A 55959-nucleotide genomic window follows, 5' to 3' on the forward strand; every position below is an offset into this window, starting at 1 on the left:
CTCCCTGGCTGCGAAGCTGCAAAAGTGATCTTTGGATGCTACCAACCGACTGTTTGGATATGTTGCCATATTCAAGCGTCAATTCTTCTGCGCGCTCGCCGCAATGCACTAACATGGCTTGCAGGTCGTCCAAATCGAGCATCAACAGGCCGTCTTTGTCGGCGACGTGAAATGCAATAGTCAAAACGCCTTCCTGGACTTCGTTAAGGTCCATGAGGCGCGCCAGAAGTAGGGGGCCCATTTCAGAAACAGTTGTACGAATAGGGTGCCCCTGTTCGCCGAAAAGATCCCAGAATTGCGTAGGATTATCTTTGTAGGCCCAGTCGGTTTGTCCAATCTCGGCTGCGCGACCTGCGAAGATTTCATGCGTTTTCGTTTGTGGCGAGCCTGCCATTGCGAGGCCGGAAAGATCTCCTTTTACGTCGGCCACAAAGCTAGGCACGCCGGCTGCGGAGAATCCTTCCACCAAACCTTGCAAGGTGACGGTCTTTCCAGTGCCTGTGGCCCCGGCTATCAAACCGTGACGGTTGGCTCTTTTCAAGTTCAAAGCCTCGGGACCGTTTGCACTTTTACCGATGAAGATGCTGTCCATAAATACCTACCCATCACCTTGAATTAGGGTGACAGGACAACTACGGACGGATTGGAACGTCAAGTAAATCCTGCAATGGACCGAAATTGCGCGACCAAAAGATGTCATCCGCTTTTCGTCGATGACACAGAATCATTCGTCGCAAATATAATCAAGCAACATATCGTGCATCGGATTTGCGCACTAACGGTGGTTCATGGTCTCTAACTCGTCACAACGCACTCGATTCGGTTACAAGCTGGGCGGTAGAATTGCGGCATCAGTATGCCTGCTTTCTCTTGTGTCCGCCTGTGTTGCGCCAGACGCTCCCATTTTACCTGCACCTAAACCCCCGACGCAGGTATCGCGCCCGTCAACCGCACCGACGCCTGCCCCCGGGCCGCGACCTGCCATGCCTGAGGTTGCACGGCCCTCTGTAGGACGTCCACCTGATGGTCTAGAAAATCTGCTCCACGAACAATGGCGCCTATTTCCTGGTAAAACCGGCGTTGCAGTAATGCGCATCGATGGCGGTGACTGGGTTATAGGTCGAAGGTTGGATGAATTGTTTCCGCAACAAAGCGTATCGAAGGCATGGGTCGCAATGACTGTCTTGGATCAGGTCGATCAAGGTAAGCTGAAGCTTGACCAGAAAGTGCGCATTACCATCGATGACTTAGCGGTTTTTCACCAACCAATCCGTGAGCGGGTGATTGCCAACGGACAGATTGAGGAATCGGTATTGAGCCTGCTTGAGCAGGCGATCACCGCGAGCGACAACACAGCCAATGATTCCTTGCTGCGAACGGCAGGCGGACCTCAAGCAGTGCGGGCTTTTATCGCAAAAAAAAGGTTGGGCGCCATCCGTTTCGGTCCCGGTGAAAGAGCATTGCAGAGTGGCATTGCCGGTCTGGAATGGAAGCAAGAATACGCTATAGGGCGGCGCTTTTATGTTGCGCGGGACGCAATTCCTCTTCCTGCCCGAAAGGCTGCGCTCGACCGCTATTTGGCAGATCCCGTCGACGGTGCATCACCCGAAGCAATTGTCAGGGCTCTGGCAAAACTAGCAAAGGGGGAACTTCTGTCTGCAGCTTCCACCCGCTTACTGCTCGACATCATGTCGCGGACAAGTAGTGGTCCAAACCGGTTAAAGGCGGGTGTGCCTGCCGGTTGGCGGTTTCTGCATAAAACGGGCACTGGTCAGATACTTTCACCTGTTTCGACCGGCTATAATGATATTGGTATAATGACAGCGCCCGATGGCACACGTTATGCTGTGGTTGTCATGATGGGCAGTACCACGTCCTCTATTCCAGAGCGCATGGCGTTCATGCAATTTGTTTCTCGATCCGTAGCGACATACCACCAGCGGTAGTTATCGTGATTTAAGCCCTAGTATGCGATTGGTACGCTCATGATTCCGAGGTTGTATTGGTAGCCTAACCAGGGTGCTGCGTGTCGGTCATGTCGTCTTCGTTGTCGAGTTTCTCTGCGGCACCGTCGAGAGTGCGGGCGTCGTCCGCAGATACGCCGCCAACTTCTGTGACATTAGGTTCGGCGTCACATCCACCTGCTAAGTACAGAAACAAGAATAGGGTCGAGGTTCGCTTTTGCATTTCGAAACTCTATCGGCATTTCCCCAAAACAAAAGGCCGCCCTGAGATCAGGACGGCCTTTTTTAGATCAGCTTACGCTGAAAGTGCGATATTACTTCGCAGCTTCCTTAGCAGCGTCTGCAGCTTCACCAGCCTTAGCAGCGGCTTCACCAGCCTTGTCTGCAGCTTCGCCAGCAGCGTCAGCCATTTCACCAGCCTTGTCGGCGGTTTCAGCGGTTGCAGCAGCAGCGTCGGTTGCAGCAGCGTCAGCGCCTTCTACAGCAGCGTCAGCGGTTTCGGTGGTTGCTTCTGCAGTTGCGTCAGCAGCTTCGGTGGTTGCTTCTTCAGCGCCCGAGCATGCAGCCAGGCCGAGCGAAGCGGCGAGAACGAGAGATACAGCAATTTTCTTCATTTGGGAAAACCCCCTAGCAAAACTTATTGAAAACCTGACAGGCACAATGCACGAATGCAAATATGACTGCGGTTTGCTCCTCTAGCCGCTTCAATTTTTCATGGCAATCGGGTTTTTGCGACTTGTGCGGCGAGCACGGTTATATTTGGGGTAAACTCTACCTTTAAGGTAGAAAACATGGCGAATTTGAGCCAATTGACAGCATATAAAGATTTCTTTATATGACCCTCTTGTGATCGATTTACTCAACATAATGCGTGCTCTTGCGGACCCAACGCGACTGCGAATCGTGTTTTTGATACTTCGTCTGGAGCTTTCGGTCGGAGAACTGGTACAGATTCTGGGTCAAAGTCAGCCCCGTGTATCCCGCCATATCCGTATTTTGGACGAAGCGGGAATATTGGAGCGCCGAAAAGAGGGCAGTTGGGTGTTCATGCGGCCTGGCAATGTTTTATCCGACGGAAGGCTTTCTCCGTTATTCGCTGACGTTGATATCACTCAGGCAAAGTCCTTTCAGCGGGATTTGCTGAAACTTGAAGAAGTGAGGGCCGCGCGCACGGCAATGGCTGCTGCTTATTTTTCGGCACATGCCGAAGAATGGGATTCTCTTCGTTCGTTACATGTTGCGGAATCGCAAGTTGAAGATGCCATTCAAGGAATACTTTCGACTGCGCCAATCGGTCGAGTCCTCGATGTAGGCACCGGTACAGGTCGCATGATGGAACTGTTCGCCAGCGATGCCAAATCTTTTGTAGCGCTAGACAACAGCACCGAGATGTTAAGAATTGCTCGTGCAAAATTAGGCAATCTGGATAGCGGCGTCGCAGCAAATGTTGATTTCATGCTCGGCGACTTCAATGCATTGCCGTTCAACGATTCGACGTTTGATACCATCATTTTTCATCAGGTCTTGCATTATGCCCAGCACCCTGAAGGCGTAATAGCTGAAGCATGCCGGGTCCTTGCGCCCAAAGGTCGACTTATCATCGTCGACTTTGCTGCTCACGATCGGGAAGAACTGCGCACTGTTCATGCGCATGCGCGGCTGGGATTCGCGGATGATTTGATCGTTAAGGCTTTCCAGGCGAGCAATGTGCATCTAGCGCACCAACTCGCTTTGGATGGTGGTGCACTCGCAGTTAAAGTCTGGATGGGCCAAAAGCAGGCGCAAGCAGAAACCACACAGAATAGCAAATTAAGGATAGTTGCATGATTTTCCCCCTTGCGCAGATGCAGGAAGCCAGCCGTGCGCTTGCGGAACCTTTATTTGCGGGTCTGCCCGGTGATTGCGAGATCAGTTTCGAATTTTTTCCGCCGAAAACGGAAAAAATGGAGGAGCAACTTTGGGATTCGGTAATCACTTTGGCTCCTCTTGCGCCGCGTTTTGTTTCGGTCACATACGGCGCTGGCGGTTCGACACGGGAACGCACCCATAGCACTGTTGCGCGTATTGCCCGCGAAACAAGCATTCCCGCCGCTGCACATTTGACGTGTGTGGAGGCAACCAAAGACGAAATCGCTGAAGTGGCGCACGCATATTGGGAAGCCGGAGTGCGTCATATTGTAGCATTGCGTGGCGATTCTCCGACGGCGGACGGCAAATTCACGCCGCATCCGGATGGCTATGCCAGTGCTGCGGAGCTTGTCGAAGGGCTTCAAAAAATCCATCCCTTCGAAATCTCGGTAAGTGCTTATCCCGAAACCCATCCAGAAGCCGCTTCGGCCGCGACCGACATTGACTTTTTGAAGCGTAAACTGGATGCGGGTGCCAGCCGCGCTATCACCCAGTTCTTCTTCGAGCCGGAAACATTTTTTCGCTTTCGCGACGCCGTTGCGGCTGCGGGTATCAATGCCGAAATCGTGCCCGGAATTATGCCCGTATCCAATTTTGCTGCGATAACGCGGATGTCCAATATGACGGGTACTGCAATTCCCGCTTGGATGGCGCATCTGTTTGAGGGGCTCGATGATCATCCGCCCGCCCGCCAGTTGGTCGCAGCGACGGTCGCCGCAGAAATGTGCCGCCGTCTATATGCAGGCGGAGTTCGTGATTTCCATTTTTACACACTCAATCGTGCAGAACTATCTTACGCGATCTGTCACCTGCTGGGAAAACGGCCGGTGTCTTCAGCGCAGGAGAAAGCAGCATGAGTGCGCGCGAAGCATTCCGTCAACGGGCGGAAAAACAGATACTTGTTTTTGACGGCGGTTATGGAACCGCCATTCAGGGATACAGACTGAGCGAAGCGGACTACCGTGGGGATCTGGAACTGACGCAGGATCAGAAGGGCAATAACGATCTTCTGTCTATAACTCGCCCCGATATCGTCCGGGCGATCCATAGCGCCTATCTGGACGCTGGTGCCGACATGATCGAAACCAACACATTCAGTGCGACGCAAATCAGCATGGCCGATTATGGTTGCGAACATCTGGTCCGGGAACTCAACTTCGAATCGGCAAAGCTGGCCCGGGCCTGCTGTGATGAGTTTGAAGCGCGCGATGGCAAACGGCGTTTCGTTGCGGGGTCGATAGGACCAACGAACAAGACATTGTCCCTTTCACCCGATGTCAATGACCCGGGATTTCGGGAGATTGATTTCGACTATTTAAAGGCGGTTTATCGTGAACAGTGCGACGCTTTGATCGAAGGCTGTGTAGATTTCCTGCTGATCGAGACAATTTTCGACACGCTGAATGCAAAATGTGCGGCAATGGCGGCGCAGGAAGCTGCCGATGCGTCGGGCCGGGATGTTCCCCTGATGATTTCGATGACAATCACCGACATGGCTGGCCGGAATCTGTCGGGCCATACCGTGGAAGCATTCTGGGCTGCCATCCGGCACGTCAAGCCACTGACAATCGGATTGAACTGCTCGTTCGGCGCCGATCTTTTACGTCCCCATCTGGCAGCTTTGGCGAAGCAGGCCGATGCGTTGATCATGGCCTATCCTAATGCCGGATTGCCAAACGAGCTTGGCCAGTATGACGAACTGCCTGCCCAGACAGCCACCCTTATTGAAGCGTGGCTCGACGACGGTCTGGTCAATGTTGTTGGCGGCTGCTGCGGTACAACGCCTGCGCATATTGCAGCTATTGCCAAAGCGGTCGAAGATCGCGCTCCAAGGCAGATACCACAGTCGCCGGTTTTAACCCGCTTGGCCGGCCTCGAACCATTCACCATGGCCGCCTGAACAAGAAAAGAGAACATGACCCCGTCTTCATCTAGGTTCGTCAATATCGGCGAACGCACCAACGTCACTGGCAGCGCCAAGTTCAAGAAACTGATCCTCGCTGGCGATTATGAGGCCGCCGTAGAGGTGGCGCGCGACCAGGTCGAAAATGGCGCGCAGATTATCGACATCAACATGGATGAAGGTCTTCTCGACGCGCATGAAGCGATGACGACTTTTATCAAGCGGATCGCGGCCGAACCCGATATTGCGCGCGTGCCGCTAATGATCGACAGTTCGAAATGGAGCGTGATTGAAGCAGGCCTGAAATGCGTGTCCGGCAAGCCCATCGTCAATTCGATCTCGATGAAAGAAGGCGAGGAGCAGTTTCTGCAGCATGCGCGCTTATGCATGGCCTATGGCGCTGCGGTTGTCGTTATGGCCTTTGATGAAAAAGGGCAGGCAGATACCAAAGAGCGCAAGGTTGAAATCTGCAAACGCGCCTATGACCTTCTGGTCGGCATCAACTTCCCGCCGGAAGACATTATTTTTGACCCCAATATCTTCGCAGTCGCGACCGGTATAGAAGAGCATAACAACTACGGAGTCGATTTTATCGAAGCCGTCAGAGAGCTCCGCGTCTTGTGTCCCCATGCCCATTATTCCGGGGGTCTTTCCAACCTATCCTTTTCCTTCCGTGGCAATGAACCGGTCCGCCGGGCGATGCATTCGATCTTCCTGTACCACGCCATTCCGGCTGGCCTCGACATGGCGATCGTGAATGCCGGCCAGCTTGATATTTATGACGATATTGACCCCGAACTGCGTGTTGCATGCGAGGATGTCATACTGAACCGCGATCCCGACGCGACGGAAAGGCTGATCGCTCTGGCTGAAAAATACCGGGGCACCGATGTCGCGCAGGAAAAGGCGGAGGCCGAATGGCGTGGCTGGCCGGTGACGAAGCGGCTTGAGCATGCCCTGGTCAAAGGGATTGATGCCCATATTGTCGATGATACCGAAGAAGCACGCCTTGCGATCAAGCAAGCCGGCGGACGCCCTATCGAGGTCATTGAAGGTCCGCTGATGGATGGCATGAACGTGGTCGGCGATCTGTTCGGTTCCGGCAAGATGTTCCTGCCGCAGGTCGTGAAATCTGCGCGGGTCATGAAAAAGGCCGTGGCCCATCTTTTCCCCTTTATCGAAGCGGAGAAGGACGAGAATTCCAAGGGCAAGGGCAAGATCATCATGGCGACCGTAAAGGGGGACGTCCATGATATCGGCAAGAATATCGTCGGCGTCGTCTTGCAGTGCAACGGCTTCGAAATTGTCGACCTGGGCGTCATGGTGCCCTGGTCCGAAATCCTGAAAGCCGCGGTGGAAAATGACGCCGACATGATCGGCCTTTCCGGCCTGATCACGCCGTCGCTGGACGAGATGGTAACCGTTGCCGAGGAAATGCAGAAAGCCGGCATGACGATGCCGCTGATGATCGGCGGAGCGACGACATCCAAGACGCACACCGCGCTGCGGATTGAGCCGGTCTATGAAGGGCCGGTGATCCACGTGCTCGATGCCTCCCGCGCGGTGGGCGTTGCGGGAACCCTGGTCAGCGATACCATGGCGGAAAAGTTCGTCGCGGAGACGCGGGCGGAATATGCCCATATCCGCGACGCGCGTGCGGGCAAGACCGCCAAGCCCCTGGCCACACTGGACGAAGCACGCGCCAATGGGTTCGAAATTGACGAAAGCCTGAAGCCCGCCCCGCCGCAACAGCCCGGCGTCCATGTCTTTGATGACTGGGATCTGGCCGATCTGCGCGACTATATCGACTGGACCCCCTTTTTCCGGGCGTGGGAATTGCACGGCACCTATCCGTCCATTTTGACCGACGAGGTGGTCGGCGAAAGCGCCACCAACCTGTTCAAGGATGCGCAAGCCATGCTGGATCGCATCATCAATGAAAAATGGTTGCGGGCCAAAGGTGTCGCCGGGCTTTGGCCCTGCTGGCGCGATGGCGACGATGTCGTTGTCTATTGCGAAAACACCGAAGAGCATGTCCGCCTGCCGTTCCTGCGGCAGCAAATTGCCAAGCGGGAGGGCAAGGCCAATATGTGTCTTGCCGACTTCATCAGCCCGGATGGCGACTGGATCGGCGGTTTCGCGGTTACCACAGGCCATGGCATCGGCACCAAGCTTGCGGAATTCAAGGCGCATATCGACGATTATTCCGACATCATGCTGAAGGCGCTGGCCGACCGTTTGGCAGAGGCATTTGCCGAGCGGATGCACCAGCATGTCCGCAAAATATTGTGGGGCTATGCGCCGGACGAGCAATTGACCAACGAGGCGCTGATCCGGGAGGAATATCGCGGCATCCGACCGGCGCCAGGTTATCCGGCCTGTCCCGATCATAGCCTGAAGCCCATATTGTTCAACCTGCTCGATGCAACCCACAAGACGGGCATCACGCTGACCGAAAGCTTTGCGATGTTACCGACAGCAGCCGTCAGCGGTTTCTATTTTGGCCATCCGCAGGCCGAATATTTCGGCGTTGCCCGCATCGGCGAAGATCAGGTGACCGAATATGCCACGCGCCGCGGTGTGGATCTGGAAACGGCGACACGCTGGTTGCGGCCTAACCTCAACAACTAAAGGCGGCGCTGTCCCTCTGGGGGACGGCGCCCGCTCGCCTTGGTTAATCGTCTGGTTCCGGGATGCGCTCTCGGATATGACAGAGGGGCTATGCAAAAAACCCAGCTCCTGCTCATCAGCCTGCTTTGCGCGGTGCCCGTTATGGCACAGCCTTCGGCGCCATTCCAGAATGCGGCCACCGGCCGTTCCTATCCGACTTTGCAAAAGGCGGTCGACTCGATCGGGGATGATGAGGGCACGATCATCGTGGCGCCGGGTACATACCGGCAATGCGCGGTGCAGACAGAAGGAGTCGTCGCATTCCGTGCGGCAATTCCGGGGCAAGTGGTATTCGATGGCGTTACCTGCGAAAGCAAAGCTGCCCTTGTGCTGCGCGGACAGGGCGCATCCGTCGACGGCATCATTTTCCAGAATATGCGAGTTCCCGATGCGAATGGGGCCGGTATCCGTCTCGAAAAAGGGGACCTGACGGTCACCCGCGCCATCTTCCGCAACAGCGAGCAGGGCATATTGACCGCTGAGGACCGTTCGGCCTCCATACGCATTGACCAGTCGACTTTTTCGGGACTGGGGCGTTGCGACCGGGGGCTGAGCTGCGCGCACAGCATCTACATTGGCGGCTATGGTTCGCTGACAGTGACCAGCAGCCGTTTTGAACGGGGCAATGGCGGGCATTATGTCAAAAGCCGCGCCGCGCGGGTGACGATTTCCGACAATGCCTTTGACGATACGCGCGGCAAAGAAACCAATTACATGATCGATCTGCCAAACGGGGCGACCGGCAGCATTGTCCGCAATATTTTCGTGCAAGGGGCCAGCAAGGAAAATTACAGCGCCTTCATCACCGTCGCACCCGAAGGGCGGCAGCAAACAAGCGCTGGCCTTGCTATCAACGCCAATGAAGCGAGCATTGCCCCCGGCGTCGACCGGCAAACAATCTTTCTCGCCGACTGGTCAGGCGACCGCATCGCTCTGGGCGGGAACCGGCTGGGACGCGGTCTGAAACCGTTCGAGCGCCGCTAAGGATACAAAAGATACGCAAACGGGTTGCAAAACTGTATCCTTTGTTGCTTTAAATTAACGGGCAATCGGACTGGTTCGTAAAGATAATCAACAGTTCAAAGAGCCGCGTCCTGCCCATCGGCGGACGCAGTCTTGCTGCGAAATCTTATCCTACATTGCAAGCCGGGCCATGCGCGTTGCGTATATGCACCGGGCCGTTTTCTTACCGGCCCTGTGCGCGCCACCTTCGGACCACGCGTTCCAGTATCTCGCTTTCGCCACCTGTTTCCTGCCACAACTGGCTGAACAGCGGGTCTTCCGATGCCGGGCGCTTTTCTTCCTCAAGATTGTCGAGGGCAACGCGGATCGGAATGCTGACACCTTCGCCGCAGATGATGCATTCGCGGTTGCGCAGCGCGGGGATGGAATCGAGGAATCCGCGCGCACCTTCGGGCATTGCGGCGCGGACGAACGCCTGGTCGCGGTCGTTGTTGAGGCGCATCGATATGATCGTGCCGCACTGCGACAGCACACCTTCGGCCAAGTCGGACGGACGTTGCGTAATCAGGCCAAGCGATACGCCATATTTACGGCCTTCCTTGGCGATACGTTCCAGAATCGAGCGCACCGCGCTGGCTTTGGATACGCGGTCGGAGGGAATGTAACGGTGGGCTTCTTCGCAGACGAGCAGGATCGGACGCTGCGGTTCGTTGCGTGACCAGATGGCATAGTCAAATACTAGGCGCGACAGAACGGCGACCACGGTGGAGGTAATGTCCGACGGAACGCCCGACACGTCGATGATGGAAATCGGTTTACCGCCCGATGGCAGACGGAAAATCTTTCCGACAAAATCGGCCATGGTGTCGCCGACCAGCATGCCGGAGAACATGAAGTTATAGCGCGGATCGGCTTTCAGTTCCTCGATCTTGCCCTTCAGGCGCATGAACGGGGCGCTGTTTGTCGCCTTGTCCAGCTTGCCCATTTCGGTCTGGATGATGTTGGTAAGATCCGACAGCAGATAAGGGATCGGGGCATCGACGGTCAGCTTGCCAATGCTTTCGGCAATCCGGTTTTTGGCGCGCGCCTGCAACAGGCAGCGGGCCAGAATGTCGCTGTCGATCTGCCGGTCGTCGCCGGAGGATGTTACGAAAACCTCGCAATGTTCGGCAAAGTTCATCATCCAATAGGGCATGGCCAGATTGTTGACGTCGAACAGCGCACCATTGCCCTTGAACGCGGCGGAATATTCGCCGTGCGGGTCGATCATGACGATATGGCCTTCGGGCGCGATATCGCAGATCTTGTGCAGGATCAGGGCTGCGCTGGTCGACTTACCGGTACCGGTCGACCCCAGAAGCGCGAAATGCTTGCCGAGCATCGCATCGACATAGAGCGCACCGCGGATGTCCTTGGTCGGGAAAACAGTGCCGATTTCGACATGCGCACGGGCATCGGCGGCATAAACCTGCTTCATGTCGGAACTGGAGACGGCATATACCTCGCTGCCCGGAACGGGATAGCGGGTCACACCACGGCGGAAATTATAGATTTTCCCGGTCAGTTTTTCTTCATCGCCCTCGCCCAGAAAGTCCACAGCGGCCATGATGACGCCCTGTTCGCGTTCATGCAGTTTCTGGGTGCGGATGCTGGCCAATAGCCAGGTGCTGCCGACGCGGATCTTGATCTGGCTGCCCACCTGTCCCGCCATAGCAATGCTGGGATCGCTATGCGTCATCAATTCGCTCAGGACGCCGGAATCCAGCGTTACCTGCGAACTGGAGCCTGCAATTTCCATAACAAAGCCGATATGGTGCAGCACCGGACCGCTGGTCGGGACGTGCGTAGCGGCCTCGCGCGCGGCGGGCGCCATTGCGACAGGACCCGCCTGCGTCGTCGACATGCCGCCGTTATCCAGGGGTTGCGCCGAAGAAAACTGGTGATTTCCGCTTATATCCATGGTCGAGATGCCCTTTATGATCGGGCCGACCATAGGGTCAGAAAGTAAAGATATATTTACTATCCGGCTCCGCTTCTGTCGCGGATTCCGGCGAAAGGCAGCGCATCAGAAGCGCTGGAAGATATATCCTGCAAACCAGCCCAGCAGCAGCGATACCAGTACCGCCATGGTCCCGTAAAACAGCGAATAGTCCTGTGCCAGAATGCTCACAAGCTGTTCAAAGCCGGTTTTACGTACCCGCACCTCGACTTTGTCATCGGCGACGATAACGCGCCCGTTCCGGATCAGCAGTGTTTCGGCGACATAGGTGCCGACAGGAACGCTGGACGGAATTTCGAGGCGGGCGCGGTAGAGCACCTGATCGGTGATCTCGACCGAGCCGGCTTCCTGCCGGAACAGGCCATTGCGCTGTTTCAGATCGACAAGGCCATTGCTGAAACGGCGTTGCTCTTTTGCATCCACCTCGCCGCTGGGCGAAAGTTGCAGTTTATCGAGACCGAGTTCGTAGATTGCAGCCGTTTTGCTATCGACAATGTCGCGCAGCGGGCGGGATGAGGCGATGGCATAATAGACCGGAACCGACCGGAAATCGCTGCTGTCCGCATTGATCCAGATGCCGGCGATTTTCTGCTTTTCGCGCAAGGTGATCGGCCGGGCGGGTCCACGCAACACGACCGCGACATCAATCTGGCCTTCGGGGGCGACGCCGCGCGGGTAGATGATCGCACCGAACAACAGCAATTCGGCGCCGGTAAAGCCGGACTGGATGTTGATCTGCCGCTGCGACACATCGGGAACCAATTTGGGCACCGCCTGCGCCGACAGCGACACGGGCAGGAACATCAACGCCAGTGCGACCAGCCATTTCATAGCGCTTGCACCGTATAAATCTCATCCGGACGCCAGCCGAGGCCCAGCGCCATACGCAGCGCCACAAGCAGCACGATCGTTGCCAGAAACAGCCGCAGATAATCGGGCCGCATCCTTTGCGCCAGACGCGCGCCGATCTGCGCGCCTGTGACGCTTCCGATCAGCAGAAAGACGGCCAGAACAATATCCACCGCCTTGGTGGTCAGGCTGTGCATCATCGTTGATGCCATGGTGACGAACAATATCTGGAACAGCGATGTGCCGACCACCACCTGTGCACCCATGCCCAGCAGATAGAGCATCGCCGGTACCATGATGAATCCGCCGCCCACGCCGAGCAGCATCGTCATGATGCCGGTCACGAAACCCAGAATCAGCGGGGCGAGAGGCGAGATATACAGACCCGAACGGTAAAAGCGCCAGCGCATCGGCAGGCTGGCGACCAGCGGATGGTGGCGGCGTTTGGCCGCAGGGCGGGGCTTGCCGGAACGCACCGCCAATACACTGCCCAGACTTTCTTTTGCCATCAGGCCGCCGATGCTGCCGAGCATGACGACATACAGGATATTGATGACAGTATCGATCTGTCCCACGGCCTCCAGAACTTCGAAAATTGCCGCCCCTGCGGCTGTTCCGAACATGCCGCCGACCACCAGCACCGCGCCCATCTGGAAATCGACACCACCGCGTTTCATATGTGCAAAGACGCCCGAAACACTTGCTCCGGTGACCTGGGTGGATGCGGATGCCGCCGCGACCGTGGGTGGGATGCCGTAGAAAATCAGCAAGGGCGTGGTCAAAAACCCGCCGCCAACGCCGAACATTCCCGACAGCATGCCGACCCCACCACCCAGCAGGATGATGACAAGGGCATTGACGGACAAATTGGCGATGGGAAGATAGATATCCATTTGCGATTGGGGGACCCTAACCCGTTTTGGACCGGGGATAAAGTCCGCGGGTCAGAAACTGGTGGACAATGTCATGGCGGGTCCGCTTGCCGGTGCCGCTTCGCCTGCAACGCGGATGCGCCAATCGGCGCTGAGGCGCAGACGGGCTTTGGCAACGGCGATGTCGGTGCGCACCGCCGGGCCGATATCGATCCGGAATGTCCCGCTCTGGCCGCCACCCCAAAGTCCCGCGCCCGCCCGTACCGTTCCGCCTGCGACCCCGGTAATTTTGCGGTCTGCCAGCATCGACATATCGAAAAAGGGTCCGGCCGATGGGCCCGAGACGAACCCTGCTTGCGCATAGCCATCCAGCCGGAATGCGCGCGGCAAGGCCAGCGTGGTGCCCCCTGCCACATAAGCGGCGTTGGCATCGGGACGTTCAGGCCGGAACCGGCGCTCGACGGATAGGGACAAGGGCAGGCGGGGCAGGGGGTGCCATCGGACCCCTGCGGCAAATTCACGGTCCGATGTGTCCCCATGTGCGATCGCCCCGCGTGCCAGAAGGGCAAGGCGGGGCCGCTCCTGCCCACGCCGCGGGGGAAGGATATCCCAGGTGACAATAAATCCGCTCTGGCTACCCCCATATTGCCCGCCGGGCGCGGTCAGACCCGAGGCGGAAGATTTGCGGACGAAGTTATAGCCATAAAAATGGACGGGGCTGCGATGCGATGGGATGGCATGCGGGGAGGGCGCACCGGCGACGAAACTTTCCGGCGGTACTTGCAGCGGGGCGGGTGATTGGGGGAGCGTCCTTGTCTCCGACGGGGGCGTCATGCCTGTTTCCATCGGCCAGTGCGGCGAGATGTTCGTGGCGGCCAAGTGCTGCTTTCTCGATGGTGCATCCAGCCTCGCCCGGATTTTGGATATATGCACCGTTTCAACATGGGGAGGCGGCGCGGGCAGGGGCGGAGTAGTGACGGTTTTTGCCGCGACATGATCCTGCGCCTCCGAAATGGGGACGGTCATCATGATCCTTCCTGCGCACCACAACCCGGCCAGAACGGCCAGAAACTCGAACTGCCGGCCGCGCATATCAGGAACGCGGATGCCGGGGGACAGGAACGACCAGATGCTCGGTCTTGTCCCAGAAGAGCGGCGCGCCCAGACAATGGCGCAGATAGCCAAACCCGGCTTTGCGGGCCGACAGGATGGCGATCATATTGCCCACCAGACTTCGCGGGACCGAAAGCGCGGCCTCGCCAAGACCATAGACCGACGCCACAAAGGCGGCCCGGACAGCCAGCCGCCAGAATAGGAACAGCGAATTCAGGATCAGCAGCGATGACAGCGAAGCCGGGATCGGTGCCGGCTCGTATAAATGCCCCTTGCCAAGCAGGGTGAAGAAACCCGTTACCGCCATTGCGAGATAAGCCGACAGCATGACGACGGCGGCGAAGATCGAGCGCCGGTCGTGCAGCAGCATCCATTTCTGGGCCAGCCCGCCCTGCCAGCCAAGCCGGTCCCATCCGGCAAAGGCGATGCCGGTAAGCCAGCGCGTTTTCTGCCGCACCGATGTCGACAAGGTCGCCGGAAAGCAGGAACGTGTCCCGATCAACTGTCCGTCGGGTCCGCGTTCACGGGCCATGACCGTCCGTCCGCCCAAACGGCCGATTGTCATCCCCAGTTCGTAATCTTCGGTCAGGCTGCTTGGATCAAAAGGCAGGCCATGGGCCCGTTGCGCGATGCGTTCCAGCATGCGCCGGTCAATCGCACAGCCAACGCCTGCAAGGGGGAGATGCGCGCCAAGGGCCTGCCGCACGATCAGCGTCTTGCCATGGGATTCGGCAAATTCGTCACAATAATGGCCGCTGACCCAGCGTGATCCCGGCGCCCGTACCGGGATGACGGGCAATTGCACGGCCGCATAGTGCGGGATCAGGCGATGGAACAGGTCGAGTTCGCCCGAGTGCACCGCGTCTTCTGCGTCGTGCAGGATAATGGCCCTTGTCGTGAATCCGTCGACCCTTTCATCGGCCAGCAGCGCGTCCCACAGATGGTTCAGGCAGTCGGCCTTGGTTGTCGGCCCTTCATGCGGCAGCATCACGGTTCGGATCTGATGCGCCATGTGCGCAACCTCCCCTATTCGCGCGGCGGAATCGCAGTCGTTGGGATAATAGCCCACATAAATGCGAAAGCGGCGGGGACTGTCTGCCCAGGCGGACAGGCAATGCCGCAACATGGCGCCGATCACAGCCTGTTCGGCCCATGCCGGAATGAACACGGCTAGCAGCGACCCGTCGTCATCCTCCGGTACCGCGCCGGCGTTTTTTGTGTCCGATCCCTTGATCCATGACCAGCACCGGTGCGCAAACCACAGCAGGTCGATACACAGGTCATCAAGCGCGCCCACCAGAAACCAGAAGGCGCTGAACAGCAGCAGTTCATGCTGCGCAACCTGCAACCCGTCGAGAAGCGGCGTCACAACCCCTCGCCCCTTTCCTTGGACCCGGCTTGTGGGGTGGCGCCATGCGCCTGTTGCAGGTCAAGCCATGTGCCCGCCACCATAACGCCCAGAATAGGTATGCTCCAGAAAGACAGCAGCGCCTGATAAGCTGCCGGAACGACGTCCGGAATCCACAGGGTCGCAATATGGGTTGCGACGGCGACGATCTGGAATCCGGTTGCCCAGATCGGCCAGTAACGGCTGCTGTTGCAGGCCAGAAGGACCAGTGCAAACAGGCAGGCCGTATCGGCCGCAAATACGGCATAGGATGTACCTGCCCAGTCCGGCTTCACCAGGGTTCCCAACGCCGTCAACAGCGTTGCGCCCGCAAATATCAGGGCACCTGCGCGACCGGTCCGACCGCCAAAGCGCACGGCATAGGCAAGACACAGACAGAGGCCGCCCAGAAATGTTGCCTGCACAATGTCCATGTTCCGTGAAAGCCGGATGCGGGCGTTCAGGCCTGGCTGCCCACCACATGCAATCCGGCGGGCGATGTCAGCGGACCTGATCCCACGCAGCCGAAATTGGTTTCTTTCAGATTGCTTCGGCTTTGCGCGATGGCAATTTCGCGATGGGCGGAGACAAAACCGTTTCGTGCATCGACCATTTTCACAAGACCAGCCGTAATCTTCTCGATCGCCGCCTGCGTCTCTGCCGGTGCAGCGTCCGACGACCGGCAGGTATTGATCACCGAACAGGTCAGCGCGGCCAGATCGGCAAGGGCGGTATCGATCGCGCCATGGGCGGACCGGATATCGGCGGCCAGTTGTTGTGCAGACCGGACGTCATACTTCACCATGAACATTCTCCCATCTCATGCTCGCCATCGCAGCAATTGTCGGGACGCCCTATCGGAACAGGCGGAGTGTTCCGGTCAGTATGATCACCACCATGGCAATCAGCAGGGAGCTGAAAAATGCGATGTTAAGCGTTTGGACCAATATTTCCCTTTTCGGCAGATGATGCCGTTTCCCCCCGACAGGCGGAACGGTCATCCGTCGCATCGCAACGGCCAACATCCCCTTCCAGCCCCCGGGCGGCCGGTTGTGAATATGGGATTCACCTGCCGCAGCAATAACGCCTGGTTCGTATACGAGCGGCTCGGATAGCTTTTCCTGTTCCATCGCCATGAAAATGCGGACCGCATCTTTCCGGCTTTGCGCATTCAGCTTGCGCCGCGCCGAATCCAGCCGCTGGTCGACGGTGAAATGGGATATGTCCAGTTTTCGGGCAATTTCCTTGGACGTCAGATGTTGCCCCACAAGGCGGAGACATTGTTTCTGTCCTTCCGTCAAATCGCCGGGGGAAGGGGGCGTCACCTTGCGGGACCTATCGTATAAAAATGGATATGTTTCATTCGGTTAGCTGTCGGAACAAGTTTAAACATAGCTAAACTATGTAAAAGCGGGAAAGCAAGGAAATTGCGTGATGCGGGCTGATCGCCTTGCCAAGCAAGAGCGGGGATTGCATAGACTTATAGGGTGACACAGCCAGATCAACGAAGCAGCGGACGCTCCGCTTTACGCGAATTTCTCGCCAGCGAAGCCGCCGGCGGCATTTTACTGATGGCGGCCGCGGCGCTGGCGATGATTGTTGCCAACACCGCTTTCGCGGCGGATTATTTCCATCTCATCCATGCTGTGGTCGGTCCAGAGCTGACACCCAAATTGGGTCCGATGACAGTCCATCTGTGGATCAACGACGGGTTGATGGCAATTTTCTTCCTGCTGGTCGGTTTGGAAATCAAACGCGAATTTGTCGACGGGCACCTGGCGACATGGGCAGACCGCCGTTTGCCCGTCATCTCCGCAGCCGCCGGAATGATCGTTCCTGCCGCAATCTATCTCGGCTTTGCCGGAAGCGATCCGCAACTTGTGCGCGGCTGGGCAATACCGGCGGCAACCGATATCGCCTTTGCCATTGGCGTGCTCGCCCTTCTGGGCAGCAGAGCACCTGCATCGCTGAAACTGTTTTTGACGACGGTGGCAATTGTCGACGATATGGGTGCCGTGGCAATCATCGCGCTGTTCTACACAGCCGAGCTGAACCTGACGGCGCTTCTGGCCGCACTGGTTCTGTGGTTGGTGATGCTGGCGCTGAACCGGTTCAGGGTGAACGCGCTGTGGCCCTATCTGATCCTGGCGTCCTTTTTATGGTATGCGACCCTGTTGTCCGGTGTGCATGCCACGATTGCGGGCGTACTTGCCGCCTTTGCCATCCCTTTCCGGCGCACGCTTGCGGCCCCTGATGCCGAAGATTCCGCGTTGCACCGCCTGGAACATGCATTGGCAAAGCCGGTCGCCTTTGCAATTGTGCCGATATTCGGTTTCGCCAATGCGGGCGTTTCACTCGTTGATGTGACATTTGCCTCGCTTCTGGCACCTTTGCCTCTGGGCATTGCCCTTGGTCTGTTTCTCGGCAAGCAACTGGGCATATTTGGCAGTGTCTGGCTGACGGTAAAGCTGGGGCTCGCCATTCGTCCCAAGGACGCAAACTGGACGCAAGTCTATGGCGTCGCCTTGCTATGCGGCATTGGTTTTACCATGAGCCTGTTTATCGGCGGTCTTGCCTTCACAGATCCCGCGCAGGGCGATGCCGTCAAAATAGGCGTGTTGATGGGATCGCTTTTGTCGGCCGTCTGTGGCTATGCCCTCTTACGCTTTGCTTCCCCCAGTTCCAGAAAATCCGGAGAATCCGAATGAAATATCGCCATCTGTTGTTGCCGCTCATGCTTGTCATTCCGGCATGTGCGCAAAACGGCGCTCAACCTCAGTCGGCACCGGTGGCAACCAGTACAGCCATAGGCGAGATTGCGGATTCCTATATCAAACTGACATTGGAAGCCGGTACGCATGAGGCGGAATATGTCGACGCCTATTATGGCCCGGGCACCCTGCAGGATGCGGCAAAGGCGAATCCGAGGAGCCTGGATGCCTTGCTGGCCGATGCGCGCGCTTTGGTTGCGAAAATCGACCAGACATTGCCGTCAATCGGGAAGGATGCGGACCGGCGCCGGGCCGTGGCGCTGCGCGGAATGCTGGTCGCTGCGGAGACCCGCCTCCAAATGCTGCAGGGCAAGAAATTCCGCTTCAATGATGAGGCCAAAGGACAATTTGCCACCATTCCCGATCTGAAGCCCCTGACGCATTATGACGCGCTTTTGGCTGATCTCGAAAAGCTGATCCCGGGGGAAGGAACGCTGGCGGCACGTGTCGATGCGTTTAACGACCGTTACATCATTCCAAAGGATAAGCTTCAGCCGGTATTTGACGCCGCGATTGCCGAATGCAAGCGCCGGACCGAGCAACATATCACACTGCCCAAAGGCGAGACGTTCACCATGGAATTTGTAACCGGCAAAACATGGTCCGGTTACAATTATTACAAGGGCAATTACAAAAGCCTGATCCAGATCAATACCGATCTGCCCATCCGCATCAGCCGCGCCGTCGACCTTGGCTGCCATGAAGGATATCCCGGCCATCATGTGCTCAACTTGCTGGTCGAAGAACGGCTGGCACGGGGTAAAGGCTGGCGCGAATATGAAGTAAATCCCCTCTACAGCCCGACCAGCGTTCTGTCGGAAGGCAGTGCCAATTATGGCATCGACCTCGCTTTTCCGGGGCCGGAGCGGTTGGCGTTCGAACGCGATGTCCTTTATCCGCTTGCCGGGCTCGATCCCAGAACGGCCGAAGCCTTTTGGAAGATGCAGCAAATGACCGAGGCATTGTCCGGGGCGCGGCTGACGATCGCCAAAATGTATCTGGATGGGGAAATTAATCGCACCCAGGCCCTGGGCCTTACCCAGAAATATCTGCTTCTCTCACCGGCCCGGGCTGAACAATCGGTGGGCTTCACCGACCATTATCGCAGCTATGTTATCAACTATGGCTGGGGCAAAGACCTTGTCCGCAACTATATCGAACGGGGAAATCCGGATACTGCAACACGCTGGCGCCGGATGGAAAAAATCCTGAGCGAACCGACCCAACCGGCAGACTTGTTGCCCTAGGCGAGATGGAGACGGAACCAGTCGGTGAGCTCTTCTTCGGATAATTCGCTGGCGGCGAGGGCAATTACTGTCTGGGTTGCAAGAGCGGCATCGAACACAAGCTTGTGGCCATTAAGCGCGAGAAACAAGCGTGCCAAAACCCAAGCAGTTCGTTTGTTTCCATCTGCGAAAGGATGATTTCGTGCGATACCATAAGCGTAGGCCGATGCCAGCGCAGCAGGCTCTTCAACGCCATAAGCCCATTGGTTGCGTGGTCTGGAAAGCGCTGAGTCCAGTAGGTTCGAATCCCGAATTCCGCTGATCCCGCCATGTTCGGCTATTTGCCGGTCATGAATGGCAAGCGCGTCCCGCGCGTCGAGCCATTGCGGCTCTATCCTCAGGCCAATGGACATGTCTGCCTATTGAGCCAATATCCGCAATATATCGCGGTCTTCACGCATAATTGTTTCGGCCAAAGCCATTTTCGCTTCGAAGCTAGGATCGCTGGGTGTGAGATGGAAACCATTGGCGGTTTCGGTCAAATAAAGATCATCACCAAGCGACACGCGAAGCTTTGCCAATATCTCCTTGGGCAGAATCATGCCTGCGCTGTTGCCCACTTTGATAATCTTCATCGGTTTGTTCATACGCAAGTTATAACATAAAAAGGCTAAATCTGCAACCCGGCTTCCTCAACCGTCACGCTCTGTGAAATCAGGTTGGCGGTTCCGAAGATGGTCATGAAGCTGATATCAGTGGCATCACGTCCGACCGCGATGCGGACGAGATGCTCTTCCGGCGCCAGCCGCGTGGGGTCGATCAGATGCCAGCGCCCCGCCAGATAGACTTCGACGACGGCATGAAAATCGGGCGGGTCGATGCCAAGACCATAACAGGATACCATGCGTGCCGGCACATCTGCGGCCCGGGCAAAAGCGATGAGCAGATGGGCAAAATCGCGGCAGACACCGCGATGCGAAATGAAGGTGTCGGTTGCAGTCGATCCGGTACCTGAAAAGCCCGGGGCATATTGGATATTATTGTAAATCCAGTCCGCCATTTGCAGGATGCGGTCGCCCTTGCTTTTTCCATCAAAGCGCGTGGTAACGAAATTTTCGTGGCGGTCCGACGGACAATAGCGGCTGGGCATGAGATATTGGATATAGGCCGGTGGCAGTTCGGCGTGGGGGACCGTGTCCAGCCCGGCAATTACCGTCGGGGCGCGGTCGATGGCCACGGTTGCGGTGTAGACAATGTCGATCCGCCCTTCTGCGTGCAGCCATGTCCTGCGGCCCAGACCGTCCATGCCCTCAATGGTTGTCAGCGGCGAACAGTCCCCTTTGACTTTCAGCAGGTCGGTTAGCAGGCGCTGGTCCGTCATCGGTATGGATTCAACCGCAAGCAGAACGTCGGCGGCCTGGGGCAGATGATAGTTGAGGGTGGCGGTGATCGCGACAGTGGTCATGCGCCGCCCTTGGGTCATTTAAGACCGGCGCGCAAGGGGAGTCGTGCGCCGGAAAATCAGGGAATCTCGAAGCGTACGCGATTGCGGTAAAAGGATGCGAGCGGTTTGCCTTCGCGATCCAGCGCCGGCACAAATTGAGCCCGGCGCATGACCGATTTGCAGACGGCGTTATCAAATTCCTTTGGCCGGGTCGTGGACTGGATATGACAGGCAGTTGCTTTGCCGTCTGCGCCCACGCTTAACCGGAATTCGATGATCGCAGGCTGCCCCGCCGAAAGCATGTTCAAAGGATAATCTGCGGCAACCACCCACTGACCGGGATTATTGGCGGGACGTACCGACCGGGTCAGAGTCCGGTGCCGTTCCACATCAATTCCCCATACCGTCATCAGATTGTCGATACAGGTATCAAGCGCCTTCAGCGGTCCGTTCATTGACCCTGTTTCAAGGATAACCTCGTTGCGCAGTGGCCTTCCGATCTTCATGAAACGGACAGCCTTTTTCCTTTCGGCGCTGATGGGTTCCACCGTGCGTGGTTCATCCGGCTTTGCACTGTTCAGCCTTTGCCGTTCGGCGGGCGTGGGTGGCCCAATCCGTTCGCCGCTCGAAAAGACAATTGCGGTCCGTTCACCCAGATTGCCTTTCAGGAAGGAAAATTTCTGCTCTTCCTCGGCAGGGCCGAATTGGACGGAGGCCTCACCCTTGTCCAGCGACACCCGCACCGGTTTTCCGGCGAGCGTCAGGCGAAAGGATTCTTCCGGACCGTAGCGGTCGAAAAAGGCATAGACGAGTTCGTCGTCCGCCCCGAATTGCCGTGCAAGGCGGCAACGGTCGTCGGCATAGTCGACATGCCATGCGGACGTCGGTTTCAGACTGATGGGGCCCTTGGGTGCGTCGGCGACGGCGGAGGTTGCATAGGCCAGAAGCACAAACGCGGTAGAGATCTTGTGAAGCATGGGGCGAAGCTATCGAACCCATGGCTGTGGCGCAATAAAAAGGGGCGGCCATTTCGGACCGCCCCCTTCGGTTCATCGCAATTCGTAATTTGTCAGAGTTTGCTGACCAGCTCCGGCACCGCGGTATAAAGGTCAGCCACGAGACCGATGTCGGCGACCTGGAAGATGGGGGCATCTTCGTCCTTGTTGATCGCAACGATCACCTTGGAATCCTTCATGCCTGCCAGATGCTGGATCGCGCCGGAGATGCCGACCGCGATATAGACTTCCGGGGCGACGATCTTGCCGGTCTGGCCTACCTGATAATCGTTGGGAACATAGCCTGCATCGACCGCAGCGCGGCTGGCGCCGACGCCTGCGCCCAGCTTGTCAGCCAGTGGCAGGATGACTTCGTTGAACGTCGCCGAATCCTTGAGCGCGCGGCCACCCGACACGATGATCTTCGCCGATGTCAGTTCAGGACGCTCCTGCTTGGCGATTTCGGCCGAGACGAAGCTCGAGATACCGGCATCGCCGCTGCCCGATACCGCTTCGATTGCTGCCGAACCACCAGTGGCGTCGGCCTTGGCAAAGGCGGTGCCGCGAACGGTGATGACCTTCTTGGCATCCGATGACTGCACGGTGGCAATCGCGTTGCCGGCATAGATAGGACGCGTGAAGGTATCGGCGCTTTCGACCGAAAGGATGTCGCTGATCTGCATCACGTCGAGCAGGGCAGCAACGCGCGGGGCGATGTTCTTGCCGTTCGATGTGGCAGGAAAGACGAAAGCGTCATGATGATCGGCCAGGCTTGCAATCAGCGGCGCGACATTTTCGGCAAGCTGGTGGGCATAGGCCGCATCATCGGCGACATGGACCTTGGTCACACCGGCGATCTTCGCAGCTTCTTGCGCCACGGCAGCGCAACCCGAACCTGCGACCAGCGCATGGACTTCGCCCAGTTTGCCCGCAGCCGTTACCGCAGCCAGCGTTGCGTCCTTCACCGACGCATTGTCATGCTCTACAAAAACGAGGACGCTCATGCTGCTACTCCTATTTCCTTCAGTTTCGCGACCAGCGCGTCCACATCCGCAACCTTGATACCGGCGCTACGCACGGGCGGTTCGGTGACTTTCAGGGTCTTCAGGCGCGGGGCAATGTCGACGCCATAATCGCCCGGCGTCTTTTGTGCGAGCGGCTTGGACTTCGCCTTCATGATGTTCGGCAACGACGCATAACGCGGTTCGTTGAGGCGCAGGTCGGTGGTGACGATGGCCGGGGTCTTCAGGCTGACAGTCTCCAGTCCGCCGTCGACTTCGCGGGTCACGTGAACGGTATCACCGCTGACTTCGACCTTGCTGGCAAAGGTGCCCTGCGGACGTCCGGTCAGCGCCGCCAGCATCTGGCCGGTCTGGTTGCTGTCGTCGTCAATCGCCTGCTTGCCCAGAATGACAAGGCCGGGCTGTTCTTCGTCCATGATCTTGGCGAGGATTTTGGCAACGCCCAGTGGCTCGACATCTTCGGCGACGACCAGGATCGCGCGGTCTGCACCCATGGCGAGCGCGGTACGCAGGGTTTCCTGCGCCTTGTCGGGGCCTACGGAAACGGCAACGACCTCGGTCGCGACGCCCTTTTCGCGAAGCCGAAGAGCTTCTTCGACGGCGATTTCGTCAAACGGGTTCATGCTCATTTTCACGTTCGCCAAGTCGACGCCGCTACCATCCGGCTTTACCCGCGGTTTCACATTATAATCGATGACCCGCTTAACGGGGACGATGATTTTCATAGCTCATCCTTCCTTACCGACTCACATGACGAGTGAATGCCCGCCAAACCGTTGCGCCTATGCTTGACGTTTACGTGAACGTCAAGTGGCCTCTTTTCTTTCTCTTCTTATGCGCAAGGGCGGCGATCAGGCCGCCTTGCGCACCTCTGCCACGATCTTTTCAGCCGCATCGCCCAGATCATTGGCCGAAACGATGGGCAGACCGCTGTTGGCGAGAATATCCTTGCCCTGCTGCACATTGGTGCCTTCGAGACGGACGACCAGCGGAACGGAGAGGTTCACTTCCTTCGCCGCGGCGACAATACCGTCGGCAATGATGTCGCATTTCATGATGCCGCCGAAGATATTGACGAGGATACCCTTCACGGCCGGGTCTTTCAGAATGATCTTGAAAGCAGCCGTCACCTTCTCCTTGGAGGCGCCGCCACCGACGTCGAGGAAGTTGGCGGGGAATTCGCCGTTCAGCTTGATGATGTCCATCGTCGCCATGGCAAGACCGGCGCCGTTGACCATGCAGCCGATATTGCCGTCGAGTTTGATATAGGCGAGATCATATTCCGACGCTTCGACCTCGGCGGGGTCTTCTTCGGTCAGGTCGCGCAATTCGGCGAGATCCTTGTGGCGGAACATGGCGTTGCCGTCGAAACCGACCTTGGCGTCCAGAACCAGCAGTTCATCGCCATTGGCGCCCGCACATACAGCCAGCGGATTGATCTCGATCTGCTCGGCATCGGTACCCAGGAACGCCGCATAGAGACCGGCAAGAACCGTCTGCGCCTGCTTCGCCAGATCGCCGGTCAGCCCAAGGGCCTTGGCGACGCTGCGGCCATGATGCGGCATCAGGCCGGAGGCGGGGTCGATGGTGATGGTGTGGATTTTTTCGGGAGTGTCATGCGCGACATCTTCGATGTTCATGCCGCCTTCGGTCGATGCGACCACGGCGATCCGGCTGGTGGCACGGTCGACGAGCAACGCCAGATAGAATTCCTGCTTAATGTCTGCGCCGTCGGTGATGTACAGACGGTTGACCTGCTTGCCCGCTTCGCCGGTCTGCACGGTCACCAGCGTATTGCCGAGCATATCCTTTGCATGGGCTTCGACCTCGTCCAGGTTGAATGCCAGACGAACACCACCCTTGGCATCCGGACCCAGTTCCTTGAACTTCCCCTTGCCGCGTCCGCCCGCGTGAATCTGCGATTTGACAACATAAAGGGGGCCTGGAAGCTGCTTGGCGGCGGTGACGGCTTCTTCGACCGACATGGCGGCAATGCCTTTGGGCACCGCTACACCGAATTTCGCCAACAATTCCTTGGCCTGATATTCATGGATATTCATGGGAAAATGCGTCCTTCCAGGTGGCAGAGTCGCAGGCTCTAAAGCACAGACAAGCAGGGAATGGAAGGGTTTGGCGCACAAGTTTTTCTAATGGTGCATGCCATTGATTATAAAGCGGGCAACGGGATGGATGCCCCGTTTTTTACCGGCACCTGTTCATTGTAACAGTCCAAGGCCTGCCAGTTCGGACCGGAGCGTGGCGGCGTCGGTGAAATGATGCGCGGCAAAGCCGTTGGCGCGGGCGCTGACGACATTGGCATGATTGTCATCAATGAAGATTGCTTCACCCGGCTTCAGACCGAAGCGTTGAAGTGCCAGAGCATATATGGCCGGATCGGGCTTTGCCAGTTTCTCGACGCCTGAAACGACGATATCGCCAAACAGGTCGAATATCGGCTGCGTGGGCCGGAACATGTCCCAGAATTCGGCACCGAAATTGGTAATGGCATATAGCGGCACATCTTGCGCGGCCAGGTCCCGCACGATGTCCAGCGATCCGGGTACCGGCCCCGGAATTGTTTCGTTGAACCGCGTGCGGTAGGCCTCGATCAGCGGGCCATAGTGCGGATATTGTGCCGTCAGCTCGGCCGTCATGTCTGCCAACGGACGGCCGGCATCATGCTGGAAATGCCATTCGGGCGTCACGACATGAGCCAGAAACCAGTCGAGTTCCTCCGAATCGCTGATGAGTTTGGCAAACAAATGCCGCAGGTCCCATTCGAACAAGACCCTGCCGACATCGAACACGACTGTCGAAATCCCTGCCATCTTCGCCATTTCCCCCGGTTTCGGACACAAAAAAGCCGCCCACGAATCGGATTCGGAGCGGCGTTTTGCTGGAACCTTCTGCCTGCGCGGTGCAGGCAGGACCAATTCAGCCCTGACGCGCCTTGAAACGACGGTTGGTCTTGTTGATCACATAGACGCGGCCACGACGGCGAATCACGCGGTTATCGCGGTGGCGGCCCTTGAGTGACTTCAAAGAATTGACGATCTTCATCGGAATTAACCCGTTTTTCTGTGCATAAAGCTTTAAATGAAGGCGCGCTCCTATGGGCGACACCGGCCAAAGTCAAGCATCATTGGCCGATTTTTGCGGATTCATTGCCCATACATCGCTTGCCTTCAAGGATGTGCGGCGTAAGGAGTGCATTATGATCACAGGAAATCGCCTTTTGCCGCTGCTGTCGCTGGCCCTGCTTTCTGCCTGCGTTGTACCCACCGGCCCCGTCGAGGTCACCCGGTTCAACCGCGCAGCCGAAGGGGTCGTTTACGGCACGGGATCGGTATCGGTCGTGCTGGCGGGAGAAACCGACGCCGGCCAGAGTCTGGCGGCCTCACCCTATCTGGCGGCGGTCGCACGGGAATTGCAGCGTGTCGGCTATTCCGAGAAAAATGCCGATCCCGATATTGTTGCCGAAGTCCGTTACGGGGTTGCCACACTCGAACGTGAACGCCGCTCGCCCGTTTCTGTAGGCGTGGGTGGTTCGACCGGCAGCTTCGGTTCGGGATTGGGTGTCGGCGTCGGCATCAACCTTGGTGGCGGATCATCGGCGCAGGTGGAAACGACCCTTTCTGTCCGGCTGCTGCGCCGCAGTGACAAGCTCGTCATCTGGGAAGGCAAGGCAAGCCAGACGGCAAAGGCCGGCTCGCCCGCAGCCCAGCCGGGCATCGCCGCCGCAAAATTGGCTGAAGCGATGTTTAAGGGCTTCCCCGGTGTCTCTGGTGAGACTATCCGCGTTCCATAATCAAGGAACATCTATGCCCATTACCGACATCAATGCTGCCTTCGACAGCGGCAATATCATTGTACATTCCATTCAGGGAAACTCCGCCCATCTTTCGATCCGCAAGGACCGGGAATCGGAATTTGCCCAATGGTTCCATTTCCGCGTCGCCTGCACGGCCGGGGAAGAACTGACCTTGCGTATCACTGGTCTGGAAGGCAGCGCCTATCCCGGCGGCTGGCCCGACTATCGCGCCTGCGTTTCCGAAGACCGGGACTATTGGGGCCGCGCAGAGAGCAGCTACGACAAGGGTGAAGATGGCGGCACGCTGACCATCCGCTATACACCGGCAAGCGCCCTTGTCTGGTTCGCCTATTTCGCACCCTACAGCATGGAACGGCACCATGATCTGGTATCGGAAACGGCAGGATGCGAGGGTGTCACCTATCGCTGCCTTGGCCATAGTCTGGAAGGACAGCCCATTGACTGCCTCGAAATGGGCTCGGGCGATATCCAGGTCTGGCTTTATGCGCGCCAGCATCCGGGCGAAAGCCAGGCCGAATGGTGGATGGAAGGCGCACTCGACATGCTGACGGATCTGAGCAATCCGCATGCGCGGGTTCTGCTTGATAAATGCCGCCTGCATATCGTTCCAAACGCGAATCCGGATGGCAGTTGCCGCGGCCATTTACGCACCAACTATGCCGGTGTGAACCTGAACCGCGAATGGGCGATGCCCAGCCTGGAAAAAAGCCCGGAGGTTCTCGGCATCCGGAATGCCATGGATGAAAGCGGCGTGCACTGGGCCATGGATATCCATGGTGACGAGGCGATCCCGGCAGCGTTCATGGCCGGTTTTGAAGGTATTCCGTCCTGGACCGACGATCAGGGCAACCGGTATCAGGCCTTTATCCAGCGCCTTGCCGAGCGGACGCCGGACTTCCAGACCAAATTGGGATATGCGATTGCGGCACCGGGCAAGGCCAATCTGACCATGTCCACCAATCAACTCGCCGAACGTTTCGGAAAGAGCCATGGCTGCGTTTCGATGACCCTGGAAATGCCCTATAAGGATACCGTCCACGGCAATGACCCGGAACAGGGCTGGTCGCCCGAACGGTGCAAATTGCTGGCGCGGGAATGTCTGGCAACTCTGGCTGAAATGGTGTGACCAATGGCAATGCGGATCATCGAAGACGATTTGACCGGTTCTGAAATTCGCAGTCTCCTCGAAACCCATTTTGCCGGCATGCTGGCCAATTCGCCGGAAGGTAGCTGTCATTTTCTGGATTTCGACGGGCTCAATGCACCCGACGTTACCTTTTGGTCGATTTGGGACGACAAGGCCTTGATGGGCTGTGGCGCCTTGAAGGAATTGTCGCCCGACCATGGCGAAATCAAATCAATGCGCACCCATGCCGATCATTTGCGAAAGGGTGCGGGTGCCGCGATGCTGACGCATATCATTTCGGAAGCACGGGCGCGCGGATATCAGCGCCTGAGTCTGGAGACCGGTTCCGCCGAAGCCTTTGTACCTGCACTTGCGATGTACCAGGCGCATGGCTTCGACTTTTGCCCGCCATTTGCCGACTATGTCGAAGATCCGTTCAGCAGGTTCATGACCTTATCGCTTTGACGGCTGCGATTGTGCCTTGCATCCCGCGACGCTAGAGGCAGAACCGAATCACGACCTAAGGATTATATATGCCCAAACTCATCCTCATCCGTCATGGCCAATCGCAATGGAATCTGGAAAATCGCTTCACCGGTTGGTGGGATGTTGACGTAACGGAAAAAGGTGCGGCAGAAGCCTGGGCCGCCGGCGAGTTGATGAAGGAAAAGGGCATTGCCCCCGACGTGGCGTTCACCAGCGTGCAGACGCGCGCGATAAAGACACTCAACCTCGCTTTGGAAGCCATGGGTCGGCTCTGGGTTCCGGTGACGAAGAACTGGCAATTGAACGAACGGCATTATGGCGGCCTCACCGGCCTCGACAAGGCCGAGACCGCGGCCAAGCATGGCGAGGACCAGGTGCATATCTGGCGCCGCAGCTTTGACATCCCGCCACCCCCGCTGGAGGCTGGCTCGGCCTATGACCTGTCGGGCGACCCGCGCTATGCAGGCATCGCTATTCCCAATACCGAAAGTCTGAAAGACACGATCGCCCGCGTTCTGCCCTATTGGGAAAGTGCCATTGTCCCGGAATTGAAGGCCGACAAGACGGTTCTGATTTCCGCGCACGGCAACAGCTTGCGGGCCTTGGTAAAGCATCTGTCGGGCATTTCGGATGCGGACATCACCGGACTTGAGATACCGACAGGGCAGCCGATCGTGTATGAACTTGACGCAGGATTGCAAGGCGAACGCTATTATTTGTCCGACCGCTAATCGGTACGTCCGCCCTCTTTGGCCTGCTTGGCCGCATACATGGAACGGTCGGCGCGCAATAGCAGATCCGATGGTTTGACGCCCGGTTCGATGACGGCATGGCCGGCGGAAATGCTGGGCGTCAGAAAAATGTCGCCATGCGCGATCCTGAGCTTTCCAACCATTGCCACCACCCGATCAGCTTTCCGGGCGAGCTCGCTTTCCTGAATATTGTCGAGCAATATCGCAAATTCGTCACCGCCAATCCGGGCGACCAGATCGGAACGGCGGACGGCCCCCAATAATGCCTTGGCAATGCTGGTCAGCAATATGTCGCCCGCAACATGGCCGTGCCGATCATTGACCGATTTGAGATTGTCGACATCCATGAACAGCAGGCCGTAATGGCCGCCATAACGATGGGCGCGCCAGCACCACCGGTCCAGTTCTTCCATGAAATGGCGCCGGTTGAAGAGCGGCGTCAGGGTATCGCAGACAACCAGACGTTCCAGTTCGGCAACCCGCGCTTTCAAGACAGCATTTTCGCGCGCAAGATCGGCTGCGGTCGCTGAATCGCCTGTCGCCGTCAAATTGCGGGCATTTTTGTCCAATTGAGCAGTCCCCGATATTTGCACGACCCGGGGTATCTTTTCTTATTTTCCCCCTCAACCAGATTTTCCCCAAAAAAGCAAGAGTTTACATCCTCTGGGGGTGTCGGTCTGCTGTGGAATGCGCTGTCCATTCACAATTGCGGTTGCCGTGCTCCCACGCTAAGGGCGGATGCTTCTTATGGTCGGGGGAACGACAGGTGAGTGAAGCGCAACCTCTAGTCGGAATAATCATGGGCAGCCGCTCGGACTGGGAAACGATGCGTGAAGCATCGGCGACGCTGGCGGCATTGCATGTGCCGCATGAATGCAAAGTGGTGTCGGCGCACCGGACCCCTGACCGTCTTTACGACTATGCAAAAGGTGCGGCGGGGCGCGGCCTCAAATGCATTATTGCAGGGGCAGGGGGTGCCGCACATTTGCCCGGCATGGCCGCATCGATGACCCGCCTTCCCGTCCTTGGCGTGCCCGTCCAGTCAAAGGCCCTCGACGGCATGGACAGCCTGTTGTCCATCGTCCAGATGCCCGCCGGGATACCGGTCGGCACGCTGGCCATTGGTAAGGCCGGGGCGACAAATGCGGCACTACTGGCGGCAGCAATGCTGGCGAATGAAGATGGCGAACTGGCAGAGCGGCTGGACGCGTGGCGTGCGGCGCAGACAGCATCGGTGGCCGAGACTCCCGAATGACGGCACTTCCCCCCGGTTCGACAATCGGCATTTTGGGTGGCGGACAGCTGGGCCGTATGCTGGCGATGGCCGCGGCGCAGCTTGGCTATCGCTGCCACATCTATGCACCGCCCGGCGACAATGTGGCGTTCGAGGTTGCAGCCGGCAGTACGGTTGCGGAATATGACGACCTGGCCGCGCTCAAATCCTTTGCCGAAAAATGCGATGTGGTCACATTCGAATTTGAAAATGTACCGGTCGAACCGCTCCGATCGATTGCCCATGCCGTTCCGATCCATCCGCCGATCCAGGCGCTGGAAGTGGCGCAGGACCGGGTCGAGGAAAAGGAATATGTCCGCAAACTCGGCGGTGAAACCGCTGCTTTTGCAGTCGCACGATCCGAGATTGAGGTGGACGATGCCGTCGCTGCTGTCGGAACGCCCGCCATATTGAAGACCATCCGGATGGGCTATGATGGCAAGGGCCAGGTTCGCGTTTCGGCGCAAAGCGATCTCGCCAGTGCCTGGCGGCGGGCGGGTGGCCAGCCGTTAATTGCCGAAGCCATGGTACAGTTCGATGCCGAATTTTCCGTGATATTGGTGCGCAGTGCAGATGGCGAAATCCGCTATTGGGATTCGCCCCGCAATGCGCACGAAAACGGCATATTGGCGACCTCTACCCTGCCGGCAGGTCCCCTCATCGAAAGCCAGCAGGCGGCGGCACGACAAATGGCCGCGGCGGTAGCCGATGCACTGGAATATGTAGGGGTATTTACAGCGGAATTTTTCGCCAGCGGCGAAGGTCCGCTGTTCAACGAAATCGCCCCCCGCGTCCACAATAGCGGCCATTGGACCATCGAAGGTGCCGAGACCAGCCAGTTCGAAAACCATATCCGTGCCATTTGCGGATTGCCCCTGGGCAGCACGGCCACCGTTGCCGAACGGGTGGAAATGCAGAACCTGATCGGCAAGGACGGTGAACGCTGGCTGCAGCTTTTGGGCGACCCTGCGGCCAACCTGCATCTCTACGGCAAGGCCGAGGCACGTGACGGACGCAAAATTGGTCACGTCACCCGCTTGTATAGATAATCAAATGTCGGCAAAGCGGGGGATATGAATCACCCCGAAATCATCCTTGTCCTCGCCCGCGCCGCCAATGGAGTCATCGGGAGCGATGGCGGGATGCCCTGGCATATCCCGGCCGACCTTCGCCGCTTCAAACAGATCACCAAAGGCCGCCCGATGATCATGGGCCGCAAGACCTTTGACAGTCTGCCCGGTTTGCTGGAGGGCCGCCGCCATATCGTGCTCACCCGCGACACATCATGGGAAGAAGAAGGTGCAGAGCCGGTCTATTCGGTCGAAGAGGCGCTGAAGCGTGCCAATGGCCCTCATGTCTGCGTCATCGGCGGAGCCGAGATATATGGTCTGTTCCTGCCGCTGGCCGACAAGATCGAACTGACCGAAATCGCGATCACGCCCGAAGGCGACACGATGATGCCCGCGTTCGATGCAAAGGACTGGCAAGAAATCGCCCGCGACAGCCATCCCGCAGAGGGCAAGGTCCCTGCGTATGATTTTGTTACGCTGGTGCGGCGCGTCTGACTTTTTCGGGGGAGGGGAAAGAGAAATGCGTAAACGGGTCTGGATTTCGCTGGCACTGGTCGGCGCGGCCGCGATTGGCTTTTTCGGGGTCGCACCCGGTTATGTCGAAGGCGCGATGAACCGGATTGACGGCAAGCCGCTGATCAAGGTGAGCGACGAGGCAAAGGCGCTGCACAAGACGCTGACGATTGTCGACTTGCACAGCGACACGTTGATGTGGAACCGCGACCTCAATGACCGTGCATCGCGGGGGCATATGGACCTGCCCCGCCTGCAGGACGGCAATGTCGCGCTGCAGCTATTCTCGTCCGTCAGCAAGACGCCCAAGAACCAGAATTATGACGGCAATGGCGCCGACAGCGACAATATCACCTTGCTGACCATTGCGCAGTTGCAGCCGATGAAGACGTGGAGCTCGCTTGTCGAACGCTCGCTATACCATGCGCATAAGCGCGATGTGGCGGCTGCCGGTTCGAATGGCGCGATAAAGGCGGTCAATACATCGGCACAGCTGGATGGCTTGCTGGCGGCGCGTGCCAAAGATTCCAAGCCCGTGGGCGCAATGCTGACAATTGAAGGCCTGCAAAATCTGGAGGGGAAGGCATCCAATCTCGACCGCCTGTACGCCGCCGGTTTTCGCATGGCGGGGCTGACGCATTTTTTCGACAATGAACTGGCAGGGTCGATGCACGGCCTGAAAAAGGGCGGACTGACACCTTTTGGCCGCGATATTGTGCGGCGGATGGAGGCAAAGGGCATGATCGTCGACATCGCGCATCTGAGCCACAGCGGCGTCGCCGAAGTGCTGGCGATGGCCAAGCGCCCTGTGGTGTCGAGCCATGGCGGCGTGCAGGCGACGTGCAAGGTCAACCGCAATCTGACCGACGACGAAATTCGGGGCGTTGCCAAAACCGGCGGCGTCATTGGTGTCGGTTATTGGGATGCCGCCATTTGCGACACATCCCCCCGCGCAGCCGCCAAGGCGATGAAGCATGTGCGCGATCTGGTCGGCATCGACCATGTCGCCCTGGGGTCGGACTATGACGGGGCCACCACGGTGCGTTTCGACACATCCCAATTGGCACAGGTCACACAGGCCCTGCTGGACGAAGGCTTTACGCCTGCCGAAATTCGCGCCGTCATGGGCGAAAATGCACTGCGCGTGATCCGGGCCGGACTGAAACCATTGGCCGGGGTGCCTGCCACATCATGACCATCAGGCGCCTGTCTGCAAAGGATGTGATACCCGATGCCCTGCGCGGTGCCGTTGCGGCGCTGGGTAATTTTGACGGCTTCCATCTTGGCCATCAGGCGGTGGCAGGCGAGGCAATTGCACAGGCCAAAGCAGCCGGAAAGCCTGCCATTATCGCAACGTTTGACCCGCATCCCGTCCGGTTTTTTGCGCCCGATGCGCCCTGGTTCCGTCTGACGACGCTCGACCAGCGGCAGCATCTATTTGCGGAAGCCGGTGCGGACGCCATGCTGGTCTTCGATTTCGATGCCGCCCTTGCGGCAACCACTGCAGAGGATTTCATTGTCGAACTGCTGGTAAAGCGGCTGGGCCTGTCGGGCGTGGTGACGGGCGAGGATTTCACCTTTGGCAAGGGCCGTGGCGGGAATATCGCCATATTGCGCGAACTGGGCGCGCGCCATGGCTTGCACGCGACGGCGATGGGTCCGGTGATGGACGACGAAGGCGTCATATCCTCCAGCCGGGTTCGCGACGCCTTGCGGGCAGGGGACTGCGCGACCGCGACCCGTCTGCTGACCCGTCCCTTTGCCGTCGAAGGTGTGGTGCAGCATGGCGACAAAAATGGCCGCCTGCTCGGCTTTCCGACCGCGAATATCGACATGGCGCATTATCTGCGCCCGCGTTACGGCATCTATGCGGTCAAGGGCCGCCTGCCCGATGGCCGTGTGGTTGACGGTGCGGCAAATCTCGGCATCCGCCCCAGTTTCGATCCGCCCAAGGAATTGCTGGAACCACATTTCTTCGATTTTGCCGAAGACCTGTACGGCCAAAAGATCGAGATCGAATTTCACGCCTACATCCGGCCCGAAGCAAAGTTCGACAGCATGGACGCTCTGATGGCGCAGATGGCAAAGGATTGTGACGAGGCGCGGAAGGTTTTGGCGGCCAGATGACCTTGTCCCGCACCCAGAAACGCCTGCTGGCTGTTATCGCCCTCATCCTTATTGTCCTGTCCTTGCTGAATGCCAGCTGGCTGGCACCTGCGCCTGTCGGAAAGCCCAAGTTGATCGCCCATCGCGGCGTCTATCATCTTTATGACAAACGCGCCGCCTTTGGCCGCGACACCTGTACCGCCCGCTTCATCAACCCGCCCGACCATGAGGTGTTTGAAAACACTGTGCCATCGATCCAGATGGCGGCCGGGTTGGGCGGCGATCTGGTCGAGGTTGACGTTGCCCCGACCAAAGACGGCAAAATGGTGCTGTTCCATGACTGGACGGTCGATTGCCGCACCAATGGCAAGGGCGAGACGCGTGACCTGACCCTTGCCGAGCTAAAGGCGCTCGACATCGGCTATGGTTATACGGCCGATGGCGGTAAGACCTTCCCCTTGCGCGGCAAAGGCATAGGGCAAATCCCGACGGTTGAAGAAGCGCTGGCCGCCCTGCCGTCGCGCCCCATGCTGTTCAATTTCAAATCCAAGGATGCCGGCGAAGCCGATCAGCTTTTCGCCATTTTGAAAGCGTCGGGCCGGGATTATGAAAAGCTGGGCGATGCCTTTTATGGTGCAAGCGGCCCGGTCACGCGCATCCGGCAACTGGCACCGAAAAACTGGGCGTTCGACCTGAAGGGCGAAGCGCAAAAATGCACGAAGGATTATGTCGCCTATGGCTGGACGGGCATCATTCCGGAAAGCTGCCACAATGGCGTGATCGTCATTCCGATCAATTACCAGTGGATCATGTGGGGCTGGCCCAACCGCCTGATCGCCCGCATGGAGTCGGTGGGGGCAAAGGTCATTGTGACGGGCCCCTATGAAAGCGGGAAGTCCAACGAAGGCCTGACCGATGTGCACCAGCTCGGCAAGATCGCCGGAACCTTCAACGGCTATATCTGGATAGAGGATATCTGGGGCATCGGCCCTGCGTTGAAGAAGTGAAAACGGACCCCGAAACAAGTTGAGGGTGACGAAAGGCAATTTGTTGCGCTAAGGGCGCTTTCGACATGACAGAAGCTACAGACTATCGCGATACCGTCTTCCTGCCGAAGACCGATTTCCCCATGAAGGCTGGCCTTCCGCAGAAGGAACCGGTGATCCTTGCGCGCTGGCAGGAAAAGCGCCTTTATGAAGAGCTGCGCAACCGCCGTCGCGGCCGCGAAAAGTTCATCCTGCATGACGGCCCGCCTTATGCAAATGGCGACATGCATATCGGCCATGCGCTGAACCATATCCTGAAAGATACGGTCGTCCGGACGCAGACTCTGCTCGGCAAGGATGCGCCCTATGTTCCCGGTTGGGATTGCCACGGTCTGCCCATCGAATGGAAGGTCGAGGAACAATATCGCAAGAAAAAGCTGAACAAGGATGATGTCGATCCGGTCGAATTCCGCGCCGAATGCCGTGCCTATGCGCAGCATTGGGTCGATACCCAGCGCGAGCAGCTGAAGCGGCTGGGCATCAACGGTGACTGGGACAATCCCTATCTGACCATGGATTTCCAGGCCGAGGCGACCATCGTTTCGGAGCTGTTGAAGTTCGCCGAAAGCGGCCAGCTTTATCGCGGCGCGAAACCCGTCATGTGGTCGCCCGTTGAAAAGACCGCCTTGGCCGAGGCCGAGGTGGAATATGAAGATATCACCTCGACCCAGATCGATGTGGCGTTCGAGATTGTCGAAAGCCCGATCCCCGAACTGGTCGGCGCGCATGCGGTGATCTGGACGACGACGCCCTGGACGATTCCGGTTAATCAGGCGATCGCATATGGGCCTGATATCGACTATTTTGCTGTGCGTGGTCATCCTTCGGGCAAAATCATTTTGATTGCCCAAGCTGGGGATTTACCTGACCAAGTTTTCACCCGGATGATTGGCAACAACCTTTCAACTGGCATGAGTATCATCTGGGCTGGAAAAGGCTCAGATTTGGCCGGAACCATAGTCCGTCACCCGATGCACCATCTCGGCGGTTTCTTTGCCAAGCCCCGCCCCATGCTGCCCGGCGATTTTGTTACCACGGACAGCGGTACCGGTTTGGTCCATATGTCGCCCGACCATGGCGAGGACGATTTCGACCTGTGCAAGGCGCATGGTATCGATCCGGTCTTCGCGGTCGAGGGCGACGGCAAATATCGCGCCGACTGGCTCTGGCTGGGCGGTGAGGGCAGCGTCATCAATCCCAAATTCAATGCGCCTGACGGACCCATCTGCTCGGCGCTGCGTGAAGCGGGCGGGCTGCTTGCGGCGTCTGCCGATTACCAGCACAGCTACCCGCATAGCTGGCGGTCCAAGGCCAAGGTCATCTACCGCTGCACGCCGCAATGGTTCGTGCCGATGGACAAGGCCATGCCGGATGGAACCTTGCGCGAAAAGGCAATGACCGCGATTTCGCAAACACGCTGGGTGCCGGAAAAGGGACAGAACCGCATCACCGCGATGGTCGAAGGCCGTCCCGACTGGGTGCTGAGCCGCCAGCGTGCGTGGGGCGTGCCGATCACTTTGTTTGTCGACCGGAAGACGGGGCAATATCTCAACGACCCCGCCGTCAATGCGCGGATTGTCGCCGGTGTGCGGGAATCGGGCGTGGATGCGTGGAGCGAGGATCGCGCGCAGGAATATCTGGGCAGCGATTATGCTGTCGCCGATTATGAACGCGTGACCGACATTCTCGACGTCTGGTTCGATTCGGGCTGCACCCATGTGTTCACGCTGGAAAGCGGGCGGTGGCCGGATCTGCAATGGCCTGCCGACCTTTATCTGGAGGGAAGCGACCAGCATCGTGGCTGGTTCCAGTCTTCGCTGCTGCAAAGCTGCGGCACGCGCGGGCGCGCGCCGTATAATGCCGTGCTCACCCATGGCTTTACGATGGACCAAAAGGGCATGAAAATGTCCAAGTCGCTCGGCAACACCATCAATCCGCTCGACCTGATGCGCGATAGCGGCGCCGATATCCTGCGGCTATGGGCGCTGACCGTGGATTTCACCGAGGACCACCGGATCGGCAAGGAAATCTTGCAGGGCGTGTCGGACCAGTATCGCAAGTTGCGCAACACCTTCCGCTATCTGCTCGGCGCGCTGGACGGGTATTCGGATGCCGAAAAGGTCGCCGTTGCCGATATGCCGGAACTGGAGCGTTATATGCTCCACCTGCTGGCCGAAATGGATGCGAAGCTTAGGCAAGCGGTCAATGACTTCGACTTTAACAGCTATGTGCGCCTGCTGACCGATTTCGCCAATGAAGACCTGTCGGCCTTCTTCTTCGATATCCGCAAGGACTGCCTTTATTGCGATGCGCCGACCGATCCCAAGCGCATGGCCTATCGCACGGTGCTGGACATCCTGTTCCACGCACTGGTGCGCTACATCGCGCCTGTGCTGGTCTTCACCAGCGAAGAAGTCTGGCAGACCCGCTTTGGTGCCGATGCCGACAGTGTGCATTTTTCGGATTGGCCGGAGGTGCCTGCCGCGAACGATGCGGCACTGGCCGCGAAGTGGGAGAATATCCGGGCGGCGCGCATGGTGGCTACCGAACAGATCGAGCCAATGCGGCGCGAGAAGATCGTGGGTTCAAGCCTGGAAGTCGAATACACCTACAATGGTGATTTTGGCGATGTCGATCTGGCAGAAGTCTTCATCGTGTCGGCCGTTCATCAAGGCGCTGAAACTTCTGCCCGGAAAACCACCAACCACAAATGCGGTCGTTGCTGGCGGCATCTGCCCGAGGTTGCGGAGGATGGCGCGCTTTGCGGGCGGTGTGAGGCTGTGGTCGATGGCTGAAGAATCATTCGCTCCTGTCACCCTGAACTTGTTTCAGGGTCCATTTCTCCTCATAGAGCATTGGTCTCGATTGCGGGATGGATGCCGGAACATGTTCGGCACGACGTCAAAGAAAGTTTAGTGCGCACATGAACCCCCATTCCAAATATCGCCTGCAGGGCCTCATGCTTGCCAGTCTGGTTTTCATCGCGGACCAGATTGTCAAATTCATCATGCTTGGCCCCTTGCAGCTGCAAAGCAGGGGGGTGATTCATATCATTTCCTTTTTCGACCTGCGCTATGCTGAAAATCGCGGTGTTTCGATGAGCTTCCTGACCGCCGACAGCGATGCCGAGCGGTGGGCGTTGGTGGCGTTGACCGCCGTCATAGCGGGCGGTGTGGCGATCTGGATGTGGCGTGAAAAACTGCGCGGCGACATGCTGGCGCTGGCCTTGGTTCTGGGCGGCGCGCTGGGCAATATCGTCGATCGCGTGCGCTATGGCTATGTCGTCGACTATGCCGATCTGCACTTTGGGGCGTTCCGTCCCTTTTACATTTTCAACCTGGCCGATGCGGCCATTACCTTCGGTGTGCTGATATTGCTTGCCCGTGCTTTCCTGATGCGCGAAAAGGCACCGGCAGATGAACCCGGCGTTCAGGAACCCGCAAGCAGTGCGGACATAGTGGAGAGAGTATGAAGCGGAAACTTATCCTGACATTCGCGGCGTTCGCGTTGACTTCTCTTTCGGGCTGCGGTTCGACGGGTATATTGGACCGTCAGCGGCCTGACGAATTTGCGGTAACCCGTGCCAAGCCCATTGTTGTGCCTGCCACATTCACCTTGCCGGCACCGACGCCCGATGCGCCGCGTCCGCAAGATGGTGACATCAAGGAACAGGTTCTCGATGCGCTCTTTGGCGGTACCGCGCCCGCTCCCCGGCCCTGATCCGCGCCTTTAAGGACTGATAATATGAAACAGAAACTGATTTTGGCCTTTTGCGCAACCGCAATGGTAACCCTGTCCGGCTGCGCTTCGGTAAGTCAGGCAGGACAGGCGCTTTGGGACTGGGATATTCGCGGAAACAAGGCGGCTGCACCGGCAACCGGACGTGCGGCCCCCTTGATTGTCCCCCCCGACTTCGCACTGGAACCAACGGCAGCAACCGCGGTTCGCCCGACCGAAGCCAATCAGGAACAGGTTCTTGAGGCATTGTTCGGTGGCCCGGCGCAACGGTCGGCTGCGGAACGCGCGATCACAACAACGCCGGGTGCCGCGGAAATGGGTATCCGTTCGTCCGTGGGTGATCCGCAGACAACAACGGTGAACAAGGGTTCGATTACCCGCGACATCATCGCCGCCCCTGAAGGTGACGGGCAGACCGCACAGGCGGTTATTCCGGGCTAACCGTCAACAAGGGCCTTCAGGCCCTTGCCCCTGCCTCCTCAATTTCAACGCCCGCGCTGTTATGGCGAAGGGCCTTCAAAACCGTGTCGACGATCTGCGGCGCGTTCAGGCCGGCTTCGTCATATTGCTTTTGCGGGCTGTCCTGTTCCTGGAAGATATCGGGCAGACGCATTGTGCGGATTTTCAACCCGGTGTCCATCAGCCCCAGATCACTCGCCAGCGTCAGGACATGCGCGCCCAGACCACCTACCGCAGCTTCCTCGACCGTGATCACCACTTCATGTGTCGCAACCATGTGGCGGATCAGTTCCTCGTCCAGCGGTTTGGCAAAGCGCAGGTCGGCGACGCTCGTGCTCAGGCCCTTGGCATCCAGTGTATCGGCAGCTTTCAATGCTTCGGCCAGACGGGTGCCCAGCGACAATATGGCAACCTTCTTGCCTTCCCGCACGATCCGGCCCTTGCCGATTTCGAGCCGCTGGGGAACTTCGGGCAGGGGAACGCCGACGCCATTGCCACGCGGATAACGGAACGCAATGGGGCCGCTGTCATGGCATGCGGCGGTATAGGTCATGTGGACCAGTTCCGCTTCGTCCGACGGCGACATGACCACCATATTGGGCAAGGTTGCAAGATAGGTGATGTCGAATGACCCGGCATGCGTACTGCCATCCGCGCCCACCAGGCCGGCACGGTCAATGGCAAAACGCACCGGCAGATTCTGGATCGCCACATCATGGACAACCTGATCATAGGCGCGTTGCAAAAAGGTGGAATAGATCGCGCAGAAGGGGCGCATTCCCTGCGCCGCCAGACCGGCCGCGAATGTCACGCCATGCTGTTCGGCAATACCGACGTCAAAGCTGCGGTCGGGATGTGCCGCCGCGAACTTGTCGACACCCGTACCTGACGGCATGGCAGCGGTTATCGCGCAGATGGTCGGGTCACTATCGGCAAGCTTGGCCAGTGTTTCGCCAAAGACATTCTGGTAAGCGGGCGGACCGCCGCCAGGGCCCTTGTCCTGTTTACCGGTGATGACGTCGAATTTGACCACACCATGATATTTGTCTGCGGCTGCCTCAGCCGGTGCGTAGCCCTTGCCCTTTTGCGTCACGACATGGACAAGTACCGGGCCTTCGGCATTGTCGCGGACATTTTCGAGGACCGGGATGAGCTGTTCCAGATTATGGCCGTCAATCGGGCCGACATAGTAAAAGCCCAGCTCTTCAAACAGGGTGCCGCCCATAGCCATGCCGCGTGCATATTCTTCGGCCTTGGCGGCTGCATTATGGATGCGGCGCGACAGCTTCTTGGCAAGCTTGCTCGCAAGGCTGCGCAGTCCCAGATATTCGCTGGAGGATACGAGACGCGACAGATAGGCCGACAGCCCGCCGACAGGCGGGGCGATCGACATGTCATTGTCGTTCAGGATAACGACGAGGCGGTTTCCGGCCGCTTGGGCGTTGTTCATGGCCTCATAGGCCATGCCCGCGCTCATTGCGCCATCGCCGATTACCGCAATGGCCTTGCCGGGTTTGCCCGCCATCTTGTTGGCTACGGCAAAGCCCAATGCTGCCGAAATGGATGTCGAGCTATGGGCGGCGCCGAAAGGATCATATTCGCTCTCGCTCCGCTTGGTAAAACCCGAGAGCCCTCCACCGGTCCGCAAGGTGCGGATCCGGTCGCGGCGGCCGGTAAGGATTTTGTGCGGATAACATTGGTGGCCGACATCCCAGATCAGCCGGTCGTCGGGCGTATTGAATACATAGTGGATGGCAGTGGTCAGTTCGACAACGCCAAGTCCTGCCCCCAGATGCCCGCCCGTCACCGAAACGGCAGAAATGGTTTCAGCGCGGAGTTCGTCGGCCAGTTGGCGAAGCTGTGAAACCTGAAGTCCGCGAAGATCGGCGGGTATCTTTACCGTGTCGAGCAGCGGCGTGTCTGGAATATGGGTCATGGGAACTTGTGATAGCGGGTAATTTTGGGCCTGTCAGTCACAATCAGCGCACTTGCCGCGCACTTCAATGACCGGACGTACCTGTGCAAAGCCCGCACCTTCGGCAGCGGCGCGGACATTGTTGGTCAGCTTATCGTCATCAATATGGGTCGCCGTGCCGCAATTGTCGCAGATCAGAAAAATGCAGTCGTGCAGACAACCCGGGTGGGAATTGGCCAGATAGGCATTCGCACTTTCGACCCGGCGAGCGAGGTTCGTTGCCACAAACAGGTCCAAAATACGGTAGACACTATTCGGTGCAACCCGTTTGCCGCGCTTCTGCGACACGAGGTCGGCAATGTCATAGGCCGATGCCGGCTTGTCAAAAGTCGCAAGGACTTCGAAAATGTCCGCGCGCATTTCCGTCCATTGTTCACCTGCATCGACAAGCGCGGCCTGCGCTGCATGAGCAAGCGATGCGCCTTCATGTTCATGATGATGATGTGCTGCCATCTCGGCAATGTAGGCTGTGCCGAACCTCAGGTCAATTCGATGCGCGGTGGTTAAGGTCGTGGCCAAGCGCCAGAACGGCAACGCCCATGACCGTCCACAGGATTTCGGTGGTGCCATGCGGAATGGTCAGCGCGCCAGCCATCATGCCGATTCCCAATGCGCCAATGGCGGCCGGCATGACAAAGCCGTGATCCCACAGGCCCTTGCCCAGGGCGAGCATGCCGAAAATGATCGCCAGGAAAAGGCCCGCCTCATGGATAGCAGGATGAAGCAAAAGCCCACCGGCCGAAGCCAAAAATACCAGTAAAACCGATGTCGCGAGGCAGTGGACCAGGCACAGACCGGCAATGCTCAAGCCGAGCCCGTCCCAACGCCATTTTGTCCAAACCTGTGTCATGTGCCGGTTGCTCTATACCGATTCGGCGCACGTTACAACATATCATTTGGAAAGTTTCGGTACCGGATCAGCCAATCTCGAACAGTGAATAGACTGGACCGTGGGCCATTTGCTGACCCGTACCCACGGTAATGACATTATTAAGCCAGGCATATTGTTCGTCGCCGCACTCAAATTTCGCGACGATCACAAGCGAATATTCCCCCGGTTTCAGCAGCTCGCCCTTGGAAAATCGGGTCATAGCCTCTGCTGACGCGAGAAATCGGCCCTGATAAGTCAGGTAGATCAGGGCAGAATCATCGGTTTCGAGGGCGAGACGCACATCGATGACCATAACGCCGTCGCTGCGATTAATGACCCAATCAGCACCCGGTAACACGGTTCCATTCATCCGTTCTCCCGAAAACCGGCCGCCTGTGACGGGCGCTATCCGGCGTAGTCCGCCAGGGGTTGATCCAATGACGAGCATGGAACGGAAATCGACGTCCAGCGTGAGGGTGACTAAATGCTTGTGCGCCAGATGATCCATTGGCATCACGCTAGCATTAGGCGGCAAAGGCAGCAATGGGGGAGGCTATGGACATTATCGCACGCAGGCCCGGGCCCTCGGTTCAGGAAGTGTTCGAACAGGACGGCAATCCCGCGCCTTCCATTTTGCGTGAAGAGTCGCCGGCGCAGGGGCAGGACTTATCCGATATCTCGCGCGAACGGTATTTCTCAAAGCAGTGGCATGATCTTGAAGTCGAGAAGGTGTGGCGCAAATGCTGGCAACTCGCATGCCGGGTCGAACATTTACCCAATGTCGGCGACCATATTGTTTATGAGATCGTGCATGACTCCCTGATTGTGATCCGGACGGCACCTGATGAAATTCGCGCCTATGTGAATTCCTGCTTGCACAGGGGAACATTGCTGCGGACCGAAGGCGGTTGCGTGAACCAGTTGCGATGCCCCTTCCACGGGTGGACATGGAAGCTGGATGGAAGCCTGTCCATCATACCCGGACAATGGGACTTCCCCCATGTGGATAAAGACAAAATGCGTCTGCCCGAGGCAAAAGTCGGCATCTGGGGCGGCTTTGTGTTCGTCAATTTTGACCCGGACTGTGAACCGTTAGAAGATTATCTTGAAAATCTTCCCGACCATTTTGCGGCCTTCAATCTTGAGGACCGCTATGTCGCGGCCCATGTCGGCAAGATCATGCCATGCAACTGGAAGCTGGCGATGGAAGCTTTTGTTGAAGCCTATCATGTCAGCATCGCACATCCCCAGGTGATGGGTTATTATGGCGACACGAACACCCAATATGATGTGTGGCCGGACATTCACCATGTCAGCCGAATGATAAGCGTTCAGGGTGTCCCGTCGCCTTCCCTAAAGGGCGTGCCTGCCGAGCGCACGATTGAGGAAATGCGCAGGGATGTACCCTTTTTCGCGGGCAAACCAATTGAGGTTGGTGAAGGTGAAACGGCACGCGGAAAACTGGCCGAACGCGCCCGTGAAAAAATTTCGCGCAGCTCGGGCCGCGACATGTCGGACTTGTCCGACAGCGAATCTCTCGATCTGATCGAATATCTTCTTTTCCCGAACATGGTGCCATGGGGTGGGCAGGCGTTGCCCATAACATATCGTTTCCGGCCTAATGGTGATGATCCCGAAACCTCGATCATGGAAATCATGTTTCTTTTTTCAAAGGCACCCGACGGATCGCATCCCGAACCTGCGAAACTGAATATGCTGGGGCCGGATCAAAAATGGTCCGATGCACCGGAATTGGGATCGGCCGCGATGGTTGCCGATCAGGATACCGATAATCTTATGCGTATTCAGAAAGGGCTGCGCGCCTCCAAAAAGCCCGGGGTTACCCTCGCCCGTTATCAGGAAAGCCGTATCCGTCATTATCACCAGACGCTGGATGCTTACATGTCCCGGTCTTAAGGGCTTTTGCGCGGGAATTTTTCCGGATCCAGCGCTTTGAATAAGTCAGATTCTGCAACTGCCTACGCTTAAAAAGCAATGCGCCGGTCTTTTGCGGCTCTTGTCTTGCCTTTCACGTCCGCGCATAGCAGCGCGCATGCAGAACATCTCTATGCTGGACAATATTACGATGCCCACAACACCCCGTCCCGATGCGCTTGTGAAATGGTTGTTAGGCGTCGCTCTGCTAGTGTTCGCGATGGTCGTGGTTGGCGGGATTACGCGACTGACAGAATCGGGCCTTTCGATTACCGAATGGAAGCCGATCGCAGGGACATTGCCTCCGCTGAACGAGGCGGCCTGGGTTTCCGAGTTCGAAAAATACAAACAGATCCCGGAATATACCGAAATCAACGGTCCGGCCGGTATGACGCTGGCGCAATTCAAATTCATCTATTTCTGGGAATGGGTGCACCGATTGCTGGGCCGGGTGATCGGCCTTGCCTTTGCCCTGCCGCTTGCCTGGTTCTGGATCAAGCGGGCCATCCCTGCTGGCTATAAGCCGCGTTTGCTGGCGTTGCTGGCGCTGGGCGGGTTACAGGGAACGATCGGCTGGTGGATGGTTTCGTCCGGACTGACAGCCCGCACCGACGTCAGCCATTATCGCTTGGCAGTCCATTTGCTGACCGCCCTGTTCATTTTGGGCGGCCTTGTATGGACGGCGCTCGATTTAAAGGCGCTGGCACGCAATTCCGCTTCAAAGCCTGCAAAGCTTACCGGATTTTCCCTGGCTGTTTTGGCGATTTTGTTCGTGCAATTGCTGTTCGGGGCGTGGGTGGCCGGATTAAATGCAGGCTATGTTTCAAATAGTTGGCCCCTCATGAACGACCGTTTCGTACCGGATGGCATCGATACGACCAAGGGGGCTTTATATGCGCTCGTCAACGATCCGTTCTTAACCCATTTTGTGCACCGTTGGTGGGCATGGATTGCGGTAATAGCGTTGATCATGCTTGCACGCAGAACCAAAGCGGCCGGGGCGCGTCCTGCGTCTATCGCCATTCACAGCGCTTTTGGCGTGCAAATATTGCTGGGCATTGCGACGGTCCTGACCGGCGTCAACATCGTGCTTGCCGTATCGCACCAGGCCGTTGGCGCATTGCTTGTCGCGGCTACGGTATGGGGTGCCCATGTCCTGGGTCGTGACCATGGCACATAAGGGCGCCAAGAACGACATTGCCCTGATCTACGCCGTCTTCCCTACCGCAGGGGAGGGGCATGATGTTTGCCGCAAGCTCTTGTCCGAAGGGCTGATCGCCTGCGCAAACCGTTTTCCGATGGTGATCTCGCATTTCCGGTGGGAGGGGGAGATTGAGGCGAAGGAAGAACATCCGGTATTGTTCAAAACCTCGCCCGCCAAGGCCGAAGCGGCCATGCAGCGTATCGCGGCACTGCATCGTTACAAGGTTCCTGCGGTTCTTCGTCTGTCGAACGAGGAGGCGTTCCCGGCTTATGCCGCATGGGTGGCGTCCGAAACGGCATAGAACGCGTTTGCGGGGTCATCCCTTTACATAAGAGGTATTATTATACCTTCCGCAAAACCCACGCTTTTGCTTGACTATTGGGTGGTTCAACGTCATTAGCGCCGCTTCGCGACCGGTCTCCTTTCGATTCTGGTCCTGGTTTTTCAAATTCCGAAAGGTTCGATTAGCGATGAAAACGCTATCCAGAGTTACGAAATCGATCCGCCCGCAGGACGTCCAGAAGGAATGGCATCTGATTGATGCCGAAGGTCTGGTTGTTGGCCGCGTTGCGTCGATCATTGCCAATATCCTGCGCGGCAAGCACAAGCCGAGCTACACCCCGCACGTCGATTGCGGTGATCATGTCATCGTGATCAACGCCGACAAGGTGCAGTTCACCGGCAAGAAGCTTGGCGACAAGGTTTATTACCGGCACACCGGCTATGCAGGCGGTATCAAGGGTATCACTGCCGCGAAGGTGCTGGAAGGCAAATTCCCCGAGCGCGTTCTTGAAAAGGCTGTCGAGCGCATGGTTCCCCGCGGACCTCTCGGCCGTGCCCAGATGCGCGCGCTGCACCTCTATAATGGCACCGAGCATCCTCATGATGGCCAGCAGCCCAAGACGCTCGACGTCGCTTCCATGAACCGCAAGAATAAGGTGGGTGCATAATGTCCGATACCGCAAATTCACTCGCTGATCTCGAAACCCTGGGCGCCGAAGCACCTGCGCAGATCGCAGCCGTCGTCCGTGAACAGGAAATTGATGCCCAAGGTCGCGCCTATGCGACCGGCCGTCGTAAGGACGCCGTTGCACGCGTCTGGCTGAAGCCGGGCACGGGTAAGATTGTCGTTAACGGCCGTGACCAGGAAGTCTATTTCGCACGTCCTTCGCTGCGTCTCGTCATCAACCAGCCGTTCGGCGTGACCGAGCGTACGGGCCAGTATGACGTTATCGCAACCGTAAAGGGTGGCGGTCTTTCGGGCCAGGCTGGTGCCGTAAAGCACGGCATCGCCCAGGCTTTGTCGAAATATGAGCCTGTACTGCGCAGCGCGGTCAAGGCCGAAGGCTTCCTGACCCGCGACAGCCGTACCGTAGAACGTAAGAAATATGGTAAGGCCAAGGCACGTAAGAGCTTCCAGTTCTCGAAGCGTTAAGCGTTTCAGCGCATGGAGCCCGAAAGGCTCCGGCCTACCGGAAAAAAGGCGGTCCTTTCGGGGGCCGCCTTTTTTCATTGTGCCCGCGCGCATGGAAAGGCACATGAAGCCAATGATTAAAGCAACTGTCCTCACACTTCTGGTTTTGGTCGCGGCCATAGGGCTCTGGTTCTGGTCCAAAACCGATCCCCAGAAACTTGATCTGGTCGACCGGATAGCACCAGGCGCATCAGAATATCAGGGCAAAGCAACGGTCGGAATCGCCTACGGGCCGGATGAGCGGCAAAAGCTTGATGTTTATGTACCTGCTGAAGCCGCCGAAAAGCCCTACCCCGTATTGCTCTTTTTTCATGGCGGCGCCTGGCGGGACGGGGAACGGGAAGGCTATGGTTTTCTGGGGCGTGCATTTGCATCGCGGGGGATTGTGACCGTTGTTGCCGACTATCGTAAAGCGCCCAAAGTCCGGTTTCCGGCTTTTGTAGAAGATACGGCTTCGGCAGTTGCATGGGTTCAAAAGAACATTGGCCAATATCGGGGCGACGCAGACCGCATGTATCTGATGGGGCATAGCGCCGGCGCGCACATTGCCATGATGGCCGCCTTGGACCCGCAGTGGCTTGCGTCCAAAAATCTGGATAGCACGTCAATCAAAGGCGTCATCGGCCTGGCCGGACCCTATGACTTCCTGCCCCTGACAACCGACTCCTCCAAAGTCGCCCTCGGGCAGTGGCCCGATCTGGATGAGACACAACCGATAAATTATGCCCGCGCCGATGCGCCGCCGCTTTTGCTGCTGACCGGCGATACGGACACGGTCGTCAAACCCCGCAACAGCAAGGTGCTGGCGGCGCGAATGGCGGAGCTTGGCGGTATGGCGAGGTTGAAAATTTATCCGAAAGTCGACCATGCCGATATCATCATGGCGATAGCCCGGCCTTTCCGGTCCAAGGCCCCGGTTCTTTCCGACAGCATCGCGTTCATTAAAGGCCAATAATCGCGCTGCTTATGGTTAACGGCTGGTTTACCATTCTGCGTTAAGGCGAAAGACGGACCAATCCGTCGGAAACCTGGCATGCGCGAATTGCACCATTTGAAAGACATGTTTGCCTTCTTCACCGATTTGAAGGGTGAGTGGGCAATATTGCGTCGTTCGGCCAGCGTGCAAAATCGCGATCTGATGGTGGCGCAGCTCCACGCCGCAGGTCGGTCGCATGTCGCCGCATTCATTTCAGGGCTCGCTACCATGTGGCCGGCCCTTGCTATATTGTGGTTTGGCGGTGCGCAGCCGCATTTCGCGCAATATGCCGCACCACTGTACACCATTGCCGCCATTGTGGGCTATCGTGTCCATGTCAGGATCAAGAATTACGACGGCCGGCAGGATCCGGACGGAAACTATCTCCTGTTCTTGCGGCGGCTCTTCGTTCTTCAGGTTTCTGTTGAGGCTTTCAGCTGGGTTCTGTTGCTCGCCGACGTGTGGAGCTATCATCAGGATATCGGCATTGTTGTCGGTAGCGCGATGACATTCGGGCTTATCGCCATAGGCGCGCTCATCTATCTGTGTCTTCCCGCTGCAATGGTCATGTGGTTGTCGGTCATGACAATCGGCAGCACCATATCCGCGAGCTATTCGGGTATGGAAATGCCGTGGTTCTTTTATGCGGGCATCGCGCTGTTTGGCGTTTCTTTGCATCGGGTTGCCATGATGCAATGGCGGTCTTTCATGCAGTCCCTCGACAATGCGCAGAAATTCGCGCGCGAACAGGAACGCTTTTTCGCCGCTGAACAGGAACGTTTGGAAGCTGTGGAAGCCGAGCGCCGCAATACCAGTACAGCACGGCACGAAGAACGTGAACGTGCCGATCAGGAGCAGCGAAAGGCCATGACGGCATTGGCCAGCGAATTTGAACATTCAGTACATGCCATTATCGATGTGATGGAATCGGCCGTCCGTGCAGTGGGTGAATCGTCACAGCAACTTGCGGCCATTGGCACACAAACACGTGAGCGTACCGACGCGATGGCCGATATGGCGTCCAACATGAGCGCGGCGATCCAGATGGTTGCTGCGGCCGCCCGGCAGTTGAGCGAATCTTCGGATGCCATTTCCCATCAGGTTCACGATCAGGTTGCGGCATCCGAAGCGGCAACCACGAGCAGCAAACAGGGCAGCGGCGTGATGGCCCATCTTGCGGGTGAAGCGGAAAAGGTGGGCGAGATTGCCGCCATGATCCAGGACGTCGCCGGAAAAACGAACCTGCTGGCATTGAACGCCACGATAGAAGCCGCGCGTGCAGGTGATGCAGGCCGCGGCTTTGCCGTTGTCGCACAAGAAGTCAAAAGCCTTGCAAACCAGACCCACGGGGCCATCGGTTCGGTCACCACGACGGTGACGACGATTAAGGACCAGATGGACAATGCCGCCCGCATGGTCGGTTCTGTCGCCCACAAAATGTCGCAAGTACAGCAAGGCGCCAATAATATCGCGGTCGCCATTACACAGCAGCAGGCGGCCACCCGGGACATTAGCGGCCATGCCCAGCATGCGGCACAAGATGCCGAGCATGTGCGTGAATTCAGCAAGGAAGTGAATGTTGCCGCGGTTCAGGTCGGCGAAGTGGCCGACGAGATGCAAATGGTCATGGCCAATCTGGAAAGCCGCGCGGGCGCGCTGCGGGAAGCCAGCCGGAACTTCCTCGACCGGCTACGCGCCGCCTGACAATAGTGCGGCGTCAATCGCCGCGACTGCCTTTTCCTTCACAGTGGCAAAGGGCTCGCGTCCATCCAGTTCGATAATGGGGGCGCCCGCAAAAGTCAGAACGGGTGTCACCGCAATTTTCTTTTCCAGCAATTCGCGGGCGTGGTCCGGCTTGCGGGCAAGGGCCGTATCGATGTCGATGTTGATCCGGATAACCAGCGTCGGCAAATGCGACGCCATCCATTCATATTTGGCCCGCTCGCGTTTTGCCAGCCATGCGACAAAGCTGCTTCCCGCCTTTGCCGCAGAAAGTCCCGGGCCATCGTAAAAGCCGGGAACTTCTACCTGCGGATAGCGATCGGTAATAACGAGCCGACCAGCGCGACGATGGGCAAGAGTATGCCGGAAACGGCGCAGGCGTATGTTAGATAGCAAATAGATGACCAGCGCGGTCGCCCCACCGGGAATCTTCTGCTTCGTATCGCGCGCCTGGGATGCGCGTTTCGACAGCTTCTTTTCAAGCCAGCCGCCGATAATCGGCCATTGCTTTATGGCCTCACCCATCGCGCCGGATTTGAGCCCGAGATAGACATAGGCGACGGGCCGCCGGGCGCTGTAATCTGTGACCAACGCCTCGGCCAGAGTGGACTTGCCCGACCCGTCGCAACCAATAACCGCAATGAGCGGGGCAAGCGATGCCATCAACTCAGCTCTTTGAAGAACCCGATCATTTTCAATCCGCCGATGATGAAGCGAATGACGACCAGCACCGCATAGGCGGTCACCCAGTTGCCGTTGAGCGCCGTCACGTCAAAACCGGTGCGGGCAAACCACGTCAGAAACACGCCCGTTGCCAGCAGGAACAGCTTGTTCTGTTCGCGCCAGATCATGCGTTTCCACCAGAAAGGATATTTGGGTGAAACCCACCCAGTCAGGCGCGGAAGCAGGGCAGGGACATTGGCTGCCCAGGCCGCATGCGCTTCGCCGAACTTGTCGCGCAGATATTCTTCTTCATAGACCGAAATGCGCTCATAAACCAAAATGGCGAGCAGAAATACCAGGGCGCCAAAGACCCAGCTTCCCGACAACATGGCAAGCCCTGTGAAATTCAGGATACGGCCTACATAAAGCGGATTGCGCACCAGCGAATAGGGGCCGGTTGTGTTGAGTTCGGCAGCTTCGGCAGCGACCTTTGCCCGTCCCGAGGTGCCGAGCGCTGCCCAGCCGCTGGTGAAGATGCGCACAATGGCGCCCGCACTGGCAATGCCGAACGAAACCCAGAACCAGACGCAATCGGCTTGCGCCGTCGCAAAGGGGCCGATATCGCGGGTCAGATAGGCGATCAACGTCGAAATCGCGATAATTGTGTAGATATATGTGCCGCGAATGAAGAATAGCGACTTGCCGCTGCGGGCCATTTCCTGTTGATACACCAACAATCCTAACTCGATGCTTTTAGAAGAGGACGTTCCCTTTGAACAACAATGGGGCAAAATCATGACATCCACCCCAGCGCAAGGCCGCACCGGCTGGTCCGCGCTTGTTTTGGCGGGCAACCGGCCCAAAGGTGATGCACTTGCAGCGCATTTTGGCGTGCCTGCAAAAGCGTTGATCGATTTTGGCGGTGAACCGATGCTGAGCCATGTCCTCAAGGCATTGCATGCCACAGCTTCGGTGCAGCAGATCATGGTGATTGCCCAGAATACAGACGCACTGGCGGACGCGGTCGAAGCCGGCGGCGGTGCCCTTTTACGACAAAGCAGCGCGGGTATCTCCAGCAGCATCGCCGAGCTTGCAGGAACAGACGCACTGCCCTTTCCTATTCTGGTGACGACGGCCGACCACCCCCTGCTTGAGCCGGATTTGCTGTCCGCCTTCATTGCGGATGCAGGTGATGCCGATGTCGCTGTAGGCATGGTGGAGCGCGCTGTTCTGTTCGAACGCTATCCCATGAACAAACGGACATGGCTGAAATTTGCCGATGGCTATTGGTCGGGTGCGAACCTGTTTGCGTTGCAGTCGGTAAAATGCCTGCCCGCGCTCGAACTCTGGTCACGTGCGGAACAGGATCGCAAGACAGCGTGGAAGCTATTTCTGCACTTCGGACCCTGGCTGGCGGTACGGGCGCTGACCCGCACGATCGGCTTGGGCGATGCCCTGCGGCAGGCTGGCAAAAGACTGGGTCTCAAGGCCCGGCTCGTGCCGCTGGCAACGCCTGAAGCTGCCATTGATGTCGACAAGCCCGATGACCACCGTCAGGCGTTGGAAATCTGGCAAAACCGGAAAGGGTTACACCAGCCGTAACCTGCGGGCCGTTTTGTCACCGATGGCACGGCGGTCCTCTTCGGGTAGCGCCAGCCTTAGGGATAACCACAGAGTCCCCACGACCACCGGCAACATCAGGACGATTGTCACCAGACGTGACAGGAGCTGGTCAGGAAGGGCGAATTGCGTTTCGACGATCCATTCGGCAAGCCCCACAAAAGCCAGTCCGATAGCCACGCGCGGCGCGAAGGCGAAGGCCACTAGCACTAGGCTGGCGAAAAGCACTCTTTGCGCGAGCAAGGGAACAAACTGGATCGCCACGATCAGGAGAGATCCGGCGACGGCCACGCACAGTGCTTTTAAAAGGACCGCGAAGAAGGGCCGCTCAAACGGGTGGAGATCGTCGTGCAGATTGAGCTGGATCATGGGTATGGCAGAGGCGGCCGCCAGACCCAGCGCCACGGCCCATGCCATGGCGTTCAAACCATATTGCGGTGTAAATATTCCACCGATGACGAAGGCCAGAACGACGCCGGTTATGCTGCCAACCAGTTGATGCCGGTGCGCGGACACTACCTGCTGGATGGGGGCGGCCGCGCCGCACACAGCCTCAAATGCCCGCGAGGCAAGCAATATCCAGAGCGCGATCAGCGCCTGTTCGACACCCGGGCCGAAGACGGGCAAAATCGTGGTTCCCATTGCGCCGAGGACAGCGGCCAAGGGCAGGGCCAGCGTCACAAGGACACGCGTCGAAAAGCCATAGATGGAGGATACCTTTTCCTTTCCGTCTTTGGAAAGGGCCGATGCCAGCGGCGCAAGAACATAGGCAAAGGCGGTGCGTACCAACTGCACGAGGCTCGATATCTTGCGTGCGACGATATAGAGGCTCGTCGCCACCGCGCCGCTGGCTCCCGGAAGGATGGCGTTCAGGGCAATGGCCGGACCATCGCCGAATATCCGCAAGGCAATATTGGTTGGAAGAACGGCCAGCCCCGCCTTCAGCGTGGCATGGAACATGTCGTCGAACAGTGGCCCTTTGAACATCAGCCGCAACTCGAAATTTTTGGCCAACAGGCGCACGCACAGAAGGCAGGTTGCGCCCAGGGATATCAGATGTCCGACATAAAGCGCGCGCGTCGACCAGCCCGCGATGAACAGGCTGACCACGACCAGCAGGCGGATCAGTTGTTCCCAGAACAGGCGCAGCCGGATTTCCGCGCCGAAAATACGCCGTGCTCGTAGGGCGGATGTTGCTACTTCAACAAAGGACCAGAGCGGAAGCGCCCAGATAAACAGGCGGATGATTTCGGTCGCCTGGGCCGTATCGCGGGCATCGGCATTGAAAAATTTCGACACCGGTTCGGCAAGAATGAACACGGCAATCGCGATGAGGATGCAAGGCACAACACCAAGGATCAGCGCGGCGCGTAAGGCAGCGGCTTCCTTTTGCGCGGATGCCGCCTGCGGAATGACCCGCTGCATCGCCCCTGTGGTGCCCAGATCGGCCACATTCTGCGTCAGATTCGTGGCAGCCCACAGCGCGCCGTAAAATCCGTAACCCGCCAGTCCGAACAGCCAGATGTAAAGCGGTTGCGCCACGACCTCGAGCACGCCACCCAGCCGGGCGAGCAAGGTAGTCCCTGCGCCCTTTGCCACATCGCGTGCGGAGATTTCGTCGTCCGTTTTTCCGTCTGTCATAGGTGGCGCCCCGCTACGCCGCGAGGTCCCATCATGGCAAGCGCAAACACGCTTGCGACCCCAGGGCCTATCACCGCCCCATTTTCTTTTGCCGCCGCCGCTGGACCGAAGAGCCGATGCCCATCGCCTCCCGATATTTGGCGACCGTTCGCCGTGCAATGTCGAAACCCTTGGCGTTCAGCAGGTCGACGAGGGTGTCGTCGGACAGGATCTTTGTACCCTCCCCATCGATCAGCGCCTTGATATGGCTCTTGACCGCTTCGGCAGATACACCGTCGCCATCGGCGGACTGGACCCCTGAGGAGAAGAAATATTTGAGATCGAACAGCCCGCGGTCGCAGTGCAGATATTTATTGCTCGTTACCCGGCTGACCGTTGATTCATGCATCTCGATGGCGTCGGCGACCTGACGCAGGGTTAGCGGCCTGAGATGCGCGACACCGCCGCGAAAGAAGCCGTCCTGCTGCTTCACTATTTCGGTTGCGACCTTGATGATGGTCCGCTGCCTCTGATCCATCGCCTTTATCAGCCAGTTGGCGTCAGCCATGCATTCGTTGAGCCATGCCTTGGTCGCCTTGTCCTGGCCCAGCTCCGCGACGTAGCTGCGGTTGATAAGCAGGCGGGGTAAATTTGCGCTGTTCAGCTCAATGGCCCATCCCGTTCCGCGTGCGGTTACGAAGATGTCGGGCGTGACCGCAACGCTGCTTTCGCTTTCGAACCGGCAACCTGGCTTGGGATCGTAACTGCGCAGCTCGATCATCATGTCCCGCAGATCCTCGTCATCGACGCGGCACATCCGCTTCAACTGGTCAAACGCTCCTTTGGCGACCAGATCGAGATTGTTGATCAGCTTGGCCATGCACGGGTCATAACGGTCCGCCTCTTTCGCCTGCAGCATGATGCATTCGGCAAGGTCGCGCGCACCCACACCCGTCGGGTCAAAACGTTGCACCTCGGCCAACGCCTCTTCCATCTCCGCCATGCTCACGCCCAGCCGGTGCGCCATGGCCAAAAGGTCCGCACCCAGATAGCCGGTGGGCTCAATCTGTTCGATAATCTGTTGCGCGAGGAACAATAGACGGCCCGACAGGCTGGCCCCGGCTTGCGCCATCAGATGTTCACGCAGGCTGATATCGGCGGCGGCGAAGCTGTCAAAATCGGGACCTTCCCCGTCAAAACTGCCGGAAAGATTGCCGCCGGAAAGTCCAAGCATGCCGTCCGCGCCGCCGACGCTGTCGGCAACACCATCATGATGGAATGTTTCGGCACCGAAATCGACATCCAGCGCCTCGGACGCGGCCATGTCGGTACCGGCCAGAACGTCGTCACTGCTGCGATCGCCGCTTTCGATCGTGGGCAATGCGGCAAATTCATCAGGCGGGCTTTCTGCCTGGATTTCGCCCGATCCGGTTTCGAGCAGGGGATTGCGTTCCACCTCTTCGGCGATGAACGCCTCGATTTCCATCGACGACAGCGCCAGAAGCTTGATCGCCTGCTGCAATTGCGGCGTCATCACAAGCGATTGGCTTTGGCGTAAGTCGAGGCGGGGCGCTAATGCCACAGGCTAGCTATTCAGACTGGGGATGGCTGGAATTTCTGCATGTCGGCATGCCATTACATCGCAAAGCTTTCGCCCAGATACAGGCGGCGCACATTGGGGTCGGCGACCAGTGCTTCCGGCGAGCCTGAAAACAGGACCTGCCCGCCATAAATGATGCAGGCGCGGTCGACGATCTCCAATGTCTCGCGCACATTATGGTCGGTTATCAGAACGCCAATGCCGCGTGTCTTCAAATCCTTTACCAGGTTTCGGATGTCCGAAATCGAAATGGGGTCGATCCCTGCAAATGGTTCGTCGAGCAGCATGATCGACGGGTTGGCAGCAAGCGCGCGTGCAATTTCACACCGCCGCCGTTCACCGCCCGAAAGTGCCATGGCAGGAGCGCTGCGCAATCGGCCCAGCCCGAATTCATCCAGCAGGGTTTCCAGCCGCGCAGCGCGGGCGCCGGCGTCAGGCTCGGCCATTTCCAGAACGGCCCCGATATTCTGTTCGACGGTCATGCCACGGAAAATCGATGTTTCCTGGGGCAGATAACCCAGTCCCAATATGGCCCGGCGATACATGGGTAGGCCGGTAATGTCGGCACCATCCAGTGTGATGCGTCCGCTGTCGGGTTTGACGAGCCCCATGATGGAATAGAAGCAGGTCGTTTTGCCAGCTCCGTTCGGACCCAGCAGGCCCACGACCTCACCCTTTGCAACCGAAAGGGAAACATCGGTCAGTACCGCCCGCTTGTCATAGCTTTTGGCAATCGAGACCACGCCCAGCCCCGACTGTGCGATTTCTGAAATGTTCGCATCGGCGGCGGGGCGCTCTGCTGTTAGGCTGTC

At 58.0% G+C, this 55959-nt stretch carries 60 protein-coding genes (2 of these 60 running past the window's edge); 30 read left to right on the top strand and 30 right to left on the bottom strand.

Annotation, left to right across the window (positions count from 1 at the left end; all coding sequences use genetic code 11):
* Positions 1-592, bottom strand: the start of a protein-coding gene (locus FOM92_RS13125) for a helicase HerA-like domain-containing protein (RefSeq protein WP_143777288.1). 971 nt of this gene lie to the left of the window's left edge; only the first 592 of its 1563 coding nucleotides appear in the window; the start codon lies at positions 590-592; its stop codon lies off the left edge, out of view.
* 391 nt (positions 593-983) lie between these two features.
* Between FOM92_RS13125 and FOM92_RS13130 the strand changes: the two genes are divergently transcribed.
* The gene (locus tag FOM92_RS13130) at positions 984-1946 is read left to right on the top strand and encodes a serine hydrolase (RefSeq protein WP_281285612.1); all 963 of its coding nucleotides are present in this window, start codon (positions 984-986) and stop codon (positions 1944-1946) included.
* 64 nt (positions 1947-2010) lie between these two features.
* Here the strand turns inward: FOM92_RS13130 and FOM92_RS16010 are convergent, their stop codons facing one another.
* Both FOM92_RS16010 and FOM92_RS13135 read right to left on the bottom strand, forming a co-directional pair.
* Positions 2011-2187, bottom strand: a complete 177-nt coding sequence (locus tag FOM92_RS16010) for a hypothetical protein (RefSeq protein WP_170226885.1) — start codon at positions 2185-2187, stop codon at positions 2011-2013.
* A gap of 91 nt (positions 2188-2278) precedes the next feature.
* A complete protein-coding gene (locus FOM92_RS13135; protein ID WP_143777290.1) occupies positions 2279-2578 on the bottom strand; it encodes a hypothetical protein in 300 nt (99 codons plus the stop codon).
* Positions 2579-2810: 232 nt separating this feature from the next.
* Here FOM92_RS13135 and FOM92_RS13140 point away from each other — a divergent pair, with 232 nt between their 5' ends.
* From FOM92_RS13140 to FOM92_RS13160, 5 genes are all read left to right on the top strand, one after another.
* The gene (locus FOM92_RS13140; protein ID WP_211347407.1) at positions 2811-3791 is read left to right on the top strand and encodes an ArsR/SmtB family transcription factor; all 981 of its coding nucleotides are present in this window, start codon (positions 2811-2813) and stop codon (positions 3789-3791) included.
* Entirely contained in the window at positions 3788-4729 is a 942-nt protein-coding gene (gene metF / locus FOM92_RS13145) for a methylenetetrahydrofolate reductase (protein WP_143777291.1), read from the top strand. The genes FOM92_RS13140 and metF overlap by 4 nt, the downstream gene beginning before the upstream one ends.
* Positions 4726-5772, top strand: coding sequence for a homocysteine S-methyltransferase family protein (locus tag FOM92_RS13150; protein WP_143777292.1), 1047 nt, complete (start codon positions 4726-4728; stop codon positions 5770-5772). The genes metF and FOM92_RS13150 overlap by 4 nt, the downstream gene beginning before the upstream one ends.
* 15 nt (positions 5773-5787) lie before the next feature.
* A complete protein-coding gene (gene metH, locus FOM92_RS13155; RefSeq protein ID WP_143777293.1) occupies positions 5788-8406 on the top strand; it encodes a methionine synthase in 2619 nt (872 codons plus the stop codon).
* Between the two features lie 90 nt (positions 8407-8496).
* Positions 8497-9429 (top strand): right-handed parallel beta-helix repeat-containing protein, encoded by a 933-nt coding sequence (locus FOM92_RS13160; RefSeq protein WP_143777294.1) that lies wholly within the window; start codon positions 8497-8499, stop codon positions 9427-9429.
* Between the two features lie 202 nt (positions 9430-9631).
* Here the strand turns inward: FOM92_RS13160 and FOM92_RS13165 are convergent, their stop codons facing one another.
* The 8 genes from FOM92_RS13165 to FOM92_RS13200 all read right to left on the bottom strand — a co-directional run bounded on the left by FOM92_RS13165 (position 9632) and on the right by FOM92_RS13200 (position 16953).
* The gene (locus tag FOM92_RS13165; RefSeq protein ID WP_425473391.1) at positions 9632-11368 is read right to left on the bottom strand and encodes an ATP-binding protein; all 1737 of its coding nucleotides are present in this window, start codon (positions 11366-11368) and stop codon (positions 9632-9634) included.
* 105 nt (positions 11369-11473) lie between these two features.
* Positions 11474-12238 (bottom strand): TIGR02186 family protein, encoded by a 765-nt coding sequence (locus FOM92_RS13170; RefSeq protein ID WP_143777295.1) that lies wholly within the window; start codon positions 12236-12238, stop codon positions 11474-11476.
* Positions 12235-13149 carry a sulfite exporter TauE/SafE family protein gene (locus FOM92_RS13175; RefSeq protein ID WP_143777296.1) on the bottom strand — a complete coding sequence of 305 codons (915 nt, stop codon included), beginning with the start codon at positions 13147-13149 and terminating at the stop codon, positions 12235-12237. The genes FOM92_RS13170 and FOM92_RS13175 overlap by 4 nt, the downstream gene beginning before the upstream one ends.
* Positions 13150-13200: 51 nt before the next feature.
* Positions 13201-14157, bottom strand: a complete 957-nt coding sequence (locus FOM92_RS13180) for a hypothetical protein (protein ID WP_143777297.1) — start codon at positions 14155-14157, stop codon at positions 13201-13203.
* Positions 14158-14221: 64 nt separating this feature from the next.
* On the bottom strand, positions 14222-15610 hold the full coding sequence (locus FOM92_RS13185; RefSeq protein WP_143777298.1) for a glycosyl transferase family protein: 1389 nt from the start codon (positions 15608-15610) through the stop codon (positions 14222-14224).
* Entirely contained in the window at positions 15607-16062 is a 456-nt protein-coding gene (locus tag FOM92_RS13190) for a hypothetical protein (RefSeq protein WP_143777299.1), read from the bottom strand. Before FOM92_RS13190 ends, FOM92_RS13185 begins: the two co-directional genes overlap by 4 nt.
* Before the next feature lie 26 nt (positions 16063-16088).
* Positions 16089-16433, bottom strand: a complete 345-nt coding sequence (locus FOM92_RS13195) for a hypothetical protein (protein ID WP_143777300.1) — start codon at positions 16431-16433, stop codon at positions 16089-16091.
* A gap of 49 nt (positions 16434-16482) precedes the next feature.
* Positions 16483-16953: a response regulator transcription factor gene (locus FOM92_RS13200; protein WP_143777301.1), complete on the bottom strand. Its 471-nt coding sequence runs from the start codon at positions 16951-16953 to the stop codon at positions 16483-16485.
* 162 nt (positions 16954-17115) lie between these two features.
* Here FOM92_RS13200 and nhaA point away from each other — a divergent pair, with 162 nt between their 5' ends.
* Both nhaA and FOM92_RS13210 read left to right on the top strand, forming a co-directional pair.
* Positions 17116-18336, top strand: coding sequence for a Na+/H+ antiporter NhaA (gene nhaA, locus FOM92_RS13205; RefSeq protein WP_143777302.1), 1221 nt, complete (start codon positions 17116-17118; stop codon positions 18334-18336).
* Complete coding sequence (locus tag FOM92_RS13210; protein ID WP_143777303.1) at positions 18333-19646, top strand: hypothetical protein; 1314 nt, start codon at positions 18333-18335, stop codon at positions 19644-19646. Before nhaA ends, FOM92_RS13210 begins: the two co-directional genes overlap by 4 nt.
* Here FOM92_RS13210 and FOM92_RS13215 read toward each other — a convergent pair.
* From FOM92_RS13215 to ykgO, 9 genes are all read right to left on the bottom strand, one after another.
* The gene (locus FOM92_RS13215; protein ID WP_143777304.1) at positions 19643-20038 is read right to left on the bottom strand and encodes a type II toxin-antitoxin system death-on-curing family toxin; all 396 of its coding nucleotides are present in this window, start codon (positions 20036-20038) and stop codon (positions 19643-19645) included. The two genes, FOM92_RS13210 and FOM92_RS13215, sit on opposite strands and share 4 nt — an antisense overlap.
* Before the next feature lie 6 nt (positions 20039-20044).
* Positions 20045-20260, bottom strand: coding sequence for an AbrB/MazE/SpoVT family DNA-binding domain-containing protein (locus FOM92_RS13220; protein WP_342778188.1), 216 nt, complete (start codon positions 20258-20260; stop codon positions 20045-20047).
* A 35-nt stretch (positions 20261-20295) separates the two neighbouring features.
* Entirely contained in the window at positions 20296-21090 is a 795-nt protein-coding gene (locus FOM92_RS13225; protein WP_143777305.1) for a transglutaminase-like domain-containing protein, read from the bottom strand.
* 56 nt (positions 21091-21146) lie between these two features.
* Complete coding sequence (locus FOM92_RS13230) at positions 21147-22046, bottom strand: energy transducer TonB (protein ID WP_143777306.1); 900 nt, start codon at positions 22044-22046, stop codon at positions 21147-21149.
* A 92-nt stretch (positions 22047-22138) separates the two neighbouring features.
* Positions 22139-23068 carry an electron transfer flavoprotein subunit alpha/FixB family protein gene (locus FOM92_RS13235; protein ID WP_143777307.1) on the bottom strand — a complete coding sequence of 310 codons (930 nt, stop codon included), beginning with the start codon at positions 23066-23068 and terminating at the stop codon, positions 22139-22141.
* Positions 23065-23811, bottom strand: a complete 747-nt coding sequence (locus FOM92_RS13240) for an electron transfer flavoprotein subunit beta/FixA family protein (protein ID WP_143777308.1) — start codon at positions 23809-23811, stop codon at positions 23065-23067. The genes FOM92_RS13235 and FOM92_RS13240 overlap by 4 nt, the downstream gene beginning before the upstream one ends.
* Positions 23812-23937: 126 nt before the next feature.
* Positions 23938-25146 carry an ADP-forming succinate--CoA ligase subunit beta gene (gene sucC, locus FOM92_RS13245; protein ID WP_143777309.1) on the bottom strand — a complete coding sequence of 403 codons (1209 nt, stop codon included), beginning with the start codon at positions 25144-25146 and terminating at the stop codon, positions 23938-23940.
* Positions 25147-25302: 156 nt separating this feature from the next.
* Complete coding sequence (locus FOM92_RS13250; protein ID WP_143777310.1) at positions 25303-25914, bottom strand: HAD family hydrolase; 612 nt, start codon at positions 25912-25914, stop codon at positions 25303-25305.
* 106 nt (positions 25915-26020) lie between these two features.
* Positions 26021-26146 (bottom strand): type B 50S ribosomal protein L36, encoded by a 126-nt coding sequence (gene ykgO / locus FOM92_RS13255; RefSeq protein ID WP_033920696.1) that lies wholly within the window; start codon positions 26144-26146, stop codon positions 26021-26023.
* Positions 26147-26300: 154 nt separating this feature from the next.
* On the opposite strand from ykgO, the gene FOM92_RS13260 reads away from it, so the two are divergent.
* The 4 genes from FOM92_RS13260 (at position 26301) to gpmA (ending at position 29261) form a co-directional block, all read left to right on the top strand.
* Positions 26301-26894, top strand: a complete 594-nt coding sequence (locus FOM92_RS13260) for a DUF4136 domain-containing protein (RefSeq protein WP_143777311.1) — start codon at positions 26301-26303, stop codon at positions 26892-26894.
* Between the two features lie 13 nt (positions 26895-26907).
* Positions 26908-28044, top strand: a complete 1137-nt coding sequence (locus FOM92_RS13265) for a M14 family metallopeptidase (protein WP_143777312.1) — start codon at positions 26908-26910, stop codon at positions 28042-28044.
* A 3-nt stretch (positions 28045-28047) separates the two neighbouring features.
* Positions 28048-28509: a GNAT family N-acetyltransferase gene (locus FOM92_RS13270; RefSeq protein ID WP_211347408.1), complete on the top strand. Its 462-nt coding sequence runs from the start codon at positions 28048-28050 to the stop codon at positions 28507-28509.
* Positions 28510-28577: 68 nt separating this feature from the next.
* Entirely contained in the window at positions 28578-29261 is a 684-nt protein-coding gene (gene gpmA / locus FOM92_RS13275; protein WP_143777313.1) for a 2,3-diphosphoglycerate-dependent phosphoglycerate mutase, read from the top strand.
* Here the strand turns inward: gpmA and FOM92_RS13280 are convergent.
* Positions 29258-29851, bottom strand: coding sequence for a GGDEF domain-containing protein (locus FOM92_RS13280; RefSeq protein WP_170226886.1), 594 nt, complete (start codon positions 29849-29851; stop codon positions 29258-29260). The two genes, gpmA and FOM92_RS13280, sit on opposite strands and share 4 nt — an antisense overlap.
* 230 nt (positions 29852-30081) lie before the next feature.
* Between FOM92_RS13280 and purE the strand changes: the two genes are divergently transcribed.
* From purE to FOM92_RS13330, 10 genes are all read left to right on the top strand, one after another.
* The gene (purE, locus tag FOM92_RS13285; protein WP_143777315.1) at positions 30082-30537 is read left to right on the top strand and encodes a 5-(carboxyamino)imidazole ribonucleotide mutase; all 456 of its coding nucleotides are present in this window, start codon (positions 30082-30084) and stop codon (positions 30535-30537) included.
* Entirely contained in the window at positions 30534-31604 is a 1071-nt protein-coding gene (locus FOM92_RS13290; RefSeq protein ID WP_143777316.1) for a 5-(carboxyamino)imidazole ribonucleotide synthase, read from the top strand. The genes purE and FOM92_RS13290 overlap by 4 nt, the downstream gene beginning before the upstream one ends.
* 24 nt (positions 31605-31628) lie before the next feature.
* Entirely contained in the window at positions 31629-32120 is a 492-nt protein-coding gene (locus FOM92_RS13295; RefSeq protein WP_143777317.1) for a dihydrofolate reductase, read from the top strand.
* A 25-nt stretch (positions 32121-32145) separates the two neighbouring features.
* Positions 32146-33333 carry a dipeptidase gene (locus tag FOM92_RS13300; RefSeq protein ID WP_143777318.1) on the top strand — a complete coding sequence of 396 codons (1188 nt, stop codon included), beginning with the start codon at positions 32146-32148 and terminating at the stop codon, positions 33331-33333.
* Entirely contained in the window at positions 33330-34265 is a 936-nt protein-coding gene (locus FOM92_RS13305) for a bifunctional riboflavin kinase/FAD synthetase (RefSeq protein ID WP_211347409.1), read from the top strand. The genes FOM92_RS13300 and FOM92_RS13305 overlap by 4 nt, the downstream gene beginning before the upstream one ends.
* Complete coding sequence (locus tag FOM92_RS13310) at positions 34262-35251, top strand: glycerophosphodiester phosphodiesterase family protein (RefSeq protein ID WP_143777319.1); 990 nt, start codon at positions 34262-34264, stop codon at positions 35249-35251. The genes FOM92_RS13305 and FOM92_RS13310 overlap by 4 nt, the downstream gene beginning before the upstream one ends.
* A 65-nt stretch (positions 35252-35316) precedes the next feature.
* Positions 35317-38085, top strand: coding sequence for an isoleucine--tRNA ligase (ileS, locus tag FOM92_RS13315; RefSeq protein ID WP_143777320.1), 2769 nt, complete (start codon positions 35317-35319; stop codon positions 38083-38085).
* A 128-nt stretch (positions 38086-38213) separates the two neighbouring features.
* Positions 38214-38762, top strand: coding sequence for a signal peptidase II (gene lspA, locus FOM92_RS13320; protein WP_143777321.1), 549 nt, complete (start codon positions 38214-38216; stop codon positions 38760-38762).
* Positions 38759-39010, top strand: coding sequence for a DUF3035 domain-containing protein (locus tag FOM92_RS13325; protein WP_143777322.1), 252 nt, complete (start codon positions 38759-38761; stop codon positions 39008-39010). The genes lspA and FOM92_RS13325 overlap by 4 nt, the downstream gene beginning before the upstream one ends.
* Before the next feature lie 24 nt (positions 39011-39034).
* Positions 39035-39469 carry a DUF3035 domain-containing protein gene (locus FOM92_RS13330; RefSeq protein ID WP_143777323.1) on the top strand — a complete coding sequence of 145 codons (435 nt, stop codon included), beginning with the start codon at positions 39035-39037 and terminating at the stop codon, positions 39467-39469.
* Between the two features lie 16 nt (positions 39470-39485).
* Here the strand turns inward: FOM92_RS13330 and dxs are convergent, their stop codons facing one another.
* The 4 genes from dxs to FOM92_RS13350 form a co-directional block, all read right to left on the bottom strand.
* Positions 39486-41423, bottom strand: a complete 1938-nt coding sequence (gene dxs, locus FOM92_RS13335) for a 1-deoxy-D-xylulose-5-phosphate synthase (protein WP_143777324.1) — start codon at positions 41421-41423, stop codon at positions 39486-39488.
* A 33-nt stretch (positions 41424-41456) separates the two neighbouring features.
* Positions 41457-41915 carry a Fur family transcriptional regulator gene (locus FOM92_RS13340; RefSeq protein ID WP_143777325.1) on the bottom strand — a complete coding sequence of 153 codons (459 nt, stop codon included), beginning with the start codon at positions 41913-41915 and terminating at the stop codon, positions 41457-41459.
* A gap of 31 nt (positions 41916-41946) precedes the next feature.
* On the bottom strand, positions 41947-42312 hold the full coding sequence (locus FOM92_RS13345; protein ID WP_143777326.1) for a MerC domain-containing protein: 366 nt from the start codon (positions 42310-42312) through the stop codon (positions 41947-41949).
* A 67-nt stretch (positions 42313-42379) separates the two neighbouring features.
* A complete protein-coding gene (locus FOM92_RS13350) occupies positions 42380-42847 on the bottom strand; it encodes a DUF3237 domain-containing protein (protein ID WP_143777327.1) in 468 nt (155 codons plus the stop codon).
* A gap of 41 nt (positions 42848-42888) precedes the next feature.
* Here FOM92_RS13350 and FOM92_RS13355 point away from each other — a divergent pair, with 41 nt between their 5' ends.
* The 7 genes from FOM92_RS13355 to FOM92_RS13385 all read left to right on the top strand — a co-directional run bounded on the left by FOM92_RS13355 (position 42889) and on the right by FOM92_RS13385 (position 49626).
* Complete coding sequence (locus FOM92_RS13355) at positions 42889-44250, top strand: aromatic ring-hydroxylating oxygenase subunit alpha (RefSeq protein WP_170226887.1); 1362 nt, start codon at positions 42889-42891, stop codon at positions 44248-44250.
* Between the two features lie 136 nt (positions 44251-44386).
* Entirely contained in the window at positions 44387-45448 is a 1062-nt protein-coding gene (locus tag FOM92_RS13360) for a COX15/CtaA family protein (RefSeq protein ID WP_246087300.1), read from the top strand.
* Positions 45420-45773, top strand: coding sequence for a divalent-cation tolerance protein CutA (gene cutA / locus FOM92_RS13365; RefSeq protein ID WP_143777329.1), 354 nt, complete (start codon positions 45420-45422; stop codon positions 45771-45773). The genes FOM92_RS13360 and cutA overlap by 29 nt, the downstream gene beginning before the upstream one ends.
* Before the next feature lie 169 nt (positions 45774-45942).
* Positions 45943-46422, top strand: coding sequence for a 50S ribosomal protein L13 (gene rplM / locus FOM92_RS13370; RefSeq protein ID WP_143777330.1), 480 nt, complete (start codon positions 45943-45945; stop codon positions 46420-46422).
* Positions 46422-46907 (top strand): 30S ribosomal protein S9, encoded by a 486-nt coding sequence (gene rpsI, locus FOM92_RS13375; RefSeq protein WP_143777331.1) that lies wholly within the window; start codon positions 46422-46424, stop codon positions 46905-46907. Before rplM ends, rpsI begins: the two co-directional genes overlap by 1 nt.
* Positions 46908-47010: 103 nt before the next feature.
* Positions 47011-47901 carry an alpha/beta hydrolase gene (locus FOM92_RS13380; RefSeq protein WP_170226888.1) on the top strand — a complete coding sequence of 297 codons (891 nt, stop codon included), beginning with the start codon at positions 47011-47013 and terminating at the stop codon, positions 47899-47901.
* 78 nt (positions 47902-47979) lie between these two features.
* Positions 47980-49626 carry a methyl-accepting chemotaxis protein gene (locus FOM92_RS13385; RefSeq protein ID WP_143777333.1) on the top strand — a complete coding sequence of 549 codons (1647 nt, stop codon included), beginning with the start codon at positions 47980-47982 and terminating at the stop codon, positions 49624-49626.
* Here the strand turns inward: FOM92_RS13385 and FOM92_RS13390 are convergent.
* Positions 49612-50307, bottom strand: a complete 696-nt coding sequence (locus tag FOM92_RS13390) for a nucleoside/nucleotide kinase family protein (RefSeq protein ID WP_143777334.1) — start codon at positions 50305-50307, stop codon at positions 49612-49614. The two genes, FOM92_RS13385 and FOM92_RS13390, sit on opposite strands and share 15 nt — an antisense overlap.
* Entirely contained in the window at positions 50307-51038 is a 732-nt protein-coding gene (locus FOM92_RS13395; protein ID WP_170226889.1) for a methyltransferase family protein, read from the bottom strand. Before FOM92_RS13395 ends, FOM92_RS13390 begins: the two co-directional genes overlap by 1 nt.
* 64 nt (positions 51039-51102) lie before the next feature.
* Between FOM92_RS13395 and FOM92_RS13400 the strand changes: the two genes are divergently transcribed.
* A complete protein-coding gene (locus FOM92_RS13400) occupies positions 51103-51909 on the top strand; it encodes a nucleotidyltransferase family protein (protein ID WP_143777336.1) in 807 nt (268 codons plus the stop codon).
* Here the strand turns inward: FOM92_RS13400 and FOM92_RS13405 are convergent.
* The 3 genes from FOM92_RS13405 to lptB all read right to left on the bottom strand — a co-directional run.
* Positions 51895-53568 (bottom strand): lipopolysaccharide biosynthesis protein, encoded by a 1674-nt coding sequence (locus tag FOM92_RS13405; protein WP_143777337.1) that lies wholly within the window; start codon positions 53566-53568, stop codon positions 51895-51897. The two genes, FOM92_RS13400 and FOM92_RS13405, sit on opposite strands and share 15 nt — an antisense overlap.
* A gap of 70 nt (positions 53569-53638) precedes the next feature.
* Entirely contained in the window at positions 53639-55129 is a 1491-nt protein-coding gene (rpoN, locus tag FOM92_RS13410) for an RNA polymerase factor sigma-54 (RefSeq protein WP_143777338.1), read from the bottom strand.
* Between the two features lie 53 nt (positions 55130-55182).
* Positions 55183-55959 carry the 3' portion of an LPS export ABC transporter ATP-binding protein gene (lptB, locus tag FOM92_RS13415; protein WP_143777339.1) on the bottom strand. Its footprint extends 3 nt past the window's final position, so the window shows 777 of its 780 coding nt (coding positions 4-780); its start codon lies off the right edge, out of view; the stop codon is at positions 55183-55185.

Source organism: Sphingorhabdus contaminans (assembly GCF_007280415.1).
Lineage (GTDB): Bacteria > Pseudomonadota > Alphaproteobacteria > Sphingomonadales > Sphingomonadaceae > Sphingorhabdus_B > Sphingorhabdus_B contaminans.

Excerpts from the sequence above, each read along its gene's own strand:
- FOM92_RS13130 (WP_281285612.1), top strand. The coding sequence starts at position 984 with ATGCCTGAGGTTGCACGGCCCTCTGTAGGACGTCCACCTGATGGTCTA.
- FOM92_RS16010 (WP_170226885.1), bottom strand. The coding sequence starts at position 2,187 with ATGCAAAAGCGAACCTCGACCCTATTCTTGTTTCTGTACTTAGCAGGT.
- FOM92_RS13135 (WP_143777290.1), bottom strand. The coding sequence starts at position 2,578 with ATGAAGAAAATTGCTGTATCTCTCGTTCTCGCCGCTTCGCTCGGCCTG.
- metF (WP_143777291.1), top strand. The coding sequence starts at position 3,788 with ATGATTTTCCCCCTTGCGCAGATGCAGGAAGCCAGCCGTGCGCTTGCG.
- FOM92_RS13150 (WP_143777292.1), top strand. The coding sequence starts at position 4,726 with ATGAGTGCGCGCGAAGCATTCCGTCAACGGGCGGAAAAACAGATACTT.
- metH (WP_143777293.1), top strand. The coding sequence starts at position 5,788 with ATGACCCCGTCTTCATCTAGGTTCGTCAATATCGGCGAACGCACCAAC.
- FOM92_RS13160 (WP_143777294.1), top strand. The coding sequence starts at position 8,497 with ATGCAAAAAACCCAGCTCCTGCTCATCAGCCTGCTTTGCGCGGTGCCC.
- FOM92_RS13165 (WP_425473391.1), bottom strand. The coding sequence starts at position 11,368 with ATGGATATAAGCGGAAATCACCAGTTTTCTTCGGCGCAACCCCTGGAT.
- FOM92_RS13170 (WP_143777295.1), bottom strand. The coding sequence starts at position 12,238 with ATGAAATGGCTGGTCGCACTGGCGTTGATGTTCCTGCCCGTGTCGCTG.
- FOM92_RS13175 (WP_143777296.1), bottom strand. The coding sequence starts at position 13,149 with ATGGATATCTATCTTCCCATCGCCAATTTGTCCGTCAATGCCCTTGTC.
- FOM92_RS13180 (WP_143777297.1), bottom strand. The coding sequence starts at position 14,157 with ATGATGACCGTCCCCATTTCGGAGGCGCAGGATCATGTCGCGGCAAAA.
- FOM92_RS13190 (WP_143777299.1), bottom strand. The coding sequence starts at position 16,062 with ATGGACATTGTGCAGGCAACATTTCTGGGCGGCCTCTGTCTGTGTCTT.
- FOM92_RS13195 (WP_143777300.1), bottom strand. The coding sequence starts at position 16,433 with ATGGTGAAGTATGACGTCCGGTCTGCACAACAACTGGCCGCCGATATC.
- FOM92_RS13210 (WP_143777303.1), top strand. The coding sequence starts at position 18,333 with ATGAAATATCGCCATCTGTTGTTGCCGCTCATGCTTGTCATTCCGGCA.
- FOM92_RS13215 (WP_143777304.1), bottom strand. The coding sequence starts at position 20,038 with ATGTCCATTGGCCTGAGGATAGAGCCGCAATGGCTCGACGCGCGGGAC.
- FOM92_RS13220 (WP_342778188.1), bottom strand. The coding sequence starts at position 20,260 with ATGAAGATTATCAAAGTGGGCAACAGCGCAGGCATGATTCTGCCCAAG.
- FOM92_RS13225 (WP_143777305.1), bottom strand. The coding sequence starts at position 21,090 with ATGACCACTGTCGCGATCACCGCCACCCTCAACTATCATCTGCCCCAG.
- FOM92_RS13230 (WP_143777306.1), bottom strand. The coding sequence starts at position 22,046 with ATGCTTCACAAGATCTCTACCGCGTTTGTGCTTCTGGCCTATGCAACC.
- FOM92_RS13235 (WP_143777307.1), bottom strand. The coding sequence starts at position 23,068 with ATGAGCGTCCTCGTTTTTGTAGAGCATGACAATGCGTCGGTGAAGGAC.
- FOM92_RS13240 (WP_143777308.1), bottom strand. The coding sequence starts at position 23,811 with ATGAAAATCATCGTCCCCGTTAAGCGGGTCATCGATTATAATGTGAAA.
- sucC (WP_143777309.1), bottom strand. The coding sequence starts at position 25,146 with ATGAATATCCATGAATATCAGGCCAAGGAATTGTTGGCGAAATTCGGT.
- FOM92_RS13250 (WP_143777310.1), bottom strand. The coding sequence starts at position 25,914 with ATGGCAGGGATTTCGACAGTCGTGTTCGATGTCGGCAGGGTCTTGTTC.
- ykgO (WP_033920696.1), bottom strand. The coding sequence starts at position 26,146 with ATGAAGATCGTCAATTCTTTGAAGTCACTCAAGGGCCGCCACCGCGAT.
- FOM92_RS13260 (WP_143777311.1), top strand. The coding sequence starts at position 26,301 with ATGATCACAGGAAATCGCCTTTTGCCGCTGCTGTCGCTGGCCCTGCTT.
- FOM92_RS13265 (WP_143777312.1), top strand. The coding sequence starts at position 26,908 with ATGCCCATTACCGACATCAATGCTGCCTTCGACAGCGGCAATATCATT.
- FOM92_RS13270 (WP_211347408.1), top strand. The coding sequence starts at position 28,048 with ATGGCAATGCGGATCATCGAAGACGATTTGACCGGTTCTGAAATTCGC.
- gpmA (WP_143777313.1), top strand. The coding sequence starts at position 28,578 with ATGCCCAAACTCATCCTCATCCGTCATGGCCAATCGCAATGGAATCTG.
- purE (WP_143777315.1), top strand. The coding sequence starts at position 30,082 with ATGGGCAGCCGCTCGGACTGGGAAACGATGCGTGAAGCATCGGCGACG.
- FOM92_RS13290 (WP_143777316.1), top strand. The coding sequence starts at position 30,534 with ATGACGGCACTTCCCCCCGGTTCGACAATCGGCATTTTGGGTGGCGGA.
- FOM92_RS13295 (WP_143777317.1), top strand. The coding sequence starts at position 31,629 with ATGAATCACCCCGAAATCATCCTTGTCCTCGCCCGCGCCGCCAATGGA.
- FOM92_RS13300 (WP_143777318.1), top strand. The coding sequence starts at position 32,146 with ATGCGTAAACGGGTCTGGATTTCGCTGGCACTGGTCGGCGCGGCCGCG.
- FOM92_RS13305 (WP_211347409.1), top strand. The coding sequence starts at position 33,330 with ATGACCATCAGGCGCCTGTCTGCAAAGGATGTGATACCCGATGCCCTG.
- FOM92_RS13310 (WP_143777319.1), top strand. The coding sequence starts at position 34,262 with ATGACCTTGTCCCGCACCCAGAAACGCCTGCTGGCTGTTATCGCCCTC.
- ileS (WP_143777320.1), top strand. The coding sequence starts at position 35,317 with ATGACAGAAGCTACAGACTATCGCGATACCGTCTTCCTGCCGAAGACC.
- lspA (WP_143777321.1), top strand. The coding sequence starts at position 38,214 with ATGAACCCCCATTCCAAATATCGCCTGCAGGGCCTCATGCTTGCCAGT.
- FOM92_RS13325 (WP_143777322.1), top strand. The coding sequence starts at position 38,759 with ATGAAGCGGAAACTTATCCTGACATTCGCGGCGTTCGCGTTGACTTCT.
- FOM92_RS13330 (WP_143777323.1), top strand. The coding sequence starts at position 39,035 with ATGAAACAGAAACTGATTTTGGCCTTTTGCGCAACCGCAATGGTAACC.
- dxs (WP_143777324.1), bottom strand. The coding sequence starts at position 41,423 with ATGACCCATATTCCAGACACGCCGCTGCTCGACACGGTAAAGATACCC.
- FOM92_RS13340 (WP_143777325.1), bottom strand. The coding sequence starts at position 41,915 with ATGGCAGCACATCATCATCATGAACATGAAGGCGCATCGCTTGCTCAT.
- FOM92_RS13345 (WP_143777326.1), bottom strand. The coding sequence starts at position 42,312 with ATGACACAGGTTTGGACAAAATGGCGTTGGGACGGGCTCGGCTTGAGC.
- FOM92_RS13350 (WP_143777327.1), bottom strand. The coding sequence starts at position 42,847 with ATGCCAATGGATCATCTGGCGCACAAGCATTTAGTCACCCTCACGCTG.
- FOM92_RS13355 (WP_170226887.1), top strand. The coding sequence starts at position 42,889 with ATGGACATTATCGCACGCAGGCCCGGGCCCTCGGTTCAGGAAGTGTTC.
- FOM92_RS13360 (WP_246087300.1), top strand. The coding sequence starts at position 44,387 with ATGCAGAACATCTCTATGCTGGACAATATTACGATGCCCACAACACCC.
- cutA (WP_143777329.1), top strand. The coding sequence starts at position 45,420 with ATGTCCTGGGTCGTGACCATGGCACATAAGGGCGCCAAGAACGACATT.
- rplM (WP_143777330.1), top strand. The coding sequence starts at position 45,943 with ATGAAAACGCTATCCAGAGTTACGAAATCGATCCGCCCGCAGGACGTC.
- rpsI (WP_143777331.1), top strand. The coding sequence starts at position 46,422 with ATGTCCGATACCGCAAATTCACTCGCTGATCTCGAAACCCTGGGCGCC.
- FOM92_RS13380 (WP_170226888.1), top strand. The coding sequence starts at position 47,011 with ATGAAGCCAATGATTAAAGCAACTGTCCTCACACTTCTGGTTTTGGTC.
- FOM92_RS13385 (WP_143777333.1), top strand. The coding sequence starts at position 47,980 with ATGCGCGAATTGCACCATTTGAAAGACATGTTTGCCTTCTTCACCGAT.
- FOM92_RS13390 (WP_143777334.1), bottom strand. The coding sequence starts at position 50,307 with ATGGCATCGCTTGCCCCGCTCATTGCGGTTATTGGTTGCGACGGGTCG.
- FOM92_RS13400 (WP_143777336.1), top strand. The coding sequence starts at position 51,103 with ATGACATCCACCCCAGCGCAAGGCCGCACCGGCTGGTCCGCGCTTGTT.
- FOM92_RS13405 (WP_143777337.1), bottom strand. The coding sequence starts at position 53,568 with ATGACAGACGGAAAAACGGACGACGAAATCTCCGCACGCGATGTGGCA.